Raw genomic sequence first — 57,671 nt, forward strand, 5'->3', positions numbered from 1 at the left:
ACTGTCGCTTTAATTGAAACTTCTCGCGAAACCAAATATGAGCAGGAGTATCAGCGACTCACTTTACATCTTTATCCCTTTTCAAGCGCTGCATTTGTTAAACTTCGGGCATATCGTTCTGACTCACCTCACCAATTGTCCCCATGCATGCTCCACATCCCGTTATAAGTTGGCTAGAAAATCAAGAAAAACTGACCTTGCTTTGGCACTCTGAAAACGCCAGTCCAGCACCCAAGCGAACACAAATCGCAGACGATACCTTAAATGCGGATACCGCATATAAATTGGCTTGTGAAGGAACTGCAATGCTATGGCGTGGTGATTTTCAAAATGCAAAGAACTTGTTACAGGCAATCACGAGAAGAATCGACAAAAAGCGCTCACGAGTAAAAAAATCGGTAAACCCACCTGTAACAGCATCCGACGCTTTTCATTTACATCGTCAAGCACAGGCACAACGAGCTCGTGTTTTAGGTATGCTTCTTATTCCGATCAATGCGGATTTCACAATTCCCTTGCGCCGCGCACCAGATGTGAAACAAGCCTGTTTAGAAGCTTACGGACAGATAGATCAAGATTTTGCGATTTCTTTACGCGAGCTACTGGGAATCATTGGTGCCCATCAATGGAGAAAAAACGGCATTGAAATTCCCGCGTTGGGAGACCGAATTCATCCGCATTACGGCGTCTTCTCTCCTGTGCGTGGCGAGTATCTTGATCTAGTCGCAAAAGCACCACTACCAAACCTAGAACTTGCCTTCGATATCGGCACTGGATCGGGCGTTATCGCGGCAATTTTAGCCAAACGTGGCATTAAAAAAATCATCGCGACAGATCAAGATGACCGAGCACTCGCCTGCGCCAAAGAGAACTTAACTAAACTCAATCTTTTGTCCCAAGTCGATCTCATCAAAACCAATCTATTTCCAGATGGTCAAGCTGCGCTAATCGTCTGTAATCCACCGTGGGTTCCGGCTAGACCAAATGCTGCTATCGAATATGCGGTCTATGATCAAGACAGTCAAATGCTACGCGGCTTTTTAGCTGGGCTATCAAAACACCTAACACCGGGCGGCGAAGCCTGGCTCATCATGTCGGATTTGGCGGAACATTTAGGATTACGAAGTGCACAGGAATTTTGGAGCTGGATAGATCTAAATGGACTTGAAGTCATCGGAAAAATGGATATACGGCCTCGCCATGCAAAAGTGAACGACAGCAGCGATCCTTTACATCAAGCACGCGCGGCAGAAATTACATCGCTGTGGCGCCTGCAACTCAAGTAACACAAAACCTTCCCCCTAAATAAAAAAAGCCGTCAGATTTCTCGACGGCTTTTCTATTTCAAACAATTTCTCGAACCTTAATCAAACAAACTCGTTTCAATTCAATTCAATTCAATTCATTAGAATAAACCGAGTTTGTTTAATCATTCCATCTCTTATTGAACTACTGCCTTAACACTTGCGTTTGACACCGCAGCATAAGCATTCACCAATAAATAGTATGTACCAGCTGTTGGTGCACTGAAAGTGATAGTTTCTGTATTTGTAGAACCATCAGATTTCTTAGTATAGCTAGTTGTTGTTGGTGCTGTTGTCATACGTGCATATAAATCACCATCGCCAGTGCCACCAGATAATGTGAAGGTTAAACTTGTTTTACCAGAAGGAACAACGATGCTATACACCTTAGATCCATTCGTCGCCAAACTCACACTTTGGGCAACACCGCTAACCAATACATTACCACTTGGTGGCGTTGTACCAGTTTGATAGCTCGCAACAATCGAAGCACCATTAACAGCTGCGTACGCATTTGCCAACAAGTAGTAAGTTCCTGCGGTTGGCGCAGCGATAGTGATTGTCTCAGCATTCGTTGAACCATCTGATTTCGACAAGTAAGAAGTTGTCGTTGGAGCAGAACCTAACTTGGTGTACAAATCGCCGTCACCAGTACCACCAGACATTTTGAATGTGAGATTCGTCGCACCGGTTGGTACGGCAAATGTATAAGTCGCGCTTTGACCTGCTGCTGCAGAGAACGCTACCGCAACATCTTTCGTCAATACGCTACCAGTTGGTGGCGGCGTCGTTGTTCCACAACCCCCAGTAACACCAACGGCTGCAAATGCTGCTGTAACATCAGCAACTGCATATCCACGATTGATTGCAGCCTTTTCTACGCCACACGCACCTTGGTTAAATGTGCTATTGGCAGTCCAGTACAGACGATTTGCATCAGCCATGATTTCAAATGCCTTACGTACAGTCCAACCAGATGAGGTTGCCAAGATATGGAAGGCTTTGTTAAATACGCCGCTGGAGTGATGCACGTCCATGCTACTCGTGAACTTGCTTGCATGACCAATTGAACGACCATCTAACTCTGGGTTATACATGTAACGCATTGCGCCAGAGCCCTTTTTGATGTCGTCACCGACCATAAAAGTTCCTGTACCACGCATATACCATGACGCCGCTTCACCCGCCATATCAGAGAAAGCTTCATTCATACCGCCTGACATGCCTGAATACACTAAACCAGAATTTTGTTCAGTAAAGCCGTGACTAACCTCATGTGCAGTAACGCCTAAAGAAACCAAAGGATGGAAAGTACTGCCGCCATCACCATAGCTCATTGCGGAACCATCCCAAAATGCATTCTCATAGTTAGTGCCATAGTGAATGCGCATTTGCAACTTGCCAGAAATTGGACGAATTCCCAGCCAAGCTTGATACATATTGAATACGACATTGCCAAAGAAATGACCATCATTCAATGGAGAATAAGCACCATTAATTTCTTTAAATGTGTTGGTAGGGCAAGTAAATTTGTACAAAGTTCCCGTGCCAGAAGTCGCGCCATTCATATTGTAAGTGTCGACATTTGGACTAGTCATTTGGCACGTGCTAGACACATTTAATGGACCATAAGTAGCACCGCTGCCTGCAGGACCATAGGTGTAACGACCGATACGCTGATTACCACCAGGGCCGCCAGCATCTAGATGCGTAATACCTTCCCATTGCTCTAACACCGCACCTGTATTCGCATCAATCAAAGCGTGTGGGCGGCTTGGTGTACCATCCGCAGCGATCGTGACATAAGAGGCTAAATAAACCAATTTAGCCACGCCATTTGACGCTTGCTTCACAAATAGTTTTGTTTGTTCGTTTGATGTGTTGCTTGCGCGCTTTGCATTTTTCAATAAACCTAGCGCTTGGCTTGCTGAGTATAAAGGCTTCACTGTTGGCAAGTCATTTGCCAAATTGCTTAACATGGCGCCGTGGAATGAACGCGCAGCAGAAGAAACAATCGATTGCGTCTCATCGGAATGCTCAACGATTACCTCACCCCAAACTGGCACTCCTTGGTGCAACTGTTCATAGCGAGTAACGAGCTTGTTGCCGTATTTTTGGCTGCGCAAGGCTTGCAGTTCTCCAGCACCCAAACCGAGCACCTCATGGGCTCTCGCGGATGCACTATTGGATGCCGAATTAAACGCCTTATTTTTCGCTGGAATACCAGCACTCAAATCAATACGATCAGCCGCTGAAACGCTGAATGATGCAGCGACTAAACTTGCTAAGATTGTTGGACGCAACACAGCTTGTAATTTCATACCTTTTTTCATCTTATTCCCTACCTTCTAGTTGAAAAACTCCCTAAGTATTGAATTGACCAAAGCTTGTGGCTTTAGTCCCCATTTTTTGCCTTTTTTAACTACCTTGATTTTGGGTTGTAGCGGCAAAATGCTCTTTTTATCTGAGAAAGCCGTACATATATTGATTTTTTGACATATCTCATCTGGCAAGTGCAAGTAGAACAGAGCGTGAGCTAATTGCAAACATTTTTAGTGCAGACAAGAGATATCTTTATAGATAATCAATAAAGCAATGACAGTATAAAATTTGGGCTAGAGGAAGTAAAACAAAGAAAATATCGAAAAAACTCGACTTAAAAATATTTTAAAAATGAGATTACATCATTATTTATCACAAGTATTTGCACATAATTGACAAAGATAAAAAAACAACAGCAGAAGTGGTATTAATAGTTTTTTTTAATAATTTTATTTCTTAATAGGAAATCTTGCCGATTTCCAAGATTTAAAGTTAAGTGGTATTACACCGCTAGCGATTGTGCCAAGTCATTCGCATGGCTATCATTAGATAAAAAAAGCCGTCAATGTGATGACGGCTTTCTTAAATAAAATGCAAATATAGACTAGCGCTGCGCCACTGCATCCACTACACATAAAGCAGTCATATTGACAATACGACGAACCGTCGCTGAAGAAGTCAAAATATGAACTGGCTTTGCACAACCTAATAGAATTGGCCCAATCGCAATATTATTGCCCGCAGCCGTTTTCAATAAGTTATATGCAATATTGGCAGCGTCAATATTCGGCATCACCAATAAATTCGCATCGCCCTTTAATGTAGAACTAGGCATCATTTTTTGACGATAATCTGAATCTAACGCTGTATCGCCGTGCATTTCACCATCAATCTCAAGATCAGGAGCATCGCGTTGTACGATCGCTAATGCAGCACGCATTTTCTTGGCTGATTCACTATTGCTTGAACCAAAATTAGAGTGCGATAACAGCGCTGCTTTTGGTTGTATACCAAAACGACGCATCTCTTCTGCGGCCAGAATCGTAATCTCAGCAATTTGCTCAGCGCTAGGGTTTTCATTGATATGCGTATCAACCAAGACCAATTGACGATCAGGCAAGACCAAACCATTCATAGCCGCATATACGTTCACGCCAGCACGTTTACCAAGCACTTGGTTCACGTAAAACAAATGTAAACTACCAATACCAAATGTTCCACAGATCATGCCATCAGCGTCGCCCTTGTGAACCATCATCGAGCCAATTAAGGTATGACGACGACGCATTTCTAACTTTGCGTATTGCTCTGTAATACCTTGGCGGCAGGTCATCTGATGATAGGTTTGCCAGTAATCACGATACCTTGCATCCATTTCTGGATTGATCGCTTCAAAATCGATACCTGGGCGTAAACGCAAACCAAACTTCTCAATTCGTTTTTCCAGAATATGTGGACGACCAACCAAAATTGGTTTGGCCAGTTTTTCATCAACGACCACCTGTACAGCGCGCAAAACACGTTCTTCTTCTCCCTCTGCAAAAACAATGCGCTTGCGAGAATCTGGTGCTTTCTTGGCGATTTGGAATAGTGGCTTCATGAACGTGCCACTGTGGTAAACAAATTGCTGCAACTTATCGATATACGCCTGCATATCCTGAATTGGTCGCGCTGCAACGCCACAATCTTCTGCAGCTTTTGCTACTGCTGGCGCAATCTTAATCATCAGTCGCGGGTCAAATGGCTTAGGAATTAAATATTCAGGGCCAAACGATAAGTTAGAAATTCCGTAGGCTGATGCCACCACATCAGATTGCTCAGCTTGCGCCAAATCGGCAATCGCATGTACGACCGCAATTTCCATCTCGCGAGTGATGGTCGTTGCACCACAATCTAGCGCACCACGGAAAATATACGGGAAACACAGCACATTATTCACTTGATTTGGAAAATCGGAACGGCCAGTGGCCATCACCGCGTCATCTCGTACTGCCTTGACTTCTTCAGGCAGAATTTCAGGGGTAGGATTCGCTAACGCCAAAATCAAAGGGCGTGCCGCCATGGTTTTCACCATGTCTTGCTTTAGTACGCCGCCAGCGGACAATCCCAAGAAAATATCAGCGCCTGAGATGACCTCTTTCAAACTACGTGCACTCGTATCTTGTGCGAAGCGTTCCTTATCAGGATCCATCAACTCGGTACGACCTTTGTAGACTACGCCAGCGAGATCCGTAACAAAGATGTTTTCAATCGGAAAACCAAGATCAACAATCAAATCCAAGCAAGCCAGCGCCGCAGCACCTGCACCAGAAACCACCAATTTACAGTCTTTGAGATCTTTACCAACAACTTTTAAGCCATTCAAAATAGCGGCCCCAACAATGATCGCAGTGCCATGTTGATCATCGTGGAAAACTGGAATCTTCATCTTATCGCGCAACTTACGTTCGATATAGAAGCATTCAGGTGCTTTGATGTCTTCTAAATTAATACCGCCAAACGTCGGCTCTAAGGAAGCAATAATATCCACCAATTTGTCTGGGTCTGACTCATTGATTTCGATATCAAATACATCAATTCCCGCAAATTTCTTAAACAAGACGCCCTTACCTTCCATCACTGGCTTGGAAGCCAAAGGGCCGATATTGCCTAAACCTAAAACTGCGGTGCCATTGGTAATCACACCGACCAGATTGCCACGTGCTGTGTATTTAAATGCCGCAGCAGGATCAGCCACAATTTCTTCACATGGCGCTGCCACACCGGGCGAGTAAGCTAGCGCCAGATCGCGCTGATTCGTAAGTTGTTTAGTTGGAGTGACACTGATTTTGCCAGGCGTTGGAAATTCATGGTATTCCAATGCGGCTTGACGTAATTGTTGACGAAGTAATTCTTTTTGTTCTGGCGAATCCATGCGAGTCCATTCCTTCTTAAACAAACAAATAGGGGGTTAATGATTCTAGCAGAGAGGCAACATTTGCTTCATACGTATTTATACGAGTTCTATGACTTTTTTGCATAAGCGATAGCTAGAATGACTAAATAAGGTCAAAAACATAGTGAATAACTATCAAACTAGGTCGATTCTATGGACTCATACCTGACATCAGAGCAATCATGATTGTTTTGTAGCTTGCATCTGCATCACTTTATTTCATTAATTACCTCATTAATTACCTCTCTAATCACTTCACTAATCAATTCGCTAAACAGTATCAAAAAAATACAACTACAAGCGTTCACCTATCTAAAGTCATTGGTACAAAACCAAAATAATTACCATAATCATTACATTTTTTTATCAGAATCATTTAAGCAATAAAAAATGATCAAACAACAAAAACGCGCGCTGAGTAAAAATCATCATGACAAAACCATGTCAAATAAGATTCAATATCACTATTGCTGGAATTGACACGAAAAAAGTTCGGCGTAATCCGATCTAAGTCAAATCAAGAAAATAAAACAATGAAAGAAATCGATGCGAGTACAAAAAAAGAACGAAAGCTTAATTTCAGTCGAACCTACTTCAAAGTACTCAATAAATGTGCAGCCGCGACACTTGAAGCCGATGCATACCAAGCAATTGGCAACTGAAAAACAATAGAGCGGCACAAAGATATGGTTAAGTTATTTCACCGCGAAAAGAATCTGGATGCATTTATTGCAGCTAGTGTTGATGAGGCACAAATTGCCAACATGCTACATAACGCAAATTGGCGACTAGGCGATGAGAAGTCTTGGCATTTAGATCAAAATAATGGCCAACTCTTACTCACATTCGATGATGGAACATTCGCACTTGCCCCGGCACAAATCATTGGTACCTTCCATCACAAAGATCATTCATTTATGTGGGCATGGGACCATCCTTCAGTACTACCGGCACTCAAACGCAATGCAACAACAGTCAAAGAATTTGGCAAAGAACAAAAAACAAAGGAACTCGTCAAAGCAAACATACACTGCACCGAACAACGTGCATGGGAGCTGACTGCGCTCGCAATGCGTCTAAACCAAGCAAAAGGCGCTTATCGCGTTGAAGTAAAACCGGGTGTGAGTCTGTTTTTAAATTTTGGTGAAGTACAAATCGCCCACGAAGCAAAATCGATCTGACATTTTCACCACGACGGAGAATGCATTCGATACAATGCAATATGCTCTCAGAATTCGACCTTATCAAACATTATTTTGTACAGAACTACGCTGAAGATCCACGCTTCGCACTTGGGATCGGTGACGACTGTGCTTTAGTCAATCCCGCACCCGATATGCAGCTAGCCATATCAAGCGACATGCTGGTATCAGGTCGACATTTTTTCCTAGATGCAGATCCCTATCAACTTGGCCATAAATGCTTGGCAGTCAATTTATCGGATCTTGCAGCGATGGGCGCGAAGCCACTCGCGTTCACTTTATCGCTGTCGTTGCCAGAAGCGAATCCAGCCTGGTTAGCACCTTTCTCACAAGGATTATTCAATTTAGCGCAGCAACATCACTGTCGTCTAATTGGTGGCGACACCACAAAAGGTCCACTGAATATTTGCATCACGATCTTTGGTGAAGTGCCGCCCAATTCCGCTCTGAGGCGAGATGCTGCGCAAGTGGGCGACGACATTTGGGTCTCTGGCAATATTGGCGATGCGCGTTTGGCGCTTGCCGCTTATTGGAAAGAATTGCCGCTTTCAACAGAAGATCATCGCATCGCTGCCACCCGTATGCACACGCCAACACCACGCATCGCATTAGGAATTGCATTACGTGGGATCGCCAATGCTGCGCTGGATATTTCAGATGGCTTGATTGGCGATCTTGGACACATCTTAGAACGCTCACAAGTTGGCGCCCACCTTTACGTCGACGATTTGCCAGCTGGCCCAATACTGCAACAACAAGCACAAGACAAACGACGTGAATTTTGTTTAGCCGGTGGCGACGACTACGAACTATGTTTTACAGCACCAGTTCATCAACGTGATGCTGTGATACAAGCGGGCTTAACTAGCCAAACCAATGTCACACGAATCGGCAGTATCGAAGTCTCAAAAGGCTTACGCTTACTAGATAAAAACCATCAAGAAATTCAACTCGCCTTGCGTAGTTTTGATCATTTCACCACCGAATAAATATGGATAGCAACCCTAATCCCATCTTAAAACCGACTGCGGGATTCATGCTGGCTCACCCTGCACATTTTCTGTCACAAGGATTTGGCAGTGGTTTGTCGCCCGTCATGCCCGGCACTGCAGGCACTCTGTTTGCATGGCTCAGTTTTACTGTATTAAGTGTACGTTGGCCTCAGTTATTTACACCGATGAACTGGGGAATCATCATCGTTATTGGATATTTTCTTGGCGTGTGGGCGTGCGAAATTACAGGAAAAAATCTTGGCATCGCAGATCACGGCAGCATGGTTTGGGATGAGATTATTGCGTTTTGGTTGGTACTACTGTTCATCACCCCAGCGCCATTCATTACCCAGTGCTGGGCATTCATCGCTTTCCGTTTTTTTGATATGGTCAAACCACCACCAATTGCTTATTTTGATCGCAAATTGAAAGGTGGATTTGGTGTCATGTTCGACGATATTGTTGCCGCATTCTTCGCACTCCTCGTCTTTGCTTTATGGCGAAATTGGTGAGCAAACAACAATGCTGATCGAATACAAAAAATCAATTTAAAAAATACCGCAAGCGAGTTTTGAAGTGCTAAAGTGCATCTATAAATAACAGATCAGGAGACCATCATGACTGACATGCTCAAGCTCGCAGAAAAAGTTGGCGAAGCGCTCAAATCAAAGAAATTATTACTCTCGGTTGCAGAATCATGCACAGGTGGCGGCGTTAGCTGTGCACTAACCGAAATTGCCGGTTCTTCAGAATGGTTTGATTGTGGTTTTGTGCCCTACTCTAATTCGGCAAAAACAGAGATGCTGAATATTCCAGCCTCGTTGATTGCGCAACACGGCGCGGTCAGCGAAGAAATCGCTGCAGCGATGGCTGAAGGAGCATTGGCAAACTCGGAAGCGCATGTCGCGATCTCGACAACAGGAATTGCTGGACCAGGTGGTGCGGTACCAGGCAAACCAGTTGGTACAGTCTGCTTCGGCTGGCGCGTTGGTGGCGTAACACATACCGAACGCAAAGTATTTAGTGGTGATCGCCATGCAGTACGTGAGCAAACTGTAGCGCATGCCTTGAGCAAATTATTGCGTTATGTTGAGGAAATTTAAGACTTCCCCCCCCTTAAGATTTGCTTTAACTGTTTTAGCACAATCTCACTAAATCCAATACCAAAATACGATATCAGTACAAAAAAAGGCGCGAAGAAATCAATCTTCGCGCCTTTCGATTTTCTACATTTCACAAACTCGATTATCGAAACTGATTAATCGCATCTCGCGTTTCTAAAGCAATTCGACGTGCCGCTTGCGCATAACTTTCATCCGCCACTGACTTTGCATACAAAATCGCCCGTGAAGAGTTAATCATCATGCCAGTACCGTTTGCGGTGCGACCTGCGCGCACTGTCGACTCGACATCACCTCCTTGCGCACCAACGCCCGGGATCAACAATGGCATGTCGCCAATCAATGCACGCACTTGCGCGATTTCATTTGGGAACGTGGCACCAACTACGAGCGCACATTGACCATTGATGTTCCATTTATCCGCCACCAATTGCGCGACGTGTTGATACAGAGGTTTGCCGCCCACATCCAAAAATTGCAGATCAGAACCACCTGCATTCGAAGTACGACACAGCACAATCGCGCCGCGATCTTTCCATTCCAAATACGGCGCGACGGAATCAAAGCCCATGTAAGGATTGACCGTGACCGCATCGGCATCGTAGCGTTCAAACGCTTCACGCGCATATTGTTCTGCAGTCGCGCCAATATCACCACGCTTCGCGTCTAACACGATAGGAATAGCCGGATAAGTCGTTTTGATATAACGGCAAATCGCTTCTAACTGGTCTTCGGCACGCAAGGCGGCGAAGTAAGCGATTTGTGGTTTAAAGCTACAAGCCAAGTCAGCAGTCGCATCGACAATCGCTTTACAAAAAGCATAGATCGCATCAGGCTGTCCTGCTAACTCCGCAGGAAATTTATTCACGTCTGGATCTAAACCTACGCACAACAAAGAATTATTCGTAGTCCAAGCGCTGGAAAGTTTTTGCAAAAAAGTCACGGTATATCTCTATCGTTTAAAATGAAATCAAGTCGATGATCTCAATAAAAAAGGGATAAAACTCACTATATCAGCAAGTTTTTATCCCTTCATTATAAACCATCGCTTTTTCTGGCTTTTTACTGCCAGCCGAAATACGATTAAAAAGCTGCAATCCCGGTCTGCGCACGACCTAAAATCAAAGCATGAATATCGTGTGTACCTTCATAGGTATTCACTACTTCTAAATTCACCAAGTGACGCGCGATGCCAAATTCATCCGAAATACCATTACCACCCAGCATATCGCGCGCGGTTCTGGCGATGTCGAGCGATTTTCCGCAAGAGTTACGCTTCATAATGGACGTAATTTCTACCGCAGCAGTGCCTTCATCTTTCATGCGACCGAGGCGCAAACAGCCTTGCAATGCCAAGGTAATTTCGGTTTGCATGTCAGCCAGCTTCTTTTGTACTAACTGATTCGCCGCGAGTGGACGACCAAATTGCATGCGATCCATCGTGTATTGTCGCGCGGTATGCCAACAAAACTCCGCCGCACCTAAAGCGCCCCAGGCAATGCCATAACGCGCTGAATTCAAACAGGTAAATGGGCCTTTTAAGCCTTCGACGTGCGGCATCAAATTTTCTTCAGGGACAAACACTTCATCCATCACAATTTCACCGGTGATCGAAGCGCGCAAACCCACTTTTCCATGGATTGCCGGTGCGGATAAGCCTTCCCAACCGCGTTCCAAAATAAAGCCACGAATACGACCATCATCAGTTTTCGCCCACACCACAAACACGTCTGCAATCGGGCTATTTGTGATCCACATCTTAGAGCCAGTGAGCAAATAACCACCGTCAACCGTTTTTGCACGCGTGACCATGCTGCCCGGATCAGAACCATGATTTGGTTCGGTCAAGCCAAAACAACCGATCCACTCGCCCGTCGCTAACTTAGGTAAATATTTGCGTTTTTGCGCCTCACTACCGAATTCATTAATCGGCACCATGACCAAAGAGGATTGCACACTCATCATAGAACGATATCCAGAATCGATACGCTCGACTTCACGCGCGACCAAGCCATAGCAAACATAATTTAAACCTGCGCCACCGTATTCTGTCGGAATCATAAAGCCCAACATACCTAACGCGCCCATCTCGCGGAAAATTGCTGGATCGGTACGCTCATTACGGAAAGCATCCAAAATTCGCGGTGCGAGTTTTTCCTCGCAATACACACGTGCCGCGTCTTGCACCATACGTTCGTCGTCGCTTAATTGGGAATTCAACAATAATGGGTCATCCCATTGAAATGATGCTTTTGCCATCGTAGTCTCTCAGATTCTTGTGGTTAGTCTTTGCGTGACAGCATGTAGGGTAGCCGACAAGGTCAACGCTTGTTTTATTAGACCAACATGCTAACCGATTTACGCTTGGTAGGAAATTTGAACTGTGCCAATTTAGCAATTGAAACTGACATAAATGTAGGAAATCTGGTCCCTCCGACAAGAATCGAACTTGTATCCCACGCTTAGGAGGCATGTGCACTATCCATTGTGCTACGGAGAGACTCTTGAAATCCGTCTCAGGATTTTTGCGACTTATCGATGCGCTGACTGATTATTAAAAAATCACCAGAGCACGAAGCCCGCCATCTTACCTGAGCGACCAATAACAATCAAATGCGATCTCGCTTGAGACGATGAAGCGATGAAACGACAGGCAACTAGCGTACAATAGCGCCTTTCCTCGTTTTTAACGATATTCATCTACACGCATCGGCTCTCTTTAGCTCGACAGAAGTTTTTTATGGCAGTCATCTCTCTTAGCAATGCGCAACTGGCTTTTGGTCACGTTGCCCTCCTCGATCACGCAGAATTTTCAATTGAAACCTCGGAACGCGTCGGTTTAATTGGCCGCAATGGCACGGGTAAATCGTCTCTACTCAAAATCATCGCGGGCAAATTCAAACTCGATGATGGCCTATTGGTTATGCAACAAAACATCAAGATTGCGTATGTCGAACAAGAGCCACAATTTGACCCTGATCAAACGGTATTTGATGCTGTCGCCTCCGGCTTAGGCGATTTGCCAAAACTACTGCAAGAGTACGAAGCGATCACAGGGCAATTTGGCGGTGATAATGACGAAGCATTGATGGAGCGCATGCACGATATTCAAGTGCAGCTCGATGCCGCCGACGCGTGGAGTTTGGGCAATACGGTTGAAACGACTTTGGATAAACTCAATCTGTCTAAAGACGCGATTATGAGCACGCTGTCTGGCGGTATGAAAAAGCGCGTTGCCTTGGCCTGCGCCTTAGTCAGTGCACCTGATGTATTACTGCTCGATGAACCAACCAACCATTTGGATTTCTCATCGATTAAATGGCTAGAAGCCTTACTAAAAGACTTCAAAGGTAGCGTCTTGTTCATCACCCATGATCGTAGCTTCCTCGACAATGTCACCACGCGTATTATCGAACTCGATCGCGGCAAAATCACCTCATTCCCAGGTAATTTCTCTACCTACCAAGTGCGCAAAGCAGAGCAATTAGAAATCGAAGAAGTCGAAGCTGCGAAGTTTGATAAATTCTTAGCGCAAGAAGAAATCTGGATACGCAAAGGCGTCAAAGCACGTCGCGTACGCGATGAGGGCCGAGTTAAACGCCTAGAACAATTACGTCTACAACGCGCAGCGCGTCGTGAGCAACAAGGGCAAGTACGTCTGGATGTTACGACCGGTGAACGCTCGGGCAAAATCGTGGCGGAATTGGAAAACGTCTGCAAGAGTTTTGGTCCTAAGAATATCGTCAATGATTTCTCCAGCATCATTATGCGTGGCGATAAGATTGGCTTGATTGGTCAAAACGGCGCGGGCAAAACCACTTTGCTCAAATTAATTTTGGGTGAAGATCAACCAGACAGCGGCACGGTTAAGCAAGGCAGCAAATTACAAATCGCTTACTTCGATCAAATGCGTACGCAACTCAATGAAGAAGTCAGCTTGGCAGAGACGATTTCTCCAGGTAGCGATTTTGTCGAAATTAATGGTCAGCGTAAGCACGTCATGTCTTATCTTGGTGACTTTTTATTCGCACCAGAACGCGCTCGTTCACCTGTCAAAACCTTGTCTGGTGGTGAACGCAACCGTCTGTTGTTAGCGCGCTTATTCGCAAAGCCAGCAAATGTCTTAGTTCTCGACGAACCAACCAATGATCTCGACATCGACACACTAGAATTGCTTGAAGAATTATTGGAAGACTACGAAGGTACCGTATTCTTAGTCAGTCATGACCGCATGTTCTTAGATAACGTGGTCACGCAAGTAATCGCATCTGAAGGCAATGGCTTATGGAAAGAATACATAGGCGGTTACACAGACTGGGAGAACTACAAAAATTCTCCAGCGGGCAAAGCAATTGCGGCACCAGTCAAAGCAAAAACAGAGAGTAAATCACCAGTCAGCAGCATGACTGCACCAGCGCCTAAAGCCGAAGCGAAACCAAAAAAACTCAGCTACAAAGAGCAAAAAGAACTGGATGAATTGCCGAATTTGATCAGCAATTTAGAAGCCGAGCAAAAGACGATTTCTGAAAAACTGGCAGATGGCGACTTCTACAAAGATGCGACACCTGATGACATCAAAAAGCTCAATGAACGCTTCGCTGAGATCGACGAATTGTTGATGGCAGCTTTAGAAAAATGGGAAGCAATTGGCGGATAATTTGCCTAAATCCCAAGCATAAAACAAGAGAAGCCAGCAACAAGCGCTTCTCTTTTTTTATGGGTATTGCGACTCGTCGTGACTAGTAGAACTTCAAAACAAGATTGACAACAAGGCGCACAAGCAAACGTACAAGCTAGCGCGTAACTTTTCTAAAATCACGTAAGCGAAAGCCCATCACAAACAGCGAACTAAAATACACCAACATACAAGTCAAAATCACACCGCCCATCAAAGCAGCTCTAATCCAACGATTACTCTGCAAGGCAATCCAATCCAATTGCGCAGCCAAGCCAAATCCAACGCCACCCATCAACAATAGTGCCACGCCCAACTTTGCAAAAAATTTTAGCCAACCACTAGAAGGCGTGTAAAGCTGACGTTGACGTAAGCCACGATACAGCAAGGCGGCATTAAAACACGCCCCCAAACCCACGGACAAAGCCAAACCAGCTTGATGGAAGAAAGGCACAAATAGCACGTTCATGATCTGCGTGATCACCAACACAATCAAAGCGATTTTGACTGGCGTACGAATATCTTGCTGCGCGTAAAACCCTGGCGCTAAAATCTTCACCAAAATCAAACCCGTTAGGCCAACACCATACGCAGCGACGGCTTTAGCCGTTTCATTTACCGCATGCGCATCAAATTTACCGTTATGAAACAAGGTCGCCGTCAACGCATCCGACAAAGTCAAAAGACCAACCGCGGCAGGCAATGCCAACAAGCAGGTTAAACGCAAACCCCAATCCAATAAAGAGGAATACTCAGTTTTATCCGCATGCGCTTTGGCAGAAGATAAACTTGGCAACAATACCGTACCAAGCGCAACGCCCAACATCGCCGAAGGAAATTCCATCAAACGATCCGCAAAATTCAATTGCGACGCACTTCCATCTGGCAAGAATGAAGCCCAAGTTGAATTGATCATGATACTTATTTGCGTAGCAGACACCGCCAACACAGCAGGCCCCATTTGCTTCAATACCCGACGCACCTTAGGATCGCGCAATGCAAATGCCGGATTCCAAGACAGTTTGGGCAGCATACCAATTTGAATCAGCGAGGGAATTTGTATCGCCAACTGCAATACGCCCCCAACAAAAACCGCGCATGCGAGCGCATAAATCTGTTTTTCTTTTCCAAACAAAGAGAGCGAAAAATATGCAGCAACGATAAAACACAGGTTCAATAAAACTGGCGTAAATGCAGGAATTTTAAAACGTCGCCATGTATTCAAAATACCACTCGACAATGCGACCAAGGACATGAAACCAATATACGGAAACATGATGCGAGTCAGATTGACGGTCAAATCAAATTTTGAGGTTCCCCAAAACCCTGAAGAAAACATCAACACCAACAGCGGTGCACCGACCACACCAAGCACGCAAGTAATCAACAAGGCACACACCAACACGGTGGCGACATGATCGACCAATTCTTTCACTTCGACATCAGAACTCTTATTTCGATATTCGGCAAGAATCGGCACAAAGGCCTGTGAAAATGCCCCTTCGGCAAACAAACGCCGAAAGAAATTCGGAATTTTAAATGCCTGCACATAGGCATCCATCATCGCCGTCGCGCCAAAATACGCGCCAAATAAAACATCACGAATCAAGCCCGTGATGCGCGACAACATAGTCATACTGCTAATAGCAGCCAGTGTTTTTAGTAAATTCATAGGGCGAGATTATAGCCGCTGCACTAGGCTAACATTCATATTCGTATAGAGAAATGCAAGCAAATTCGCAGAAACCCGAAAATTGGGCATTTACCGTCAAATTAAACTCTGCTATACTTTCGAGCTTCCCAAATGGCTTTAAGCAATTAAAGGTGTTTGACGAATTCGGAGAGATGGATGAGTGGTTTAAGTCACACGCCTGGAAAGCGTGCGTAGGTTCATAGCCTACCGGGGGTTCGAATCCCCCTTTCTCCGCCAGAATTTAAAAAACCGCATAATTTTGATTATGCGGTTTTTTTTCGTCAAAAATTCATTTTGGCGCATCGCCAACGACCCAAACTGCAACTTGCGGCAGTTTTAATAATGAAAAAATATTTTCATAAATAAGAACCAAATTAAATAACTATGGTCTATCGACGGTGTCTGCGCATCAGCATTCACGTTTCACAAAACATCTAGTAGGGCGATAAATTTAGATACTGATCTCATAGTCAAGCCTAACAAATTCGAACTGCTTAGAACTTTACTGAAATTACAGCACAAAATTTAATAGAAAAAAATTTTCATTCAGCAACTTCGTTGACAAGCTTTAATTTTGCATTCATGCTTGCCGCGCAGTGCTTTTTTCTTAAAATCGCTTGATCAATCTTCATATCTAAAACAATGAAAAAGACTCTCTTAGGATCATTAGCGCTAGTTTGCGCGATGGCTTCTCCATTCGCTTTTGCGGATGTGAATTATCAAATTAAAATCACCAACCCTGCGCAACATTTAGCCGAAGTTAGCATAGAGTTTCCTGCCGTTTCTGGTAAAACTCTCGATGTACAAATGCCAATTTGGCGCACTGGACGCTACGAGGTTTTGAATTTAGGTAAAAATGTTCGTCAGTTTGCTGCGAGCAATGGTAAAGGCAAGGCACTTTCTTTTGCGAAAACAGATAAAGGCACTTGGCAGGTCAAAACACAACCAGGCGACACCGTCAAAATTTCGTACGAGATTTTCGCTAATGCCTTAGGTGAACGTACCCAGCATATCGATGACACGCATGCATACCTTGATGCAAGCGGTGTCTTAATGTACGCAGCGCCATTCCGTAATCAAGCGGTGAAAGTCAGTTTAGACACACCGAAAAACTGGATATCTCGCTCCGGCATGGATAAAGGTAATTGCGACAATTGCTTCGTCGCTAAAAACTATGATGTGTTGATTGATTCACCAATTGAAACTGGTGAACACGAATTCCATAGCTTTGATGTTGATGGTCATACTATCGAACTAGCGATATGGGGACGTGGTAATTATGATGGCAAAAAAATGGCCGTCGATTTAAAGAAAATCGTTGAAGGTGGTCGTAAATTATTCGGTCCATATCCATTCAAGCGCTATTTATTTATCGTTCATGCGACTGATGGCGTTGGTGGTGCAACAGAGCATATAAATTCCACCGTAATTCAAAAGAATCGTTGGGGCTTTTCTCCTCGTAAAGAATACTTAAACTTTTTACGTACGGCTGCGCATGAATTTGTACACACTTGGAACGTCAAAGCTTATCGTCCAAAAGAGATGGTGCCTTACGAATATCAAAAAGAAAATTACACGCGCCTATTATGGATGGCTGAAGGTAATACGTCGTATTTTGAAGAGCTCTTGACTTTACGCGCAGGCATACAAACGCGCGACGAGTTCTTAGAGGAGTTATCAAAAGCGATGTTTGCATATGAACATCAACCAGGCCGTTTCCAACAAAGTGCTGCAGAATCGAGTTTTGATGCATGGATCGATGCAGGTGGTGAACGTGCGCGCAACGCCTCAGTAAATATCTACAGTAAGGGCATGCTACTGGCGCACGCCATGGATATCGAGATCCGTCGTCAAACAAAAGGTGCAAAAGGATTCGAACATGTTCATCAATACTTGTATCAACACCACACTGTCGATAAAGGTGGCTACACCGAGACGGACGTTCGTACAGCGCTCAAAACAGTCACGGGCAGTGACTGGTCTGCATGGTGGGCAAAATATGTTGATAGCACTGGTGAAATTCCATTCACCGAGTTACTCAACCATGTCGGCATGCGCTATGTAGTTGAAGGCGGTAAAGATGACGAACAAAAAGAAGAATGGTTCACTGGCTGGCGTACTCGTGACACCGGTGACCATCCTGTCGTGATCGAAGTTGAGCGTGATAGCCCAGCATGGAAAGCTGGCGTGGTTGCTGGTGATATTTTGGTTGCCGCAAATGGTTTGCGCCTGACACCAAAAGATATCAATGACAAACTTTGGTTAATGCAGCAAGCACCAATCAAACTATCGGTATTTCGTCGCGACGAGTTACGTGACATCATGCTGACTCCAAATCGCCAAGTCAAAGGCAAGGCAAAAGTCAAAGCAGTAGACGCGGTGACTGAAGAGCAAAAAGCACTGAATGCAGCTTGGTTAGGCGTCGCTTGGCCTGCAGCAAAGCCAGCTTCCGGAGCTGACAAAGCCAAGGAATAATCTTCACGGCTTGAGCTAGTTTTCGTCCTATAAATCAAAACGCCAGCAATTTGCTGGCGTTTTTCTTTTTATACTGGCTCAGAATATTTTCTAGACGAGCCCGTACTCCGAACATTTCTGTATTACATCTGGTGGAAATTATTTCCGCTCAATTTTCGCCTCGAATAGAAGTTTCACCATCGGATCTAAACTGATTGATTTAGGCAGACTCTGCATCGGAATCTTGAATTCACTCAAGCTATTCTGAATTCTTACACTATGTAATTGGAATTGCGCGTCATCACTTTGTGTTGCGAATTCCAGTGGAAAATCAAACTGAGCTTGGCTTTGTAATTGTTCAATTTTCAGATGAAGCTCTTTTTTAACGCTATCAAAGCGCCACTCCACGCCCAATTTTGGATAACCCGCTTGATACAGCCACTGTTGAAAAAACTGAGATAAATCCTTGCCAGATACATGTTCCATCGATGCTTGAAAATCGGCACTCATCGCATTTTTTTCCGCAAATTTAGCGTAGTAATGACGGATGCCTCGCCAAAAAATTTCATCACCAAGTTCTTGTCGCAGCATGTGTAAAACCCATCCTGCTTGTTCATAAGTATTTGGGCTTAAAACATTTTTTGGGTCTTCAATTGTGACGTCCACAATTGGGCGCACCACTTTTTGATGATAACGAATAACCTTGTCACGATTTGCTAATTGATGCTTGACGAAGCGCTCACGACCATAGGTATGTTCAAGATACAAATTAGTAAAATAGGTGGCAAATCCTTCACTCAACCAAACGTGGTGCCAATCATTCTCGGTTGCCGAATTTCCAAACCATTGATGCGCAATTTCGTGAGCAATCAAAGCTTCTTGCTCGCCCTTACCGGTAACAGAATTCTCAAAATAAAAAATTGTGTTCGCATTTTCTAAGCCACCAAAACGGGTTTTCGATTGCACGTTTGCGAGCTTTTTATAAGGATAAGGCCCGATGTTTTTTTGAAAGAAATCCAAGGCTTTGATGGCTACGCGGTAATCATGAAAGCCCTCATTTCTATTTTGCGGAAATACCCAACTCGTAATAGATACATCGTTTAGTTTGGCGCTTTCTTGCATCGCAAATCGCGCTACACCGATGACCATCACCTTCACAGGAAGCGCGACATCTTCGCGCCAATGGGTCAATTTTCGGCCACCTGCTAAGCTACTTTCCTCAATCTTTAATCCATTGGCGACGACAGCATAATGTTCTGGCGCGGTGATGATAAATTCGACTGCTGCCTTGTCACTTGGATGATCAACGCTCACTAACCATTGTCTACCTTGATCTGGCCAGTTATCAGCAAAAAAAACTCTCTCTCCAAATTTATTTTTACTGATATGTAATCCTGAACGCGGCTCGCCTTCATATTCAATCACCAATTCCAACGCATCATTCACGGTCGACGCAGATGGCAATTGAATTTTTAATTTGTCACCCGTTTGCTGATGAGATAGTTTTTGGTCTAGGAAGCTCACAGCGGATACCAGCATCCCTTTGCCGCTCTGATCCACTCCTCCCAAGTCAAGCTCAATCGCATTGACGCTCTGAACACTACGCAACTTCACCAAAGCCTTTACCTTAATTTGTGAATTCTGGTCATTGAGTTCAATAAAATAACGATAGCGTTCAATATCAATCGCGGAATTTCGTACATAGAAGTCACGTGCGTAAGCGGATGTCGCAGCACATAGCGAAAGAAGACAAATTAAAAAAGATTTCATATAAAGACGTTAGTTATTAAAAGAGATGTGACAGCAGATTATTCACTAAATGCAAAAATAGAATAATGGCATATAGTCTGCGCAGACTATATCTAAATCATTACCAAGTCATTAGAATTGATATAGACAATACAAAAGTATAAAAAATTCGAAAAAGCTGAACTTTTTATATCGACTTATGTTCAAAGAAAAACAAAAAAACGCTTCATACAATTTGATACAAACTGTGCATAAGGTGGATTCTGTTCAAATTTCACTTTTTTTCACAGCATAGGGCTTGTTTCCTTACCGCGTATCACATATTATTAATTTGAAGTTTGTAAAAACATCCACGTTCAGGGAGCTACTGATGGAAACTCGCCATAGCAGTAAACAGCCCGACTGGAATTCGCACAAATTGCGCCCTATTTCCAGCAAACATAGTGCGACACAAAGTGGCATAAATAGCAGTCATCGCGCATGGCAGTTTATGACTGCTGATAGATTCCTTTTGTCTGACGACGACAATGACGATAACATCATTTTTGTCTCTGAAGGCGAAGAAGATGATGCAGACAAATCAAGAATATCGCCTTGGAAAATCTTAATCGCGGACGATGATAACAACGTTCATGACACGACAGTGCTCGCTCTTAGCGGTGTTGAAATCCATGGAAAACCACTAGAATTCTTGCATGCTTTTTCCGCAAAAGAAGCACAGGAGGTCGCTGAAAACCATCCAGATACATCCTTAATTCTATTAGATGTTGTAATGGAAACGGTCGATGCTGGCTTGAAGCTAGTGAATGTGTTGCGCGATGATTTGTCGCGCAAAGATCTTCGTATCGTACTAAGAACGGGGCAGCCCGGATATGCCAAAGAAAACATCATGGGCAACTATGCGATAGATGGTTATGCGACTAAATCAAAGCTAACCCGTTCGATATTAATCAGCATGCTCAACGAGGTGCTTGACTCAAATAAGCCAAAAGACAAACAAGAAAGCGAAAGCTCTCTGCCAAACTAATTTGGCTCAAATCACGACAGCCAGTAAACTAAAAAAGCCAGATTGACCTGGCTTTTTTTCATTCTGCATCAGCTTGATTCGCTGGAGCCGCTTTTTGAAACGCTTCTAGCGCAAGGCAGCGCTGATTAATTTCCATAATAATAGGCATTCCACTCAAATCAGCTTGGAATCGTTGCGCGTTATAAATTTGTGGTATGAGAAAACAATCTGCCATACCAGGTTGATTACCAAAACAAAAATCACCACGTTGAGAACTAGCTGCTAAACGCGCCTCAATTGCTTTCAATCCAACTTCACACCAATGACGATACCAGGTATTTTTTTGCTCATCATTGATTCCAAAGTTGGCGCTCAAGTACTTCAGTATCCGTAAATTATTGACTGGATGAATATCGCAAGCGATCGATAAAGATAATGCGCGAACGTAGGCACGATCAGCAAGATCAGATGGCATTAAAGCGATCGCTGGATACTTTTCGTCTAGATACTCGATGATAGCGAGCGACTGACTTAATGCCAACTGATTACCCTCATGTTCATCTACCAGTGCGGGCACCAAAGACTCAGGATTAATTGCGCGAAACGATTCAGAAAATTGCTCACCACCATTCTTAACCAAATGAACTGGAACTTGTTCGTAATCTAAACCCTTTAAGTTCAATGCAATCCTTACACGGTAGGACGCTGAACTACGAAAATATCCATAAAGCTGCATAGTTTTCTCTCTTATATTTTTCAATTAAGCGATCAGATTATGATCAATCTTTTCAAATAGCTGTTTTAATCGAGCATTACGCTGTTCAGATTGTATGGTTGGCAAGCTCAACAGCGACAGCAGCAAATGTTGCAATTGTTGTTGATGATCGCCATTCTTCATCGCTTGCTGCAATACCTCTACCTGCTTTTTCAATCGTTCACGTGCAAGCTCTGTGGGGCTATCAATCCCAAGTAAAATCTCTAAGTGCAAACAATACTCATCCCACAAACTGGCATTCGCTTGTATAACATTCTCAAAATCTTTTGCGTTCTCTGATGTTACTGTTTGCGCAAATTTGAATCGCGTCTGCAAGGCTTTAACAAACTTGTTCGTATTCAAAGTGAGTGCCTTCCACTGTGTAACAAGCACATCACGCTGCGCGCTTACATCATCATTTTGCAAAACAAGTTGCTCTAACTGCTGACACAAATCTAGGGCAATAAAAAATTGCACAGATTTACGTTGGCGCTCCTGCGCTTGCCAATCTGCGATAAACGTATTCAACTTCTGAATTTGTTGTCGCAGCTCTTGCTCTAGCTGCTGTTCCAGCGCGCGAGGCACATGTCCAATCGCGCGCCATTTTGTCGTCGCAGATTCAATTAACTGACGCGCCTGCAATGGATCTTCGCAATTCGCATTCGTTAATTCGGCACAGATTGCACGCTTGGCTTGCAGATTAAATTGACGCTGTTGATCAGCAGTTTCTGCCAATGAACGTTTTTTCTCAAAAATGGCATCGCATGCAGCACGAAACCTCTCCCACAATGCTTGCTCATCTTTGCGCGACAAAGGTACTGAAACTGCTTGCGTCTGCCAACGCTGTTGTATGCTACGCAATTGATCCATCGAGGACTTTTGCGCAAAATCTAATGATTCGACCTCAGCAATCATATCTTCGCGAGATTGGATTTCTTCTTGCTGCCTTTGCTCAAGCGGCGTCGTTAAAGCAAGCAAAAGTTCCTCAAACTCTTTATCAAGACGGCTTTTTTCTTTTCGATCGACTGGGCCTATTTTTTTCCAAGACTGTCGCATTTGCAGAATTTTTGCATGCAAGGATTTCCAATTCTGTAGATCATTCAAATGTTGCTGTACATCGATTCTACATTGCGACAAAAGTGCTTCTGCGTTCGCTAAATTTACTCGACGTAATTCCGCTTGCGCCTGAAAATGCTGTGCCGCTGGTGCATAGACATTGCTACATGCAGCATCAAAACGTAACCACAATTCTCTCGGCGCCCCGCCACTAAGATCCATTTGACGCCATTGCTCGCGCAAAGCAGAAACAGTTTCAACAATTTCTTGTGGCGACAAGCTCAATGATGCTAATTGCTCTGCTGTATTCACCAATTCATCACGCGACACATTACCGCTCCACTTCGCCCATGAAACTAAGTGCGCAAACTGGCTGCGAGCGGCGCTCAAGCGTTCTTTCAATTCCATAGTTAAACGCGGCTGCCCTTGTTTTTGCTTATTTTGCTTTATATCGATATGGCGTAACTCACGTTCATATTGACGAGCAATGTGCAAAGATCCTTGATCCAATGCTTTCTCTAGCTTTTCTAAATTTTGTTCTAGTTGCGCTGTACTCATTGCAGGTATCTGGGTCGTGACCACAGGCGCTTTGTTAGTTTGATGCGGCTCGACGATGTTTGTCGCTTTAAGATCTGAATTAAGATCTGAACTAATATAGAACTGTACGTCTGCCTTTGCTTCAGATTTGAGATCATCTGATGAATGCGCGATTGCCGCTGCGGTTGTCGCTTCGTCACTAGATTGATGCGGTGTAGCGAGGTGCGAAGTTTCATTCGAGACCTTTGCTAATCGCATTCTGTGTACTGCTTGTTCGAGCTGGTTTAGTTTCGCATCTGTATCAGATAACAAGTGCTTCGGTAGCGAAGCAAATAAATTGCTATCTGCGGCGGATTTCAGAATCAACTTCCACTTTGCAATTTGTGTTGGAATCTCATCGTCGGATAAATCTTGCGTCTGATCGATTTCTTGGCTGACCTGAAGTAACTGTCTTTGAAGATCCAATTGCGCATTCAAGCGCTGTTGAATGGCATCACGCTTGGCGTTGAAGCTTTTTGAGAATTCATCACTAATCAAACTAGTTGCCGAGCCACTTTGGGTAGCAATCGCAGTAAATTGTTTATCTAAATCAATCAATTGATTCGCCAAAATTACGCTCTGCTCCAGCAAAGCGTCTGCTTTTTCCAAGCACTTCTGAGCCGACTGCTCAACCTGTTCTTGCTGATGTATCTGCTCAAGACGAGCTTGCATCAGCTTGGCGGTACGTTTATCGATATTGCGCGTAATTTGTAACGCACGCTCCAAACTAGCTGGTGAGCTTAAATGTTGCGCCGCGAGAAAACGCCCATCAGCAAAATCGCATTCTGCCAATAGTGCTAATAGATTGTCTTCGTTGCCAATACTTGTTTGAATTTTTTGTAGATAGGCTTGGCGCTCTTGTTCTTTTACTTTTTGCTTATCTTCAATAGTCGCCTTGCTTAGTGAGGTTGGTAACGCGATCGGCTCGGTTGATGATGGAGTAGGCTTACGTGGAATAAATTTAGATAGAAATTCAAACATATCGATTTTGAAAGATGGCAGCAAATAGAGAAAGTAAACATCATAACAAGACTTATGACCGTTTCGCAAAATTTGATCACCGACTATCCGCAAGCAATCACAAGGGAAAAACACTAAATCTCAAATCATTGAAACATCTTGTTGCAATTTTAAGTGGCCTTATTGTCTGCAAATGCGTAAAGCATCGCGTTATTAGCTAACCGACAGTTCTCGGATTCAAATAAAGGAAACGATCATGGAAATCCAAGTCATCAGAAATCGGCTAATTAGCATCATTTGTCTATGTGTAGCTGGGATCAGCCTATCTGCTCAGGCATCTAATGGATATGACCGCTACGACGGAAGCAACAAATACGATAGAGTCCATCGCTCCGAGCATTTCGAACGTCAAGTACCGCACTACGAACGTCATCGCCCTAAATATGCGCATGTCTATTATCCAAGTTACCGCGCATATTATTCTCCACATTCAAGAACTTGGTTTTGGTTAGAGGGTGCACGTTGGCGCTCTGGGGTACGTCTTCCCTTCCATATCAATTTGCAAGTTGGTGGTGTTCCTATACAGCTAAGTAGCGCGATTCCTTACTACGAACACCGTTATATAGAACGACGCTATCCTCGTCCTATCTATATTGAGCGCGATCGCCACCACCATAGACACCACGACAGACATTATCGCCCTTGGTAACAGGTGTATTTGCTGTAGTTCTGATATGCAGTCCGCTGCATATCAGATCACACTCCATTCTTGCTTCCTTTCTACAACTCCCCACACTAACATTCGGTGCTAGAATAATTTCACCAGCTCCTGCAATGCAAGCATTATGCGATTGAGCAATAGTGTTAATATAAATCACTAAATTACAACAATGTTTCATATTTCTCATTGAAAATCATTACACTATTCCCATAGGAGATTTTTCATCATGAACAAGAAACATCGTTATGTAGACCTTCATCAAATCAGTCCGGGCGAGATACTCGCCGATGATTTGCTCGATAAGCTTGGTCATGTGTTACTTCCAGCAGGAACCGAACTGACCGCATCGATGTTGAAAGCAATTGCGAATCACGACATTCACCAACTGCCTTTGCACTATGTCACCGATCCAGATTCTGTCGAACCGCAGCGAGAAGATACAGATTCCATCGAACAGCAACTCAATAGAGTAAATCATCTATTCCGACATTCACCTCGTGAAGGAGCTACAGAAACGCTAAGAAACTATGTCGAATCTTATCGTCGAGGAGATGCATAATGGCTAGCTTAATCAACGATCCCAATGACGATCAAATTTCTATCGAAGAAGTCATCAACAAAATCAACGATCTTCCCAGCTTGCCAGAGCTAGCACGTGAAATGCTGAATGATTTGAATAACGAAGACATCAGCCTAGAAACGATAGTCGAGAAAGTCGCCATGGATCAATCACTAGCCGCGAAGGTGATTCAATTAGCGAATACCTCCTACTATGGTAATAATTCTAAAGTTGTCACGATTCAGCAAGCGGTATCGATGTTAGGTACAAAAAATCTGAAAGACCTAATCCGTACAACCATTTTCAATAAAAATTTACCGATTGCGCGTTGCCGAGGCTTCGACAACAAGAGCTTTTGGCGCCACAACATTGCCACCGCGATCTGCGCTGAAATCATTTCGAGAAAACTACACTTGAAGCACGATTTTGCATTCACCGCGGGACTACTGCACGATATTGGGCGCTTAGTTTTAGTATCAAAATTTCCTAAACACTACGAACAAGTAATTAACTGCGCGCGAGAAAATGACTGCGAATTGGTTGAGGCGGAGCGCGCCATACTCGGTGTAGATCACGTCGGTGTTGGACTTATCTTGGCTTTGCAATGGAACTTCTCTGACGTCATTCAAGATGCGATTCGTGGACACCACACCCCGAACGATGAAGAGCTGCATCCAATTGCTTCAATTATTCATGTCGCAAACGCAATCGTGCACGCACTTGATTTAAGTGAGTCAGAAGACGATTCCGTGCCGGCCGTATCGCAGTATGCTTGGGACAATTTGGGCTTAGATGAAGCAAGCTATCACGCTACATTTCACGAGACCGAACTGCGTTTCGAAGCGATGAATCAAATCTTGCAATAAGTGAGATCCAGTTCGTGTCTACGCCAGAATGATCGACATTGTTAATTCGAATATTCGTCACTAAGTTTATCGATTTACGAATAAAATAGACGATATTTTTTCAATATTTCCCACCGCGTTACAACCGAGGCTACTTTGGAACACTTTAAGGACTTTAGGCACACCAACTTCAAGGTAGGAGATATCCAGCTTTTTAAGAATATCAGCAAAGATGAACTCTTAAAGATAAAGCAGCAACTCGATTACTGCCCCGTGGTTACTGCAAAATCTGGCGAGATCGTTCTAGACAGTCAAAGCTCAGGTGCATGTTTATATGTCGTGCTCTCTGGCACACTTGCACTGACTTCCAATACATCGAAACGTCAATTAGAAAATTCTAGTATTCAATATTTCGCTGGTGAATGCGTTGGTGAAATTTCTGTGCTGGATGAAGAAGCCAACACTGCGACAATTGCCGCCGTGACAGATGCGCAATTGCTACTAATCGATTCTGTCATCATGTGGCGCTTAATTGATGATTCAAACGGTGTGGCGCGTAATCTTTTGCAGTTACTTTCATTTCGCATTCGTACCACGAACGCGCAACTACGCAATCGTCAAAAGGTTGGTGAGTTTTATCGACAATTGTCGATGGTCGATGGTTTAACGGGATTACATAACCGATCATGGCTCAACACCCAACTACCGGGCTTAATTGAAAATGCGCATGCAACTCAAACAGAGCTGAGCATTGTGATGGTCGATCTTGACCACTTTAAAAAATTTAATGATCAATACGGACATGTGATGGGAGATGAGGCCTTGCAAGTGGCAGCAAAAGTTGTCAGTGCAGGCTTACGTCCGAGTGACTTCGCAGCACGATATGGTGGCGAAGAAATGATCGTCATCTTGCCCAATACCAGCAAAGAATCAGCTTTAATCGTGGCTGAACGTCTATGCGATCGAATTCGGCATGCACAGGTATTCAAAGATACTGACAAAGCACTACCGCATATCACCGCCTCACTTGGACTTGCGACGCTAACCGAGGGGCAAGATGGTTTGGCGGTCATCTCAAGTGCAGATGCAGCGCTATACAGAGCAAAAGAACGCGGCCGCAATCAAGTCGCACTATAAAAAAAAGCGCATTTAAAATGCGCTTTTTTTCTCGCTAGGGATGTTGATTTCTAAACCAACTATACCTAGCTATTTGTCGTCAAACAGAAATTAGAAGCGATGACGAATACCGAATTGCAATACACGACCAGATTCACCAGGGAACTCGGTAAAACCGCCAGAAGCACTTGCCGCACCTGGAGCGTATTGTCCATCATTTTGGTTCTTGGTGTAGCCAACAACCGCATAAAGATCAGTACGTTTAGACATATTGTAGTTATAGCCTAACGCGTATTGCGTCACATCGCTGTTCGACAAAGTTCTATCATCTTGTACGCTATACGATGCCATCACACGACCATTACCTAATTTGTAATGCGCACCTAAGCTGTAGCTGTTTGCATCAAGCTTAAAGTTTTTTGTGATGTTGGTTCTAAAGATCGTTGTCCATGCAGCGATTACTGGTGCAGGTACACCACCAGCGCGTAAGCCTGGCGTAATTTCTAAATCCCATGCATCAAAAAATACTGGCAGGAGAATCGAGTTCTCATTGCGCATTGTTTGATAGCCAGCAAACAATTTGAAATCATCAAATGCATAAGAACCACCAACTGTCGTCGTTACCAAACCAGTTGAACCATCGGTGTTTGTACCTCTGTTGTAACCAACACCAACATCAAATCCATTTGCTTTGTAGCGAACATTACCAGCGATGAAATCTTTATCTAAGCCAATGTAGCCAGAATTTTTAAAGCCATACATCAAAGAACCACCAAAACCATTTGGCAATTCAATGCGATATTGCACAGATTTATTTGAGCGAATCGCCATACCAGCCGTCAACAAACCACCAGTACCACCAGTGATGCCGCCCCAGCTACCTGCCATGCCGCTTTCAAACGCGTCAGCAGAATTGAAAACTTCATAAGCTGGTGTGTACATACGACCTGCTAACACAGCACCAACTGGCGTAATCAAACCAACCATTGCCATACGATCAAACAAGCCACCATCAGGTCCGCCGCCTCGAGCCAAAATCAATGGTGAAGTCGCATTGACGTTGTATTTCGGTTGCAAAGCTGAACGTACGCCAGCCAAAGTTTGTGCAGCGGCACCTTTCAATGCAGCGCTACCAAAATCAGGAAAATTCATGCCCTTAGTTAAGGCGTATCCTTGGTAATCACTCAAGTTACCAGTTTTATTACTACCAGTATCTACTTCGACCCGCGCTTCCAAATTAAAAATGGCTTTGTATCCGCCGCCCATGTCTTCAGTACCTTTAAAGCCGATACGAGAACCATCAGCGATACCGCTTACCATTTTAGTTTGGGTATCTTTGCCAAGCTTACTTACTTGAATACCAGCATCCAAAATGCCGTACAAAGTTACATTGGTTTGCGCCAAAGTTGGCATCGCAAAGCATGTACCTAATGCCATTGCCAAAAGTTTCATTTTCATTTTTGTTGTCTCCATGTAGATACTTAAATCAATCCAAAACGAACGTACGTACTAATTTCATTTGTTAAAATATGACATTGATCTTTGCCCTTGTATAGGATCGAAGTGAAGTTTATAAAGCATGTCGTAAATTTTACATACATAAATTATTAGCTTTTAAACTCACTCTACACATCACAAAATTCCCTATTTTTCTCTATGAAAAATAGGGAATTTCATATCGAGATCAGCATCGCCGCAAATACAATTCCCCAGCAATTTTGGTTCTATTTTTTCGAGTACATATTCTAATTTTCAGTGTCGTTTAATTGCACCTTGCACACCCCATTTTGAATTCAATGGCATATAGTGAAGCTCTCAAAAAGCACAAGCGTTCGTTTAGCAACAATCCAATAATTAGTCAGGAGACAAAATGCGTCATTTAAAATATTCACTCACTCTTATAGCTGCGGCAGTTCTCGCTGGATGCGGTGGCAGCGGCGGTAGCGGCGCAACTGATCCTGCACCAAAAATCAAATTTACTTCACAAGTCACATTTGGCGATAGCTTAAGTGATGTTGGTTCTTACAAGGTTGGCACAGTAGCAGCACTGGGCGGTGGTAAATACACCATCAATAGCGCTACTGCGAAAAACTGGACAGAAATCGTTGCCGCAGATCTTGGCCTACCAGCGCCATGTGCAGCACAAACAGGTCTAGAAGGCCTCGCATCGCAAGGATTTAATGTGCCAGTAAAAAATAACGCTGGTTGCACAGGCTATGCACAAGGTGGTGCTCGCGTTACGAATCCAGTTGGGCCTGGTAACAAGTTATTGGGCGGCAACAATGCCATTTTGGGGCAAATGACAGTACCTGTTGTCAAACAAATCCAAAATCATTTAGATGCGAATGGCGGTAAGTTTTCAGGAACAGAAATCGTCTTCGTCAGCGGTGGTCCTAACGATGGCTTTATTCAAGCTAGCACTTTGTCCGCAGCAGCGACAGCAGCGGCAACAGCGGCAGTAACAGCCGCAGTGCCTGGCCAGATTCAAAAAGATATCGCAAGTGGCGTATGTAAGCCAACAGACGCGCAAGCAAGTAACTGTATCGCCGCAGCAGTCGCAACCTTGACACCAACTGTGGGCGCAAGCGCTGGTGCCGCATACGCAAAAGCCAATGCACAGACTTATGTCGACGCGATGGGCACAGCTGGCACTGAACTGGCTAGCTATGTCAACAATATGATTCTGGCAAAAGGCGCGAAGTATGTCGTCGTGGTCAATATGCCAGATTTGAGCAAGACGCCTGATGCATTGAAACAATCTGCGGATACACAAACTTTGTTGAATGGTATGACAGTCACATTCAATGCGCGTTTATTAGCTGGCTTGGCTGGCAATGACAATGTTTTGTTCATTGATTTGTTCACACGCTTCCGTGATCACGCTGCAAATCCAAGTGCATACGGAATCAGCAATGTAACGACACCCGCTTGCGATTTGACACCAGCAAAAAATCCTTTGGGCTCCTCCTTGGTTTGCAGTGTTAATAACTTGATCGCTGGCGATACAAGCAAATACTACTTTGCAGACAATGTACATCCAACTCCACTTGGACAATCTCTATTCGCAAGCTATATTTCAGAAGAATTAGCAAAGCGCAAATGGAAATAATCACGAGCTAAAGTTATTTGCATCGACAAAAAACGGGAAGTTTACTTCCCGTTTTTTTATGTCAATTAATTCGCTCGATGACACCCAAGATCCATCAAAAATTTCGACCTTGGTTCACCTGCCCTAACCAATGATCAAGACTCCATTTACCCGCGCCAAATACGATCACCAACATTAATAACACAGCCCAATAAAAATGATCATTGAGCCCGGCAGGACACTCTAGTTCCCATAGAATTGGATAAGAAACAACTGCCATTAAATTTACGAATAAAAGTGCAAGAGCGGACAAACTTGAGAACAAACCCAGGATTAGTAAAATCGCAAATAGTAATTCAGCACCGGTTCCTAAATACGCAGCTAATTCCGGTGACAAAAATGGTACTTGGTATTCATCTTGAAAAAGTGAGATCGTCGATGGCCAATCACGCAGTTTATTCAACGCCGATTTCAAAAACTGCCAAGCAATAAATCCACGCAGTACAAAACCAATTACGTCGCTAGCATATCGATGCAGCAAGACATCGCAGCGCATCAATAATTGATGCAAATGAAGAAAGTGATTCATAGAGGTCCAAAACAATCAAATGAGATTGCATTAGTCGAATTGGAACTAGGTGTTCTTACATGTCGCTTACATTTTGCTTCTATTTAAATTTGATAAAAACTACTGAACGCGCCAGCGCTAAACCACTTCGATAGGGCTGTTGCTATATCAAATTCTGCGTCTATCGCCAGCGCAGCATCCAATGCAGCTTCGAGCTTGCAGCCTTGATTTAAACTAGATAGCGCAACATATTCCGCGTGCGTCAATGCAAGCACATCGACTTTCCATTCTGCGCGACTGACTAAAGCGAAACTTGCTTGCTCCGTTGTGATTTGAAATTGTATTCCAGGCGCTTCGATCGACGCATCCATGTGCGCTAGGTAAATCTGAACGGCAGCGTCATTGACGTGGAATAAACTTGCGGCAGGATGAAAACGCAAACTAAATTCGCTTGCACTTTGCCCGCAGGTATTCAAAAACTCAGCCAAGCTGATAATCTCGGCATCGGCGCAATAATAAGCTTGATGCACTAGCCATTCTAGTTGCGCAACCGAAGAGAAATAAGGGAATGCTTTAACGCTAGGTTCTTGCTCTAAAAATTCTGGAAAATGTTGACCAAACTGATTTAAATCGCCCGCTAAAGATGGGAATTGCTGACCATACAGAATCGCCAACTGATCAAAAAAATGACTCCCCACCAATTGATCTATCACCGGATACGCATTGCGCAGGGAGTTACTCCAAATCGCTTGTAAATTTCCACGATAAATACGAGCACGCTCAGTCAATAACTCGCCATCACCAACAAATAAAGTCGATGGCACATCAAGCTGATCAGCCAATAACATAGCTGCAAAACGCGTCTGTGTAACCTCTAAAAATCTACTCATGTGACACGCAAACGGGCTGGCGGAAGGTATCTATTTTATTCGCATCATTCAATAGAACGGACAAGCTTGGTATTTGCGTATCCCACTCTATCAATGTTGGGATATTTGGACTAATACTTGAACATAGCTCTCGATATAAATCCCAAACTGGCTCGGCGACGCAGCTACCATGATCATCAATCACGCTGTGCGATAATTTTGTATGCCCTGCCAAATGAACTTCACCAATAATATTTTCTGGCAGTTTCGCGAACGCAGCAATTGCTTGTCGCGCATGCTCTTGATGATTACATTGATTGACATAAAGATTGTTCACATCCAACAAAATCCCACATCCGGTGCGCTGACTCAAAGCAATCAAAAATTCAGCCTCGGACATTGCATCGTCGACATATCGCAAATAAGTAGAGACGTTTTCTACCAGTATTTGACGCTGCAAAAAGTTCTGCATATAGTCAACCCGCTCACTCACTAAGTTCAAAGCCTGCTCTGACAACGTAAGTGGCAGCAAATCATTCAAATATCTGCCAGCGATACTACCCCAACACAAGTGTTCCGACACTAATGCTGGCAGCACTCGATTTACTAAATTTTTTAGTTTTTTTAAGTGGGATTCTTGGGCTCCATGCACCGAACCCAAGCCCAAACCAACACCATGCAAACTGATCGGATAGCGTTGCGCTAACTGATCCAATACAAATAAATCAAAGCCACCCTCACCGAAATAATTTTCCGAGTGAACTTCCAACCAATCGATATTCACTGCAGAACTTAAAAAATCTCGATAATGTGGCGTGCGCAAGCCTACACCGTTACCAGATAGCTTAGTCATAGGCTTGCCGTCAAAAATTTCAGAATCAATTAAGACTTTGGTGCTTCTAATTTTCCACCCATTTTTTCACATGTCCCCGCTGGTACTTTCTTCCATTCATTTGGATCCATGTCTTTTTTAGCTTGGCCTGCACAAGAATGACTACCGCTCTTGGTTGCGCAATCATTTTGGCCAGCTTTCGCGATTCCATAACATTTTTCAGTTTTGGCTGGTGCATCCATCTTCTTCGCATCTTGTGCCATCACAGCTGCCGAACCCATCAAACCCGCTAATGCAACTGCGATCATCGCTTTATTACTCATTATCTTCTCCAATCAATTCATAAAAGTTAAAACTAAATTCAACTCATCTCAAATTATTTAAGACAAGCAACCCAACTACCAACAGTAGTCGATTGAAACTTTGCTTCCTTACACACAGGTATATAAATTTCCGCGCATTTTGATTCTGCCTCGTTTCAAATGGTGAGTAAAGAGTAAAGGACCGACCTGAAAATAGTGTATCCTGCCAATTTTTATTGGCTGAATTCAGATTGGAACATCATGCAAGAAATTTCCTTCGCCGTGAATGGTGGATATGTCGAGTTAAATCAATTACTCAAGTTGGTAGGTTTGTGTGACAGTGGAGGCGCTGGCAAAGTCATCGTTGCCAGCGGAGACGTTACAGTCGATGGAAAACAAGAGTTAAGAAAGACAGCAAAAATCCGTCCGGGGCAAGAAGTATGTCTAGGCGATATCAAAATTCGTGTTACAGCTGAATGAATTGTCGAAGTAAAAAACTAGCAACTCAAATTTAAACCTGTAACAAGGTACTCAAGAAATCAGGCAAGCTCAGCGTTTGCCTTTTCTGTATCAACAATCGCTATTTGATTTGCGATCATAAATTGCGCAAGCATATTGTCCATGGTATCTACATGATGCTCGAACCACAAAGGCAACTCTTCTGCCAGGCTTTGTCCTAAATCATGTTCACCACCAGCATAGCGACGACGCACCTCTTGCATGACCTGCAACACCGCGTCATGCTCACCTTGATGACAGCCTGCCGGTGGAAATGCAAAATCGCGCATCCATTTATTCTCTTGTTCAAAATGTTCAATCGAATGTGCGATTAAGGCATCTAATCGATCAAGATACGGTATTTCAGACTCACTCAAAGACAGCGCGCCACACAGCGCAACAAACTCTTGATGTGTTTCATCCATAACATCATGTTTCAAACTCAAGCGATCAGACCATGCCCAATTTTGCTTCGACATACTTATTCCTTATTCTTTATTTCTTATTCTTTAAATCGATTCATCATAGCGATTAAATCAAATTCTTCGTGTTTCATTTTTGCTGCGATTCCAAGTTGGGCATTATTATCCCGCAAACAGTAAAAATGCGCTTGAAGTAAAACAAGCCAATAACGCCTTCATCAATTCAAAAGTACAAATAAAAACAGCGCTAGAAAGCGCTGTTTAAAACCTATTTGGCATTGAAAACTGACAGACAAATTCGCTAAGAAACTTCTTACTCACAGCGACTATGCTTATTCAGCTTCAAATTCAGATTAAGCTGTCGTATTAATATTACGACCTAAATTTGGTGGCAGATTTGGTACGTTTGCGTTTGAATTAGGGATAGCCTCGATCAAAGCAGTCGCACTCTCTTCGCTGACATCAAGCGCTTTTTTCAACACAGCAATGCTAACTTCTTGTCGTACACCGACATCAGCAATTGTGGTTGCAGATCTTGCAATTCCGGACACGTCCATGACAATTCTCCTTATCTACAAGCCTGATAACGGACAAAAACACCAAATACTTTAGGCCTTTAAAAAAATATTTGCGTAAATTGGTTCAATAAAGATGAAATTGATAGGAGCCGTGAAGCACATCACCAACTTATTGCAATTTTTTCCAATCACACGCCAGATTCCCAGCTGATAATTCTTGCAATATCCAATCTAATATGAATTGAGGAGAATTTAAATCCAACCACATCAATCGTTCAGGGCAAGCAATAGGCCTAGCGATATCAGAGGCCACGGCAATAACATGATCATCATTCGGATATATCGCAGGCTTACCTAAAGAAGGTCGATACACCTCGACTTTTTTCAAATTGGCCCACTTATAACCCTCAACCAAGGTGAGATCAGCGGGTTCAAGTTGTAGCAATAATTCGCCCAAACTAGGTTCTGGTGTTGATCGTAATTCTTTTACAATGGCATATCGATAAGGCGATGCCAACAAAACTTGCCCGGCACCAGCGGTACGCAATCTTGCACTATCTTTATGCATGGGCTCTAGACTAACATCGTGATGACTATGCTTGACGACATTAATCAGTTTGCCTGACTGCGACAACTGTTTCACCAAATATTCAAGCAGGCTTGTCTTGCCACTCCCTGACCACCCTACTACACCCAAAATAGCTGCATGCATGATGAAACCCATCAACAGAAAGGGGGAAAGTATACCGAAATACTTTCCCCCTCATCAGATTGCCCTCTTATTTCAAATCAAGATTTAAAATAAATCAACGACCTATTTACTTATCCACTATTCCGTAAGCCCGCCGCAATACCATTAATCGACAAATGAATCCCACGACGCACGCGTTCATCTTCGTCGCCTTGACGATAGCGCTTCAAGAGTTCAACCTGCACGTGATTTAAAGGCGATAAATACGGGAAACGATTGACGATAGAACGCTTGAGCAATGGGTTATCCGACAATAAATCTTCACGACCTGAAATCTGCTTCAAAACAGCAATTGTCAAAGCATGCTCGGCTTCTAAGCGCGGGAAAATGCGATTACGTAATTCCTCATCTTTCACCAACTGCGCATAACGACTCGCAATTCCGATATCGCTCTTTGCCAACACCATTTCCATATTCGACAATACAGTCGAGAAGAACGACCAATCTTTAAACATCGCTTGCAGAGTCTGCAAACCATGACTTGGATTCGCCTCTAAATACTGCTTCACCGCACTACCAAAACCAAACCAGCCCGGCAGCATCAAACGACATTGTGACCAACTAAACACCCAAGGAATCGCGCGCAAATCTTCAATCGCGGTCGATTTCTTACGCGACGCAGGGCGACTGCCAATATTCAAACCAGCAATTTCTGAAATCACGGTCGATTCCCAGAAATACTGTTCAAAACCTTCAGTCTCGTACACCATATCGCGGTACGCTTTAAACGCGTTTTTGGACAAGGCTTCCATGGTTTTGAGGAACTCTGGACGCGGTGCAAATTCCGTGTGCGAAAGCAAACTCGCTTCCATCGTTGCGGCTGCCAAGACTTCTAAATTACGACGCCCTACTTCGGGATTCGCATATTTTGCGGTGATAACTTCACCTTGCTCAGTCAAACGAATTTGGCCTTGCACCGCTCCCGCAGGTTGCGCCAAAATCGCTTGATAGCTTGGACCACCACCGCGACCAACGGAACCACCACGACCGTGGAATAAGCGCAGGCGCACTTGATGCTTAGCGAAGACTTCGACCAAATCAATCTCGGCTTTATACAGTTCCCAACCAGAGGTTAAGAAGCCGCCGTCTTTATTACTATCTGAGTAGCCGAGCATGACTTCTTGCGCATTATTTCGACTCGCCAACAAACGTGCATAAGCCGGAATCGCAAACAATCTATCCATCGCTGGCGCGCTGTTTTGCAAATCACCTATCGTTTCAAACAGCGGAATAATATTCACATCAAGACGCGCTTCGGCTGGATGCAATAAACCAGATTCTTTCAACAGTAAGGCGAGTTCCAACATATCGGAAACACCGTCGGTTTTCGAGATGATGCAATTCGGCACCGCGCCCTTACCATAACGCTGTTGCGCTGTACAAGCGGCGCGGTAAATTGCCAGCTCAGATTGAGTTTCTTCGGAATACGTTAAATACGGTGACGCTAATGGGCGCGAAGAACTGATTTCTGCTACCAAGACGTCTATGCGTTGATCTTCATTCAAAGACAAATAATCGATAGTTGGATTCGCTGCTTTGAGCAACTCTGCCACCACGCGCTCATGTACGTCAGAATTTTGACGCAAGTCTATCGGTGCGAGGTAGAAACCAAACACGCGAACCGCACGACGCAGATGACGCAAACGACCACGGGTAATACCGATCGAGCCATTGTCGGATAAAGATTGATGAATCACATCGAGATCGGCGACTAATTCTTCTGCGCTAGCATACGCATCGGCGATACCACAAGGTGCGATTACAGGATCAAGTCCCAGCAAGTTTTTAAAGGTACTTGCCAAGCGCGCATAGACGCCACTGACTGCCAAGCGATAGGGTTCATCCGCACGATGTGGTGAGTGATCGGGAGAACGTTCTGCAAGTGCCACCAACTCAGGCGACACTTTCACCAGCAAGGTCGCCATCGACAATTGTGAACCCAGCGTGTGTAATTCTTCCAAATAGAATTTGAAAGCACGCGTCGACTGCATGGTTAAAGTTTTTTCCAACACACTGGCTGTCACAAACGGATTACCATCACGATCGCCACCGATCCAACTGCCTAAGCGCATGAAGCTAGGCAATTCTATCTTTTCAAAACGCTTATCTTTACTTGCGAGTAAATCTTCTAAGCCTGCGTATAAGTGCGGCAATTCGCGCAAGAAAGTGTAGTCATAAAAACTCAGGCCATTTTCGACTTCATCAAGCACGGACAATTTCGACATGCGCAACATACGCGTCTGCCACAAAGTCAATACCGCACGTTGTAAAGCATCTTCATTGGCCCGCGATTCTTCTGGTGTCAATTGCATACGGTCACGTTCATCCAATAAACGTGTGATCACCATTTGGCAATTCAAAATACTCTTACGCTGAACTTCGGTCGGATGCGCGGTCAATACCGGACTGACTTCTGCGGTCTGAAAGAAGTTAGTCAGATTTTCTGCCGCATTCTCACCCGAAAATAAAGTCTCTATCGTATGCGCCAAACTGCCACGACGCGGCGCCGAGCCAGCAATCAAATGCGCACGTGTGCGGCGAATATGATGCTGATCTTCTGCTAAATTCACCAAGTGAGAAAAATAACTGAAGGCGCGAATCAAATGCGTAGTCTGATCATTGGTCAGCGTATCTAAGGTATTTTCCAATTCTGCACGCGCCGCCACATCGGCATCGCGACGAAAACGAATGGAGTTTTGACGTACCGTTTCAATCAGTGAAAAAACTTCTTCACCGTGTTGATTTCGCACCGTGTCACCCAAAATGCGCCCAAGGCGGCGGATGTCTTCACGGAGGCTCTGGTCTTTATCGTCAGCGATATCGTTCATGATCAGCTTTAAATGGTTTAGATAATATGGAAAATGATTAGTTTATGCGAAATGGAGCAAATAAAAAGTCAAAACATCTTAACAAAGCAGATCAGGCTGCGGCGGGTAAATCAGCTTCATTCAATATAAATCAAATGCCTACAATTCATATTGAGGAAAATGGTTTTTGAAGGGCGGGTGCAACCCGCGCCGCCAGCATGTGGGATACCCGAGTACAAAGTTTGGGCGGCGCGGGTTGCACCCGCCCTACATTCTGAACCACCCTCACCCTAGCCCTCTCCCGCTTGCGGGAGAGGGAACTTCATCTCAACGATGACGCTTGGTCAAAGCTTTTAACAAACCCTTGGTTGAACTATCGTATTCTTCTTTCACCGCGGCAGGATCGAGGCTGATCAATTGTTGCGCCAAAGATTTACCCAACTCGACACCCCATTGATCAAACGCATTGATGTCCCAAATCACCGATTGCACAAATACTTTATGTTCATATAGTGCGATCAATGCGCCGAGCGAGCGTGGCGTCAAAGAATCAAGCAGCAAAGTGGAAGTCGGACGATTACCTTCAAACACACGTGGCGCCAACATTTTTTCAGGTAGATCACCTAATTCTGCACGCACTTCATCGATGTTTTTTCCCCATGCCATCGCTTTCGATTGCGCGAAACAATTCGCTAACAAAGCTTGGTTATGTCCTGGCAAACCAGCATCATCATCGGCGACTACTATAAAGTCGGTTGGAATAATCGTCGCGCCTTGATGCAACAATTGGAAGTAAGCATGTTGTCCATTGGTACCCGCTTCACCAAACAAAATTGGTGAAGTCGTGTAATCGACGCGCTGACCTTCACGCGTAACTGATTTACCATTACTTTCCATTTCTAGTTGTTGCAAGTAGGCTGGCAAGCGTGTCATGCGTTGGTGATACGGCGCGATAGACAAAGCTTGTAAGCCAAGGAAGTTGATATTCCAAACGCCAATCAATGCCATCAAAACGGGTAAATTCTGCTCTAGCGGCGCTTGGGCAAAGTGCAAATCCATCTCGTGCGCGCCAGCCAACATCTCTTCAAAACGATCTGCGCCAACGTATAAGGCAATCGACAATCCAATCGCGCTCCACATCGAGTAACGACCGCCCGCCCAATTCCAAAATGGGAACACATTTTCTTCTGCGATACCAAAGGCGGCCGCCGCTTTCACATTGGTACTTAAAGCGACAAAGTGTTGACGAATTTGATCTTCAGGACAGCCATGATTCAACATCCACTCACGTGCTGTGCGGGCATTAGTCAAGGTTTCCATGGTCGTAAAAGTCTTAGAAGCGACCACGATCAGCGTTGTTTCTGGATCGGCGTTTTCTAAAGAATCGGCAACGTGACGACCATCGACATTCGAGACAAAATGTAGCGACAGATTTTTTTGCGACCATGGTGCTAAGGCAATACATGCCATTTGCGGCCCGAGATCCGAACCACCAATACCAATATTGATAATCGTACGAATTGGCTTGCCGGTGTAACCCAACCAGCGACCTTCGCGCACGGCGTCGCTGAAGCTACGCATATGCGCTAAAACACTGTGCACATCCGCCGCGATATTTTCGCCGTTGAGCATGAATTTCTCGCCCTTAGGCAAGCGCAATACCGTGTGTAAAACGGCGCGGTTTTCCGTATTATTAATTGCTTCACCACGCAGCATCGCATCACGACGTGATTCGACTTCTTGTTGGCGCGCGAGAGCTAACAAATTGAGTTTCGCCGTCGTGTCCATGCGTTGTTTGGAATAGTCCAACAACATGCCGCAAGCGGAAGCAGAGAAGTGTGTAAAACGCTGCGGATCAGCGCGAAACAACTCTTTCAAGCTCGGCATATTATTCGCGCGTTGCTGTAACAAACACCACAATGGAGTACGGGAAACTGAGATAGCCATGATCAAACAACCTGAGAAAAATGAATTGAAAACCGAACTACTAAAATTTACTTACCTGCCGCTGCAGCCTGCACTGCCAATTGTCCAATTGCCGCCCAATCATTTGCACTGATCAAATTCGCTGGGCACATCCAAGAACCACCAACGCACAAAACGTTCGATTGCTGCAATAAAGTCGGTGTAGCTTCCACAGTGACACCGCCAGTCAAACAAAACTTCACATCAGGAAATGGTCCACCAAGTGCTTTGACCATCTTCACGCTACCGACGATATCGGATGGAAATAATTTGACGACATTGAATCCATTTTCCAAGGCCAGCATCAAATCACTCGCACCACCAACACCAGGGAAATAAGGCAAACCAGACTCGGCAGCTGCTTTTGCTAATACCGGCGTAATCCCTGGACTGATACCAAACGCTGCACCCGTATTTCGTACCGCATCAAGTTGCGCTGGCGTCAAAATCGTACCCGCACCGACTGTCACGGTTGGACATGCCTTTACCACTTCACGCAGGACTGTCATGGCGTTTGGTGTACGCAAAGTAATTTCAACTGCAGGCAAACCATTTTCTGCCAAGGTTGTCACGCAACGAATCGCTTGATCCACGTCATCGGTTACCAAGATAGGCAGCACACGTACTTGTGCCAGTTGGGAAATAATCGCTGCTGTCGTCATAGTCATCTTGATCTCACTTCAAAACTGTAAATTATTAAACTTTAAATTCATTAAAATCAAAAACTTTGCCGCAGAGGCGCAGAGAACGCTGAGAAAAACTTTCGATTGCAGTCTTTTACTCATTCAGCTCTGCGCCCTCTGCGGTTGAATACCTTTTAGGTCTTGCGTTCAAACATTTTCAGGTATTCATTTCTCAAATAAACAAAGTCGAAGCGCCCTGCTCTGGTGATGTGACGACGCGTCGTTGCGCGACGAACAAATCACGTCCATAGCCGTAGCTACTGTCGATACTGATAATTGGATTAGTACGACTTGCCCACACCGCGTCATCGACCAAAGCACGCAATTCACCGGTGTGCACGTTCAGTTCAATCATGTCACCGTCACGTACTTTACCGAGTGGCCCACCTTGTGCGACTTCAGGACTCACATGCAAAGCGGCTGGAACTTTGCCAGACGCGCCAGACATACGACCATCAGTGACCAAAGCAACTTTATAACCTGCCGACATGAGACTGCCGAGCACGGGTGTGAAGTGATGCAGCTCCGGCATACCGTTCGCTTGTGGACCTTGGAAGATCACCACTGCGACGAAATCTTGGTTCAATTGCCCTGCTTTATAAGCATTCACCAATGCGTCTTGCGATTCAAATACTTTAGCTGGTGCGCGCACTATCCAAGCCTCTTCCGGCACCGCCGAAGCTTTCACAATGGCGCGACCTAAATTACCTTGCAGTAAACGAAGGCCACCTGTAGCGGCAAATGGCTCATCTACATTACGAACAACCGCAGGGTCGCTGGATTTTTCAGGATGCGCGACGAATGCGACTTTTCCATCTTTTAATTCTGGGCGTGTTGTATGCGATGCTAGACCTTGGTCGCCAAATATCGTCATCACATCCGCATGCATCAAACCTTGCGATAACAATTCGCGAATCACGAAGGTTGGACCACCTGCATCTTCGAAGGCATTTACGTCTGCAGTGCCGTTCGGATAAACTCGTGTCAATAATGGAATCACTGAAGACAATTCATCAAAATCTTGCCAATCAATGAGGATGCCTGCGGCACGTGCTACCGCAATCCAGTGAATCGTATGATTCGTCGAACCACCCGTCGCTAACAAAGCAATTACCGCGTTCACTATCGTTTTTTCATTCACCACATGACCGATAGGACGATAGTCGCCACCCGCTTCAGTTAATTTCAAGACTTGCTCGACCGCTGCGTTAGTCAAGGCATGGCGTAATGGATCGGATGGATGCACGAACGCCGCGCCAGGCAAATGCAAGCCCATCGCTTCTAACAACATTTGATTACTGTTCGCAGTGCCGTAGAAGGTGCAAGTGCCTGCGCTATGATAGGCAGCACTCTCTGCCGCCAACAATTCTTCTTTAGTCGCCTTACCTTGCGCATAGCGCTCGCGTACTGCGGCTTTTTCTTTATTCGACAAACCTGATCCCATAGGGCCAGCGGGAATAAATACTGTTGGTAAATGACCGAATGCCAAAGCACCGATTAGCAAACCTGGCACAATCTTGTCGCAAATACCCAAACACAAAGTCGCGTCGAAAGCGTCGTGCGACAAAGCAATCGCGGTCGCTTGCGCAATCACATCACGCGAGAACAAAGACAATTCCATACCTGGACGGCCTTGCGTTACACCATCACACATCGCTGGCACGCCGCCGGCCACCTGCGCCGTTGCATTAAAACGCAATGCGGCTTCCTTAATTTGATCAGGGTAAGTGGCGTAAGGCTGATGTGCCGACAACATATCGTTGTAGGCAGTCACGATGCCGATATTCGGTTTTTGCGCCTGGTTCAGCCAAATCTTGGTATTGCTATCCGCGGCCGCATTTGCATGCGCTTGATTGGCGCATGACAAACTGGCGCGACGTGGCCCTCGATTGCGTAACTGCTCTAAGCGAGTTAAGTATTCCGCACGCAAAGATTTACTACGCTCAGTAATACGCCGTGTGACTGCATCAACCACCGCGTTGATTGCAACTTGTTGAGTTTGTTGTCCAGAAGTCGTCATAGTTTTGTGGGGGTATCTAATTCGAATAAGTGAAAGATAGCACAAAAACAGAAAAATACTGTAACAAACTTTCAGAAATGCGATATTTTTTCAATTAAAGCATAAAAACCATCAAAAATATCGTAATGAAACTACATTTTTGAAGAAATATGGTTTAAGCTATGGCATAATTTATTCAATCAAAGAACATTTTTTAACCGCAGAGGCGCAGAGTACGCAGAGATTTTTAAAAAGTACCTCCGCGCCATCTGCACCTCTGCGGCAAAAAAAGATTTTAAGTTTCTTTAATTTTTTCTCTAACTAGAATTATTCGGAGTCCACATGACTACATTTGTATTGTTTGGCGGTACTGGCGATCTGGCGAAACGCAAGATCATTCCTGCACTGTACAGCGCGTTCGTCAATGGGCGTCTCGATCCCGAATTTAGTTTTATTGGCGCAGCACGTGAAGCATTGAGTGATGATGATTTCCGCACCCGCGTCGCTGCGAGCATAGAAACCTATGCGGCAAAAGCAAATGGCACGTCTGAACAATTGGCGGCATTTCTGACACTGACAGGCTATTCAAAAATCGACGCAAAAGTGCCAACAGATTTTGATGCATTAAAAGCCCGTGTGAATGCCGATACGAGCAAAGCAAAACTATTCTATCTGGCGATTGGTCCTGATATTTTCATTCCCGTAGTTGAACAATTGTCGAAACACGGTCTAGTCGAAGGCAACGCCCGCGTCGTGGTAGAAAAACCTTTGGGACGCGATGCAAAATCTGCCAAGGAAATCAATTCTGCTCTACGCACCTATTTGAACGAAAACCAAATCTATCGTATCGATCATTACCTCGGTAAAGAGATGGTGCAGAATTTGTTCGCACTGCGTTTTGCCAATTCCTTCCTCGAACCCTTGTGGAATCGCAAGTGGATACAAGACGTGCAAATTTCGATTTCCGAACAAGTCGGGGTAGAAACTCGCGGTGACTTTTATGATAAGACTGGTGCCTTGCGCGACATGGTGCAAAACCACTTATTGCAATTGGTGTCCATCGTAGCGATGGAGCCACCAGTCAACGCCAACCCTGATGCGATCCGCGATGAGAAAGTCAAAGTCTTACGCGCACTACGCAAATTCACAGCCGACGATGTGGCGAAGAAAACCGTACGTGGTCAATACCGCGCTGGCGCAGTCGATGGCAAGCCCGTCATCGGCTATCAACATGAGCCTGGCGTACCTGCTTCTAGCCGCGCTGAAACCTTTGTCGCGATTCGCGCTGAGATTGATAACTGGCGTTGGGCCGGCGTACCCTTCTACTTACGCACTGGCAAACGCATGGCAAGTCGTTGCGCTGAAATTACGATTAATTTCAAACCAATTCCGTATTCGATTTTTGGTAAAGGCCAAGGCCCATTGCGTTCGAATCGTCTGGTCATCACTTTGCAACCCGAAGAAAGCGTGCAATTGTTTATGAAGGCGAAAGAACCGGGCGAAGGTATACGCTTATCCGATGTGGCTTTGAATTTGGACTTTGCCGAAGCATCGAACTTGCGCCGTGTCGAATCTTATGAGCGCTTGTTGCTCGACGCCTTGCACGGCGATTTGACTTTGTTCGTACGTGACGATGAATTAGGTGCGGCGTGGGAATGGATCGATCCAATTATGTCTGCTTGGGATAATGATGCGGAAGGCTTGAAATCTTATATCGCAGGCAGTTGGGGTCCAGCGGCGGCAAGTTATTTGTTAGCGCAACACGGAGCAGCGTGGGGCGAAGAGTATGTAGAAGGCTAAGTAAATAATGGAAGCCGTAATCAACACAAGTACAAGCACGCAAGCAGCTCACAATAGCAATAGGAATAGCTTTCTCATGGCCAAGCACCAACTCGACAATCAAGCGCAATTTCGCAGCTTTGAGAATTTTGCTGAACTCAGCCGTACATTGGTGAGTGAATGGCTGCATTTAATTGACGATGCCAGTCTGAGCAAGCGCCCTGCAGCGTTCGCCCTAGCGGGCGGTTCCACGCCAGCACCTATCTATCGCGAACTAGACCAAGCCCTAGCACAACGCGCAACGGCGAACGTATTGTTAACCGCCACCGATGAGCGCTGGGTGCATGACAGTGATCCACAAAGTAATGAAGGTCTGTTTAAAAAATGTTTGGCGCAAAGTGTTGGCAAACAATGGCATTTAATCTCCTTAAAAAATGCTGCGAACACGCCGGAAGTGGCAATGGAAGCGATTAACGAGCGCTTACAAAAACAAATCCCGGAGCGCTTTAGCGCAGTATTGTTGGGCATGGGCGCCGACGGCCATATCGCTTCATTATTTCCGGGCGCGCCAGTACAAGCCGATGGTTTAGACTGCCTCGCTGCGGTTCATCCGCAAACCCATCAGACACGTATTTCTTTGTCTCTGCCACGCCTATTGCAAACTGAAAAGATCTGGTTGGTCATTACCGGGAATGAAAAACGCGAAGTCTTTGAAAACGCGTTAAGCAGTGATCTGCCTATCGGTAATTTATTAAAGCAGGCACAATGTCGGATTGAGGTTTTTTGGTGTCCGTAAGCAATGAGTGCTGTTTTGAATTCACTACGAAACAGCAATGTAAGCGCGTCCCATAAGCTCGCACTTTCTTTAAACGTATATTCATTTTGACTTGATCAGCAAAACAAATCGTAAGAGACAAAAGGTAACCAAACCATGGTCAACGTTCTTTCCAATAAAAATACCACGACCAATAATCCTCCAGAAAAAGGATTATTAGCGCGCATACGTGTCGCCAGCACAGCATTGAGTCGCGCCGAGCGTCAAGTCGCTGATTTTCTATTGCAGAAGCCGCACGATGCACTGGAGATGTCCATTCGCGTGTTAGCGCAAGTGTGTAATGTGAGTGAACCGACTGTGGCGCGCTTTGCACAGTCCTTAGGTTTTGATGGTTTTAAGTCCTTCAAACTCGCGTTTGCCAAAAGTCTGGCTACTGGCATTCCCTATCTACATCTCGACGTCAATCAGGCCGATCAAGTCAAAGACGTGTTACCCAAAGTTTTTGATCGCACCATCGCGGCTTTGATGGAAGCACGCAATAACGCCAACAGTGCGACCTTTGAAGCGGCAGTTAATTTACTAGCACGCGCTCGTCGGATTGAATGTTATGGACTCGGTTACTCTGGCGCTTTAGCGATTGATGCACAACTTAAATTCTTCCGCTTTGGCATTCCGACTACCGTATTTTGTGATGCCCATTTGCAAGCACAATCGGCAAGCTTACTCAATAGTGATTGCCTCGTCGTCGCCTTCTCTCGCACTGGTCGCACACGCGATTTGATCCGTAGCGTGCAATTAGCAAAAGATACTGGCGCTAAAGTCTTGGTCTTGTGCGCAAGCGGCGGTCCACTCGCCGAATTAGCCGATGTGCATATTAGCGTGGACGTGGAAGAAGATCCTGATATCTATACACCGATGACTTCGCGCTTGGCGCATTTGACTTACATCGATGCCTTGGCAGTCGCAGTCACCTTGCTGCGTGGACCAGCCGCGATTGATATGCTTGAACGTGCCAAAGCAAGTATTTCAGAAAAACGCCTCGTGACAAAATTAGATGAAGTGAATTAGGCATGTTCTAACGGATACGTAGTCACAAACTCGATATCACGAACCCGATGTCATGAATACGATTACAACAAACTCTCGGTAATTATCAAAAAAAACATGCACTAAAACTGTAATTTCTGGCAAGCTATTCACATCAATAAAAAGGAATAGCCGCTTATGACTCAACTCAGTTTGCAGCAAGTTACTGATAACCTCAAAGATCTACCGACTTTGCCGGCTGTTGTGATGGAGTTGCTGAATAATCTTGAGCAAGAAGACGCAGATATCTCCATCCTCGCAAAAAAGGTCACACAAGATCTCGCCCTCACAGCCAAGACTTTGCGTTACGCCAATTCACCGTTTTATTCAACCTTAATCAAAGTCACAACCATACAGCAAGCGATTTCCTTGCTAGGAATGGAAACCGTCAAACAAATGGTCTTATCAGCCGCCTTATCTGGTTGCTTTCCCGAGAATAATTGCCGAGGCTTTGATCACAAAGCCTTTTGGAAACATTCAAATGGCGTTGCCTTTATCTCCAAATTGATTGCGCGACGCATGAATTTTAATGAGGATGTTGCATTCACAGCAGGCTTACTGCACGACATCGGACTGCTTGCACTAGTCACCTTATTTCCACAACAGTTTGAAGAAGTCATTGCATATCGCAAATCAGGTCTCGCAACGCAATTCGAAGCAGAACGAAAAATCTTGGGGATAGACCATGCCGCAGTTGGTGAAGCACTAGCAGTTGAATGGAATTTTTCTGAAGTGATGAAGAACGCCATCGCTGGGCATCATCATCCTGACCAACCTGGTATTGGTTTTTTAGCGTCGATCATTCATGTTGCTGATGGCATCACACATATGCTGAATCATTCTGATGAGCCTGCAACACAAACAATTTCCGTGTCAGTGGTGTCGTGGAATAGCTTAAATTTAGACCAAGCATCGCTTGATACTTTAATTGAAGAAGCAAGAATCAAATTTAAGAAATTAGAGCAAACAGATTTGTAGCTACGGCTTTGAATCTGAGTAAATGGAATTAATCGTTACGCTGATCTTGTAACAGTAGTTCCGTCACCATCACAGCCTGTATTTTATCTGTCTTAAAAACGAGGTTCAATTTACGCGTTAACTCGTCTTGTAATTCCTGTAGTCCTTCTTTGGTTCGCAAAGTCTCTAAATCCAAAGAAGTTAACTCTTTTCTGAATTGCTCGTTCAATGCTGCTTTATTCTCTGCAAGCCACTCATCATCGTCTTTACTCACTTGAACACTGACAGACAATCTAGCGACCATGCCTTGATCATTCACAATATTTTGCTGTAACTCGGCATAAGTCGAATTTGAAATATTTCTGTCAGCAACGCGCCCAAGATAGATGAATAACGCCACCCCTGCAAAAAATAGCAATACCACCGATGCCGCAATAATGGCAAATCGATCGGAAGCGACTTTTTTCTTTGGAGGAATCGTCTTATTGATTGGCATCGATTGAAGTCCTTATTAATCGGGCTCTTTATCTTCAGGCTTAGAAACGTTTACCTGAATTTGCTCAGCGTCAAATTGCTGTGGATTTTTACCCGTAAATCCTGCATAAAACTGTTTGATCAAGACCATATCTTCATCAATGTTGCCGCAAGGATAGAACAATTTGCCGACGCCGCCAATCTTTTCTTTAAAATCAACGTAACCTAAACCAAGCGGGACACCGGCACCTTGAGCAATGTAGTAAAACCCAGTTTTCCAGCGCGTCACTTTACCGCGCGTACCTTCTGGTGGAACGATGACTAACAGTTTTTCATTTTGATTAAAAGCCTCGATGGTCGCTTCAACCAAGTTCCCAGCACGAGAACGATCCACTGGAATCCCGCCCAACCAACGCATGATTGCGCCCAAGACAGGTGGAAACAAACTGGACTTCCCCATCCAATACACATCCAGTCGCAATACAAAACAAATCATCAATGCAATCGGAAAATCCCAATTGCTAGTATGTGGTGCCGCAATCAAAACACCTTTTTGAACATCTGCAGCAGTACGATCTACGCGCCAACCCAATAAGCGTAAGATCAGCATGGAAATCCAACGCATGATGGTGTTGATAATTGGCGTCTTAAAGATGGTGAAATGCATAAGGTGATCGCTTTGCAAGCCAAACGATATATAAACAATGATAGAACAGAAGAGAAAACAGAAAACCATCCAACAAAATGGTTCTTACATCGGTTTATCGTCGTTTGTTACTTGCGGTTTCAAGGTGAGTGTTTTTATGATTTTGTTTTATTTTTCTGCTGCATTATTTTGTAGCATTAATTTGGTCAACTACTTTACAGAATTCAATCTCACCAAACACACGGTGATCAAAAAATACCGCAATTTACTTCTTTGAGATCCAAGACAACAGTTCATCCCATTGTGCCAAATCTTTCTCCACTTTAGACGGTGCCACATCCCAAAGTGTCGCGCCATGTGCAGCTAATTGAATATAGTTCTGCGTGTCACGCAAATAGCCCAATACTGGCAAATCAAGTTGGGTGACATAGTGCGCCAACTGATCCGCTGCTTTGGTACGCGCATTGACGCGCATTCCCAATACGCCAACTTCGCACTTCTCATCACGCTTCGCCAGTTTTTTCAAAAAATCCTCGGTCGCCAAGATATCAAACATAGATGCTTGAAGCGGCACAACCACTTTGTGGGCGATTTTCAAAATGGCATCGAGCTTGTTCCCCTTTATGCCAGCAGGAGTATCAATCACGACGTGACTAGTTCCTTTTGGTGGCTTGACGATATTACCGTCAGAGATTTCCCAACCAGCAATCACCGGTAAATGTGCTGGACGCAGAGACAACCATGCACGCGAGGAATGTTGGGCATCGGCATCACCAAGCATAACTTGATGGCCTTGTGAGGCAAAATAACCCGCTAAATTGGTTGAAAACGTGCTCTTACCAACGCCGCCTTTAGGATTCATCACCGCAATTACGAGCATAGCTATTCCTTATCGAATCAACATATTAGAGCCAAGAAATTCTACCAACCGCAATGCTAGCAATACCGCAACATATGAAACAAGAAAATCAGGAGTTTTCCCAATTAGGAATTTTCTGCATCAGGCACCAACAAAGCCAAATGTTCCGGCTCCAAATAGCACCATTCCCCCTCTTCCAAGCCCAAGCTAGCCAAAGTTAATTGCCCGATTGCCGTGCGTGTTAAAGCAGCACAGTGATTTCCAGCTGCCGCCAACATACGTTTAACTTGATGGTATTTTCCTTGTTCTAACACAATTTGCAACTGAAATTCTGCAATCTGAACACAGCTTTGCGCTGCTAACGGTGCGGGTTCATCATGTAATTGCACGCCAGACAATAATTTTTGCACGAGTTCGTCGGTTACTGGCTCAGCGGTAGTCGCAACATACAACTTGGGAACATGTCTCTTGGGTGATGATTGTGCATGAATAAATGGACCATCATCCGACATCAATAACATGCCTGTCGTGTCATGATCCAAGCGCCCGACTGGTTGTACATCGCGCCAAGCAAGCTGTTCTGGCAATAGGGTTAACACACCAGGATGATGCGAAGGCTTGCGCGAACATTCGAAGTTTGCAGGCTTATTCAAACATAAATACACGTGTTCACGATAAGTCCATTCTTCTTCAAAAATGGTAAAAACCAAGCCCTGCGTTTCGATTAGCTCTTTGTAGTTATCGTGCACCACACCGGCAATAGAAACTTCACCGTCCTCAATCAACTCACGACAATACTTACGGGTACCGAAGCCTTGCGATTGCAGAACACGGTCAAACGACAATTTACTCATAAAAAATGCTCGCAATATGCTCAAAAAATGCAAGTCAGCATTTTACCTGCTAAGGATGACTAGAAGCAAAAAAGCCTGCACATGCAGGCTTTTTAAAGCACAGAAGATAGCAATCAAGCACTAACCGAAACACCAAACGGGGCATCGACGGCATGACTTTGCCCAGTAAACCATTTTGGCCCTTGCTCTGTCATATAAAAATGATCCTCTAAACGAATGCCAAATTCACCATCCAGACAAATCATTGGTTCATTGCTAAAGCACATACCTGCCGCAAGTGGGGTTTTATTTCCCTTCACCAAATACGTCCACTCATGAATATCAAGTCCAATTCCATGTCCGGTGCGATGTGGCAAACCTGGGGTTTTGTAACCTGGGCCTAGACCTGCGGCTTCCAAAACTCGACGTGCAGCCGCGTCAACTTGTTCGCATGGAACGCCAATTTGAGCCGCATCAAATGCTGCGGCTTGTGCCGCCTTCTCTAAATCCCACATGCTGCGTTGACGCGCGGTCGGCTCACCAAATACATAACTACGCGTGATGTCTGAATGATAGCGCTCTACCATGCAGCCAGTATCAATCAGCACCATGTCACCTTCCTTCAAATACTGAACACCGTCAGGGCCATGTGGAATCGAAGTCGGCAGGCCAAAGCTGACGATGCAAAAAGTCGAACTGCTGCCACCAAATGCGCGATGTGCTTGATTGATAAAATCTGCAACTTCAGTGGATGAAATGCCTTCGCGCAAAATTTTTGCAGTGCGTCTTTGTACTTCAAGGGTGATGTTTTTCGCTGCCTGCATCAGTGCAATTTCATTCGCCGATTTATGCATACGGCATTCTGCTGTAATCACCATGCCATTGACGATGGCATAAGAAGACAAAGCTTGACGCAATCCATCCGCAATAAAAAACGGCGCAGCTTCATCTAATGCCACTTTGCCCTGCAAGTTCTCATCTTTAAGTATTTGCGCAACTAAGGTGTAGGGATTTTCATCTTCTTCCCATAAACGAATATCCGCTTGGTCACCTAGCGTCTCACGTAATTTTGAATCTTCAAAGGCGGGACTCACAAAGATCAATTTACCGGAGTTGGTCATCACCGCGCCTACTAAGCGTTCACTTTGGTACCAAGACAAGCCCGTGAAATAATACAAGCTAGTACTCGCGCTTAAGACTAAAGCCGCGATCCCTTGCTGTTGCATCAAAGCGGTCGCTTTATCGCGTCTTTGTTGACGCTCTTGATTGGTAATTGGACGAACATGTGACAGGTCTTTGACAATGCCAGCCAATTCTGATGCTGCATTTGAGCCACCAATTGAACGCATGATAGATTTCCTTTGAGTCGATTCAAATTAAAAAACGATAATACAAAAGACTTTAACAAATTATGCCAACTTGGTCTTGTTCTCACGCTGAATAAGCGTGACGAAATCAGCATAACAAAAAAGGCTTGTCATTCTTTTGACAAGCCTTTTTTGTTGCGATTTTAGTGCGATTTAAGTACGGCAATTAAAATCAGAAAAGTGACTTCAAATATGCACTTATATATTCACTTATGTACTCACATGCGTGCTTTAATCAAGTTACCGATTTTTTCTATGCCTTCATTAATTTTCTCTGGCGATACCGTAACAAAGCTTAAGCGGAAGGTATTTGTCTCTGCCTCATTTGCATAGAAAGGTCCGCCCGGCACGAATGCCACGTTATTTGCGATTGCATCGGCTAACAAATCCTTGCTATGAATATGCTTAGGCAAAGTCGCCCAAATAAACATTCCACCCAGTGGTCGTGTCCATGTCACGCCTTCTGGGAAATGCTTAGTCATTGCTGCCAACATCACATCACATTGTGCAGAGTAAAAACGACGAATACTTGGGATATGTTCATCCAAGAATCCATCCTTAATCACTTCGTACACTGCCATTTGCGTCAAAGTCGAGGTATGCAAATCTGTTGCTTGTTTTGCTTGCTCTAACTTACGAATCAAAGGTACTGGAGCAACCATGTAACCGAGTCGGATACCCGGTGTCAAAATCTTTGAGAATGAACCAAGATAAATCACACCGTTGGGATTCATGTTTAATAGCTTAGGCAAAGGTTCGCCGCTATAACATAAATCACCGTAAGGATTATCTTCAATCAATGGAATACCCATGCGCGCGCATGTTTCTACCAATTCTTTACGACGCTCGACCGACAATGTGCGGCCAGTTGGATTTTGGAAGTTGGGCAGAGCGTAAAATAATTTCGCGCCCTCGCCTTTCGCCGCAACGGATGCCGGTACCACGCCATCGTTATCCATTTCGACCGATACAAATTCAGGGCGATACACAGAGAATGCCTGCAATGCGCCAAGGTAGCTTGGCGTTTCTACTAAAATCTTACTACCTTCATCGACCAGCACTTTTGCCAACAAATCCAAGCCTTGCTGCGAGCCGGATACCATCATGATTTGATCAGCGGTGATCGTACAATCTTGCGTCGATAAGGATTTTGCGATGAATTCACGCAATGGCGCATAACCGTCAGTCGTACCATATTGCAATGCGGTTTTACCATTTTCGGCCAAGACTTTATCGAAGGCTGCACGCATACGATCAACCGGAAAAGTCTCTGGCGAAGGTAGCCCACCTGCAAAAGAAATCACTTCTGGACGCATCGTTACTTTCAAAATTTCACGAATTGCCGAGCTTTGTAACTGCTCCGCACGTTCAGAAAATTTCCACTCAATTGGTTTTAAATTTTGCAGGCTCATACTTAATTCACTTCAGAAAAAATTTCAACACGATCGATTTGCAATACAGCACAAACAAATTTCTCAGACAAACTTATAAATTCAAGCGATCTCAGCGATCATTTCGATTTCAACACAAGCGCCCAATGGAATTTGCGCCACGCCAAATGCTGAGCGAGCGTGCTTACCTTGTTCACCAAATACTTCACCGATCAACTCAGATGCACCGTTAGTCACTAAATGTTGTTCAGTAAAATCAGCAGTTGAATTTACCAGACTCATTAACTTCACAATGCGTTTAACACGGGTCAAATCACCCCCGCAAGCGTCTTGCAGGGTCGCCAACAAATCAATCGCAATCGCACGTGCGGCTTCTTTGCCTTCAGCGGTTTCCATATTTTTTCCTAATTGCCCAACCCACACCTTGCCGTCTTTTTTTGCGATATGGCCAGACAAAAATACCGTATTCCCTGTTTGCGCATGCATTACATAGGCGGCAGCTGGCGCTGCAACTGCTGGCAATTCAATATTTAACGCTTTTAATTTTTCATAAACTGACATAAAAATTCCTCAACAAAGTGATTCCACAATCAAATTCTCTTGTGCGAATAATTCTCAAACAAAGACAGCCGACATTGTAAGGGGCAAGCACTAACAAGACCACTGGGGAAACGAAAAACAACTCAAATGCACAGAGGTTTCAGCACGCTTTTGAGTGAATCTTGATCAAAACCAAGCAATTCCAACAATTTAAGTATCGAAACTTCATGATTTTTGAATCATCTCTATGCCTAGCGAGTCGCCGTGAATGGTGTGTCGACAAGATTCAGCGATTCACTATCCGGTCACTGAATTTGGCATTTCATTATTTATATTTCATGCTATGCTAACCGCAAAAACCAATACAGTACCAATACAATTAATTAAATAGAATTCATACTGTCACGGCACTTTTACCAATACAGAACCAAAGGCTCACCCATGCGATCTAGCGTTCAACTCACTATCGGCAGTGTCGTCTCTCGTGATTCAGGTGGATCATTGGTTGAACAAATCGTGCGCTCGGTTGCATGTCGAATTGATGATAAGTTACTTCGAACTGGCTCCCGCATGCCTTCAATTCGACAATTTGCAGATGAACAAAAAGTCTCGCGCTTTACTGTTGTCGAGGCTTATGACCGCTTGGTCGCCAATGGCTATTTAGAATCCCGTCGAGGTTCTGGTTTTTTTGTACGTGAACGTGCCTCCTTAATAAATACCAGTCACCATCACACCCAAGAAATCCCCAGCTCACAACAACCCGATGTTGTCTGGTTAGTTCGGAATATGCTGCGGCAATTGCCGCCACAAAAAATGCCTGGGTCTGGTTTATTGCCGCATGAATGGTTAGATGGGGAATTGGTCGCAAATGGTCTGCGGGCAGTGAGTCGTTTAAACCAAAGTTTGCTTTTGCATTACGGCACGCAACAAGGATTTTTGCCATTCCGCCAGCAATTACAATTGAAGCTGGCAGAGCTTGAAATTGCCGCCGCGCCGGAACAAATTGTCACGACCAATGGTGTCACCCAAGCATTAGATTTAGTCGCACGCGAATTTACCCAGCCTGGCGATACAATATTTGTCGATGATCCTGCATGGTTTTTAATGTTTGCAACTTTCGCCACGCTGGGCACCAAAGTGATCGGCATTCCGCGCTTGCATGACGGCCCCGACGTCGCCAAATTGGCAGAGTTAGCAGCGCTGCACAAACCCAAGCTGTATATCATTCATTCCGTCTTACACAATCCAACTTCGACCTCGCTATCTGCTGCAAAAGCTTTTCAGGTCTTAAAGACAGCCGAGCTACATGATTTTATGATCGTCGAAGACGATATCTATTGCGATATGCATCCCGGCTCAGCGGTGCAAGCTGCCACGCGTCTATCTGCGCTAGACCAACTGAATCGCGTTATTTATTTAGGTGGATTTTCTAAAACACTCGCTGCCAACTTACGCGTCGGATTTATCGCAACATCGCGTGAGACCGCCATACGTTTAGCTGATCGTAAGATGCTATCGAGTTTAACCACCAATGAAATTAGTGAACGCGTCGTCCATAAAATTCTGTCCGAAGGGCATTACCGAAAACACGTTGATCGTATTCGCAGCAAACTCGATAGCGCACGCGACGAAGTGACCAATCGAGTTGAAAAAATTGGGATGCACGTGCAATATCGCACGCCTGCAGGCATGTTTCTATGGGTTGATACCGGAAAAGACACAATCGCGATGACCGAGCGCGCATTAGAAAAAGGCTTTCTGCTTGCACCTGGAAGTTTATTTTCGCCACATCAATTGCCATCAACGCATATGCGCTTAAACGTAGCTGCGATGGCAGATTCTGGGGTTTGGAATTTCTTAGAAAACGAACTCCGTTAGCTTAAAAATAGCTTAGAAAAACACCGACAGATCAAACGTAGATTGGTGTGAAAGCGGGGTCATTAAGCTATAAAATAATTATGCAAAAGCGACCGATGTTGGTTGCTTCATCACCCTAGTGTCAATATGATTTGCAAGACGTAAATCGGCTTCTGCTGTTCTCAGTAAAGATTCCATCGTATCGTTCTGCTGCATGTTTGCGATACCAACACGCGCGGTAATGTTGACCTCGTTTCCAGCAACAGCAATTGGCATCGCTGAAATTGTTAGCAACATTCTACTCGCGATCTTTTTTGCGACCTCTGCGTTTGCTTCTGGCAATACCACTACAAACTCTTCGGTCGCGTATCTAGCCAAGACATCGTAATTACGTGTGGTGCGTTGCATACGCTTAACCACTTCAACCAGCACCATGTCCGCCGCACCTGCGCCTAACTGCGAGGTTACTTGCTTTAAATTATCGACATCAAAAATTAAAACAGATAAGTGTTTTTGCAAGCGCTGATGACGCAACAATTCACTACTCAACAAACGCATTAACTCACGACGATTTGCAATTCCGGTTAGTGGATCTGTAATTTCTTTTCTTTGCAATTCAAATTCTGCACTGAGTAGTCGCAGTCGAAGTTGATGCATGTAGCGAGCAGCAACTTGACCCGTATAGGTACTCAACAAAAGTACGAGCAATACTATGATTTGATGCGCTAAAGAAGGAAAAATCTTAGTCAAGCAAAGCGCGGTAGCAACAAATAAGTAAGCTAGGGCGAGATGCCTAAGATGTCCCATTCGTAAAGGCAAAGCTAAAGAGCTGATGACACAAATCCAAGCGTCAATCACAAAATGCCCAAGATAAGTCACTGGCGACAAAAAATTACTGAGCAATTGCGAAATCATGACAACGCTTACCCAGTAGAAAAGATGTTTTTCTAATACATCTAAGGCCATCGTCCGCGCCATATTTCGCAGCATCCACCATGCATAGATGAACGCGAACAAACGTACTGAAGCGACTATCACAAAACTCTCACCAAAGCCCAAAATAGAAAAATCCATATACAGCAACGGCAGGCTAAGCCACATCAGTAGTTTCAACGCGCGCTGCGCTTGCATTTGGTCGGTTTTTGCATATTGCGCACGAAGCTCAGCCTCGGTCACAAATGGATAAGACGTCGTCATTTCCCACTCTCTTTTATCTATATATTTTTAGTGACATTTTTCATACGAAAACGTCAGTGATTCAGCAAATCGTCATGCTTTTAGTGTAGTGCTTCAATGGGCAAAATCCAGCAAATTGACACAAATTAAGTCAATTAAGTTTATTCAATGCACACTTAAATTTACTTTAAATTTGATTTCACAAGTGCGCTTTCGACGCTTGCTTTTGCAAGCAATCTACAAGCATTTTATAAACAAGCTAAGTCCACGCAAAAAATCATCGCAATTATTGGCGCTTTACTACGAGAAGCACAGGTTTTAAGCGATAATATCGGGCTAGCAGAGATTAAAGATCGCACTTCACATATTGATCGTGGTCTTGCGTGTGTTGATCATCCATCACTGCTTGAATTTAACTATCACCCAACCAATGACTGACCAAATGGAAATCCAACTTTACGACAATTGGGAACGCTCCCTACGCCCTTTCTCTCCGATTCATCAAGATTGGGTTGGTCTGTATTGTTGCGGTCCGACGGTCTACGACTATGCCCACATCGGCAATTTACGTACATATCTGTTTGAAGAT

General features: G+C 44.5%; 48 protein-coding genes and 2 tRNA genes (1 of these 50 running past the window's edge). 21 read left to right on the forward strand and 29 right to left on the reverse strand.

Features of this window, described 5'->3' with window-relative positions:
- Positions 1-143 precede the first annotated feature (143 nt).
- Positions 144-1,286, forward strand: a complete 1,143-nt coding sequence (locus IE103_RS03905) for a methyltransferase (protein ID WP_189344659.1) — start codon at positions 144-146, stop codon at positions 1,284-1,286.
- Between the two features lie 155 nt (positions 1,287-1,441).
- On the opposite strand, the gene IE103_RS03910 is transcribed toward IE103_RS03905, so the two are convergent.
- Both IE103_RS03910 and IE103_RS03915 read right to left on the reverse strand, forming a co-directional pair.
- Positions 1,442-3,625, reverse strand: a complete 2,184-nt coding sequence (locus tag IE103_RS03910; protein ID WP_189344660.1) for a M4 family metallopeptidase — start codon at positions 3,623-3,625, stop codon at positions 1,442-1,444.
- Positions 3,626-4,230: 605 nt separating this feature from the next.
- Complete coding sequence (locus tag IE103_RS03915; RefSeq protein WP_189344661.1) at positions 4,231-6,540, reverse strand: NADP-dependent malic enzyme; 2,310 nt, start codon at positions 6,538-6,540, stop codon at positions 4,231-4,233.
- 707 nt (positions 6,541-7,247) lie between these two features.
- Here IE103_RS03915 and IE103_RS03920 point away from each other — a divergent pair.
- The 4 genes from IE103_RS03920 (at position 7,248) to IE103_RS03935 (ending at position 9,858) form a co-directional block, all read left to right on the forward strand.
- A complete protein-coding gene (locus tag IE103_RS03920; RefSeq protein ID WP_189344662.1) occupies positions 7,248-7,742 on the forward strand; it encodes a DUF6882 domain-containing protein in 495 nt (164 codons plus the stop codon).
- A 41-nt stretch (positions 7,743-7,783) separates the two neighbouring features.
- Positions 7,784-8,752, forward strand: coding sequence for a thiamine-phosphate kinase (thiL, locus tag IE103_RS03925; protein WP_189344663.1), 969 nt, complete (start codon positions 7,784-7,786; stop codon positions 8,750-8,752).
- A gap of 2 nt (positions 8,753-8,754) precedes the next feature.
- Positions 8,755-9,267: a phosphatidylglycerophosphatase A family protein gene (locus IE103_RS03930; protein WP_229827053.1), complete on the forward strand. Its 513-nt coding sequence runs from the start codon at positions 8,755-8,757 to the stop codon at positions 9,265-9,267.
- A 105-nt stretch (positions 9,268-9,372) separates the two neighbouring features.
- The gene (locus IE103_RS03935; protein ID WP_189344664.1) at positions 9,373-9,858 is read left to right on the forward strand and encodes a CinA family protein; all 486 of its coding nucleotides are present in this window, start codon (positions 9,373-9,375) and stop codon (positions 9,856-9,858) included.
- 142 nt (positions 9,859-10,000) lie between these two features.
- Here IE103_RS03935 and pyrF read toward each other — a convergent pair whose 3' ends face one another.
- The 3 genes from pyrF to IE103_RS03950 all read right to left on the reverse strand — a co-directional run bounded on the left by pyrF (position 10,001) and on the right by IE103_RS03950 (position 12,376).
- Positions 10,001-10,819, reverse strand: a complete 819-nt coding sequence (gene pyrF, locus IE103_RS03940; protein WP_189344665.1) for an orotidine-5'-phosphate decarboxylase — start codon at positions 10,817-10,819, stop codon at positions 10,001-10,003.
- A gap of 140 nt (positions 10,820-10,959) precedes the next feature.
- Complete coding sequence (locus IE103_RS03945; protein ID WP_189344666.1) at positions 10,960-12,135, reverse strand: acyl-CoA dehydrogenase; 1,176 nt, start codon at positions 12,133-12,135, stop codon at positions 10,960-10,962.
- A gap of 166 nt (positions 12,136-12,301) precedes the next feature.
- Positions 12,302-12,376, reverse strand: a tRNA-Arg gene (locus tag IE103_RS03950).
- A gap of 240 nt (positions 12,377-12,616) precedes the next feature.
- On the opposite strand from IE103_RS03950, the gene IE103_RS03955 reads away from it, so the two are divergent.
- Positions 12,617-14,533 (forward strand): ATP-binding cassette domain-containing protein, encoded by a 1,917-nt coding sequence (locus tag IE103_RS03955; RefSeq protein ID WP_189344667.1) that lies wholly within the window; start codon positions 12,617-12,619, stop codon positions 14,531-14,533.
- Positions 14,534-14,669: 136 nt separating this feature from the next.
- Here IE103_RS03955 and murJ read toward each other — a convergent pair whose 3' ends face one another.
- Positions 14,670-16,223 (reverse strand): murein biosynthesis integral membrane protein MurJ, encoded by a 1,554-nt coding sequence (gene murJ, locus IE103_RS03960; protein WP_189344668.1) that lies wholly within the window; start codon positions 16,221-16,223, stop codon positions 14,670-14,672.
- A gap of 167 nt (positions 16,224-16,390) precedes the next feature.
- On the opposite strand from murJ, the gene IE103_RS03965 reads away from it, so the two are divergent.
- Both IE103_RS03965 and IE103_RS03970 read left to right on the forward strand, forming a co-directional pair.
- A tRNA-Ser gene (locus tag IE103_RS03965) sits at positions 16,391-16,481 on the forward strand.
- 405 nt (positions 16,482-16,886) lie between these two features.
- Positions 16,887-18,719: a M61 family metallopeptidase gene (locus tag IE103_RS03970; RefSeq protein WP_189344669.1), complete on the forward strand. Its 1,833-nt coding sequence runs from the start codon at positions 16,887-16,889 to the stop codon at positions 18,717-18,719.
- 138 nt (positions 18,720-18,857) lie between these two features.
- On the opposite strand, the gene IE103_RS03975 is transcribed toward IE103_RS03970, so the two are convergent.
- The gene (locus IE103_RS03975) at positions 18,858-20,468 is read right to left on the reverse strand and encodes a M1 family metallopeptidase (protein WP_189344670.1); all 1,611 of its coding nucleotides are present in this window, start codon (positions 20,466-20,468) and stop codon (positions 18,858-18,860) included.
- Positions 20,469-20,817: 349 nt separating this feature from the next.
- On the opposite strand from IE103_RS03975, the gene IE103_RS03980 reads away from it, so the two are divergent.
- Positions 20,818-21,474, forward strand: a complete 657-nt coding sequence (locus tag IE103_RS03980; protein WP_189344671.1) for a response regulator — start codon at positions 20,818-20,820, stop codon at positions 21,472-21,474.
- Between the two features lie 58 nt (positions 21,475-21,532).
- Here IE103_RS03980 and maiA read toward each other — a convergent pair whose 3' ends face one another.
- Together maiA and IE103_RS03990 are read right to left on the reverse strand one after the other, a co-directional pair.
- Positions 21,533-22,189, reverse strand: a complete 657-nt coding sequence (gene maiA, locus IE103_RS03985) for a maleylacetoacetate isomerase (RefSeq protein WP_189344672.1) — start codon at positions 22,187-22,189, stop codon at positions 21,533-21,535.
- A gap of 24 nt (positions 22,190-22,213) precedes the next feature.
- Complete coding sequence (locus IE103_RS03990) at positions 22,214-24,820, reverse strand: DUF349 domain-containing protein (RefSeq protein ID WP_189344673.1); 2,607 nt, start codon at positions 24,818-24,820, stop codon at positions 22,214-22,216.
- A gap of 235 nt (positions 24,821-25,055) precedes the next feature.
- On the opposite strand from IE103_RS03990, the gene IE103_RS03995 reads away from it, so the two are divergent.
- From IE103_RS03995 to IE103_RS04010, 4 genes are all read left to right on the forward strand, one after another.
- Positions 25,056-25,508, forward strand: coding sequence for a hypothetical protein (locus IE103_RS03995; protein ID WP_189344674.1), 453 nt, complete (start codon positions 25,056-25,058; stop codon positions 25,506-25,508).
- Positions 25,509-25,746: 238 nt separating this feature from the next.
- Entirely contained in the window at positions 25,747-26,079 is a 333-nt protein-coding gene (locus IE103_RS04000; RefSeq protein ID WP_189344675.1) for a hypothetical protein, read from the forward strand.
- Positions 26,079-26,945, forward strand: coding sequence for an HDOD domain-containing protein (locus IE103_RS04005; protein ID WP_189344676.1), 867 nt, complete (start codon positions 26,079-26,081; stop codon positions 26,943-26,945). Before IE103_RS04000 ends, IE103_RS04005 begins: the two co-directional genes overlap by 1 nt.
- A 135-nt stretch (positions 26,946-27,080) precedes the next feature.
- Positions 27,081-28,061 (forward strand): GGDEF domain-containing protein, encoded by a 981-nt coding sequence (locus IE103_RS04010; protein ID WP_189344677.1) that lies wholly within the window; start codon positions 27,081-27,083, stop codon positions 28,059-28,061.
- Between the two features lie 90 nt (positions 28,062-28,151).
- On the opposite strand, the gene IE103_RS04015 is transcribed toward IE103_RS04010, so the two are convergent.
- Complete coding sequence (locus IE103_RS04015) at positions 28,152-29,498, reverse strand: porin (RefSeq protein WP_189344678.1); 1,347 nt, start codon at positions 29,496-29,498, stop codon at positions 28,152-28,154.
- Positions 29,499-29,910: 412 nt separating this feature from the next.
- On the opposite strand from IE103_RS04015, the gene IE103_RS04020 reads away from it, so the two are divergent.
- Entirely contained in the window at positions 29,911-31,149 is a 1,239-nt protein-coding gene (locus IE103_RS04020) for an SGNH/GDSL hydrolase family protein (protein ID WP_189344679.1), read from the forward strand.
- A gap of 94 nt (positions 31,150-31,243) precedes the next feature.
- Here the strand turns inward: IE103_RS04020 and IE103_RS04025 are convergent, their stop codons facing one another.
- From IE103_RS04025 to IE103_RS04040, 4 genes are all read right to left on the reverse strand, one after another.
- Positions 31,244-31,717 carry a DoxX family protein gene (locus tag IE103_RS04025; RefSeq protein ID WP_229827054.1) on the reverse strand — a complete coding sequence of 158 codons (474 nt, stop codon included), beginning with the start codon at positions 31,715-31,717 and terminating at the stop codon, positions 31,244-31,246.
- 83 nt (positions 31,718-31,800) lie between these two features.
- Positions 31,801-32,586 carry an HvfC/BufC N-terminal domain-containing protein gene (locus tag IE103_RS04030; protein WP_189344680.1) on the reverse strand — a complete coding sequence of 262 codons (786 nt, stop codon included), beginning with the start codon at positions 32,584-32,586 and terminating at the stop codon, positions 31,801-31,803.
- Positions 32,579-33,418: an MNIO family bufferin maturase gene (gene bufB, locus IE103_RS04035; protein ID WP_189344681.1), complete on the reverse strand. Its 840-nt coding sequence runs from the start codon at positions 33,416-33,418 to the stop codon at positions 32,579-32,581. The genes IE103_RS04030 and bufB overlap by 8 nt, the downstream gene beginning before the upstream one ends.
- Positions 33,419-33,447: 29 nt before the next feature.
- Positions 33,448-33,720: a BufA1 family periplasmic bufferin-type metallophore gene (locus IE103_RS04040; protein WP_189344682.1), complete on the reverse strand. Its 273-nt coding sequence runs from the start codon at positions 33,718-33,720 to the stop codon at positions 33,448-33,450.
- 240 nt (positions 33,721-33,960) lie between these two features.
- Here IE103_RS04040 and IE103_RS04045 point away from each other — a divergent pair, with 240 nt between their 5' ends.
- Complete coding sequence (locus tag IE103_RS04045) at positions 33,961-34,179, forward strand: RNA-binding S4 domain-containing protein (RefSeq protein ID WP_189344683.1); 219 nt, start codon at positions 33,961-33,963, stop codon at positions 34,177-34,179.
- A 59-nt stretch (positions 34,180-34,238) separates the two neighbouring features.
- Here the strand turns inward: IE103_RS04045 and IE103_RS04050 are convergent, their stop codons facing one another.
- The 7 genes from IE103_RS04050 to edd form a co-directional block, all read right to left on the reverse strand.
- Entirely contained in the window at positions 34,239-34,676 is a 438-nt protein-coding gene (locus tag IE103_RS04050) for a hemerythrin domain-containing protein (RefSeq protein ID WP_189344684.1), read from the reverse strand.
- Between the two features lie 296 nt (positions 34,677-34,972).
- Entirely contained in the window at positions 34,973-35,176 is a 204-nt protein-coding gene (locus IE103_RS04055) for a YjfB family protein (protein ID WP_189344685.1), read from the reverse strand.
- 130 nt (positions 35,177-35,306) lie between these two features.
- Complete coding sequence (gene mobB / locus IE103_RS04060; RefSeq protein ID WP_189344686.1) at positions 35,307-35,849, reverse strand: molybdopterin-guanine dinucleotide biosynthesis protein B; 543 nt, start codon at positions 35,847-35,849, stop codon at positions 35,307-35,309.
- Between the two features lie 110 nt (positions 35,850-35,959).
- On the reverse strand, positions 35,960-38,716 hold the full coding sequence (gene ppc / locus IE103_RS04065) for a phosphoenolpyruvate carboxylase (RefSeq protein ID WP_229827055.1): 2,757 nt from the start codon (positions 38,714-38,716) through the stop codon (positions 35,960-35,962).
- Between the two features lie 306 nt (positions 38,717-39,022).
- Entirely contained in the window at positions 39,023-40,636 is a 1,614-nt protein-coding gene (pgi, locus tag IE103_RS04070) for a glucose-6-phosphate isomerase (RefSeq protein WP_373295228.1), read from the reverse strand.
- A 53-nt stretch (positions 40,637-40,689) separates the two neighbouring features.
- Positions 40,690-41,328, reverse strand: coding sequence for a bifunctional 4-hydroxy-2-oxoglutarate aldolase/2-dehydro-3-deoxy-phosphogluconate aldolase (gene eda, locus IE103_RS04075; protein WP_189344688.1), 639 nt, complete (start codon positions 41,326-41,328; stop codon positions 40,690-40,692).
- Positions 41,329-41,515: 187 nt separating this feature from the next.
- Positions 41,516-43,363, reverse strand: coding sequence for a phosphogluconate dehydratase (edd, locus tag IE103_RS04080; protein WP_189344689.1), 1,848 nt, complete (start codon positions 43,361-43,363; stop codon positions 41,516-41,518).
- 321 nt (positions 43,364-43,684) lie between these two features.
- Between edd and zwf the strand changes: the two genes are divergently transcribed.
- The 4 genes from zwf to IE103_RS04100 all read left to right on the forward strand — a co-directional run bounded on the left by zwf (position 43,685) and on the right by IE103_RS04100 (position 47,960).
- Positions 43,685-45,142 carry a glucose-6-phosphate dehydrogenase gene (gene zwf, locus IE103_RS04085; RefSeq protein ID WP_189344690.1) on the forward strand — a complete coding sequence of 486 codons (1,458 nt, stop codon included), beginning with the start codon at positions 43,685-43,687 and terminating at the stop codon, positions 45,140-45,142.
- 76 nt (positions 45,143-45,218) lie between these two features.
- The gene (pgl, locus tag IE103_RS04090; RefSeq protein ID WP_189344691.1) at positions 45,219-45,917 is read left to right on the forward strand and encodes a 6-phosphogluconolactonase; all 699 of its coding nucleotides are present in this window, start codon (positions 45,219-45,221) and stop codon (positions 45,915-45,917) included.
- 135 nt (positions 45,918-46,052) lie between these two features.
- A complete protein-coding gene (locus IE103_RS04095; protein WP_189344692.1) occupies positions 46,053-46,964 on the forward strand; it encodes an SIS domain-containing protein in 912 nt (303 codons plus the stop codon).
- 156 nt (positions 46,965-47,120) lie between these two features.
- Entirely contained in the window at positions 47,121-47,960 is an 840-nt protein-coding gene (locus tag IE103_RS04100) for an HDOD domain-containing protein (RefSeq protein ID WP_189344693.1), read from the forward strand.
- Between the two features lie 28 nt (positions 47,961-47,988).
- Here the strand turns inward: IE103_RS04100 and IE103_RS04105 are convergent, their stop codons facing one another.
- The 7 genes from IE103_RS04105 to IE103_RS04135 form a co-directional block, all read right to left on the reverse strand.
- Positions 47,989-48,435 (reverse strand): flagellar basal body-associated FliL family protein, encoded by a 447-nt coding sequence (locus tag IE103_RS04105; RefSeq protein WP_189344694.1) that lies wholly within the window; start codon positions 48,433-48,435, stop codon positions 47,989-47,991.
- Between the two features lie 15 nt (positions 48,436-48,450).
- Entirely contained in the window at positions 48,451-49,080 is a 630-nt protein-coding gene (locus IE103_RS04110) for a lysophospholipid acyltransferase family protein (protein ID WP_189344695.1), read from the reverse strand.
- A gap of 244 nt (positions 49,081-49,324) precedes the next feature.
- Positions 49,325-49,939, reverse strand: a complete 615-nt coding sequence (locus tag IE103_RS04115) for a ParA family protein (RefSeq protein WP_189344696.1) — start codon at positions 49,937-49,939, stop codon at positions 49,325-49,327.
- A 104-nt stretch (positions 49,940-50,043) separates the two neighbouring features.
- The gene (locus IE103_RS04120; RefSeq protein WP_189344697.1) at positions 50,044-50,772 is read right to left on the reverse strand and encodes a pseudouridine synthase; all 729 of its coding nucleotides are present in this window, start codon (positions 50,770-50,772) and stop codon (positions 50,044-50,046) included.
- A gap of 113 nt (positions 50,773-50,885) precedes the next feature.
- Positions 50,886-52,100, reverse strand: a complete 1,215-nt coding sequence (locus IE103_RS04125; RefSeq protein ID WP_189344698.1) for a M24 family metallopeptidase — start codon at positions 52,098-52,100, stop codon at positions 50,886-50,888.
- Positions 52,101-52,336: 236 nt separating this feature from the next.
- Positions 52,337-53,530 carry an aminotransferase-like domain-containing protein gene (locus tag IE103_RS04130; RefSeq protein WP_189344699.1) on the reverse strand — a complete coding sequence of 398 codons (1,194 nt, stop codon included), beginning with the start codon at positions 53,528-53,530 and terminating at the stop codon, positions 52,337-52,339.
- 81 nt (positions 53,531-53,611) lie between these two features.
- Positions 53,612-54,070: a RidA family protein gene (locus tag IE103_RS04135; RefSeq protein WP_186890155.1), complete on the reverse strand. Its 459-nt coding sequence runs from the start codon at positions 54,068-54,070 to the stop codon at positions 53,612-53,614.
- Positions 54,071-54,490: 420 nt separating this feature from the next.
- On the opposite strand from IE103_RS04135, the gene IE103_RS04140 reads away from it, so the two are divergent.
- A complete protein-coding gene (locus tag IE103_RS04140) occupies positions 54,491-55,927 on the forward strand; it encodes an aminotransferase-like domain-containing protein (RefSeq protein WP_189344700.1) in 1,437 nt (478 codons plus the stop codon).
- 78 nt (positions 55,928-56,005) lie between these two features.
- On the opposite strand, the gene IE103_RS04145 is transcribed toward IE103_RS04140, so the two are convergent.
- Positions 56,006-57,103, reverse strand: a complete 1,098-nt coding sequence (locus tag IE103_RS04145; RefSeq protein ID WP_189344701.1) for a GGDEF domain-containing protein — start codon at positions 57,101-57,103, stop codon at positions 56,006-56,008.
- Between the two features lie 421 nt (positions 57,104-57,524).
- Here IE103_RS04145 and cysS point away from each other — a divergent pair, with 421 nt between their 5' ends.
- Positions 57,525-57,671, forward strand: the start of a protein-coding gene (gene cysS, locus IE103_RS04150) for a cysteine--tRNA ligase (RefSeq protein WP_189344702.1). The gene runs 1,230 nt beyond the window's last position; only the first 147 of its 1,377 coding nucleotides appear in the window; it begins with the start codon at positions 57,525-57,527; its stop codon lies beyond the right edge, outside the window.

Source organism: Affinundibacterium macrobrachii, from assembly GCF_014652415.1.
Taxonomy (GTDB): Bacteria; Pseudomonadota; Gammaproteobacteria; order Burkholderiales; family Burkholderiaceae_D; genus Undibacterium; species Undibacterium macrobrachii.

Coding starts and splice junctions, on each gene's coding strand:
- IE103_RS04120 (WP_189344697.1), bottom strand. CDS start 50,772: ATGAGTAAATTGTCGTTTGACCGTGTTCTGCAATCGCAAGGCTTCGGT.
- maiA (WP_189344672.1), bottom strand. CDS start 22,189: ATGCAGCTTTATGGATATTTTCGTAGTTCAGCGTCCTACCGTGTAAGG.
- IE103_RS04125 (WP_189344698.1), bottom strand. CDS start 52,100: ATGCGTTCAATTGGTGGCTCAAATGCAGCATCAGAATTGGCTGGCATT.
- murJ (WP_189344668.1), bottom strand. CDS start 16,223: ATGAATTTACTAAAAACACTGGCTGCTATTAGCAGTATGACTATGTTG.
- bufB (WP_189344681.1), bottom strand. CDS start 33,418: ATGACTAAGCTATCTGGTAACGGTGTAGGCTTGCGCACGCCACATTAT.
- IE103_RS03930 (WP_229827053.1), top strand. CDS start 8,755: ATGGATAGCAACCCTAATCCCATCTTAAAACCGACTGCGGGATTCATG.
- IE103_RS03905 (WP_189344659.1), top strand. CDS start 144: ATGCATGCTCCACATCCCGTTATAAGTTGGCTAGAAAATCAAGAAAAA.
- IE103_RS03945 (WP_189344666.1), bottom strand. CDS start 12,135: ATGGCAAAAGCATCATTTCAATGGGATGACCCATTATTGTTGAATTCC.
- ppc (WP_229827055.1), bottom strand. CDS start 38,716: ATGAACGATATCGCTGACGATAAAGACCAGAGCCTCCGTGAAGACATC.
- IE103_RS04000 (WP_189344675.1), top strand. CDS start 25,747: ATGAACAAGAAACATCGTTATGTAGACCTTCATCAAATCAGTCCGGGC.
- IE103_RS03990 (WP_189344673.1), bottom strand. CDS start 24,820: ATGTTTGAATTTCTATCTAAATTTATTCCACGTAAGCCTACTCCATCA.
- IE103_RS04135 (WP_186890155.1), bottom strand. CDS start 54,070: ATGTCAGTTTATGAAAAATTAAAAGCGTTAAATATTGAATTGCCAGCA.
- IE103_RS03920 (WP_189344662.1), top strand. CDS start 7,248: ATGGTTAAGTTATTTCACCGCGAAAAGAATCTGGATGCATTTATTGCA.
- IE103_RS04140 (WP_189344700.1), top strand. CDS start 54,491: ATGCGATCTAGCGTTCAACTCACTATCGGCAGTGTCGTCTCTCGTGAT.
- IE103_RS04145 (WP_189344701.1), bottom strand. CDS start 57,103: ATGACGACGTCTTATCCATTTGTGACCGAGGCTGAGCTTCGTGCGCAA.
- IE103_RS03980 (WP_189344671.1), top strand. CDS start 20,818: ATGGAAACTCGCCATAGCAGTAAACAGCCCGACTGGAATTCGCACAAA.
- IE103_RS03935 (WP_189344664.1), top strand. CDS start 9,373: ATGACTGACATGCTCAAGCTCGCAGAAAAAGTTGGCGAAGCGCTCAAA.
- IE103_RS04130 (WP_189344699.1), bottom strand. CDS start 53,530: ATGAGCCTGCAAAATTTAAAACCAATTGAGTGGAAATTTTCTGAACGT.
- IE103_RS03970 (WP_189344669.1), top strand. CDS start 16,887: ATGAAAAAGACTCTCTTAGGATCATTAGCGCTAGTTTGCGCGATGGCT.
- IE103_RS04030 (WP_189344680.1), bottom strand. CDS start 32,586: ATGAGTAGATTTTTAGAGGTTACACAGACGCGTTTTGCAGCTATGTTA.
- mobB (WP_189344686.1), bottom strand. CDS start 35,849: ATGCATGCAGCTATTTTGGGTGTAGTAGGGTGGTCAGGGAGTGGCAAG.
- IE103_RS04110 (WP_189344695.1), bottom strand. CDS start 49,080: ATGCATTTCACCATCTTTAAGACGCCAATTATCAACACCATCATGCGT.
- IE103_RS03955 (WP_189344667.1), top strand. CDS start 12,617: ATGGCAGTCATCTCTCTTAGCAATGCGCAACTGGCTTTTGGTCACGTT.
- IE103_RS03975 (WP_189344670.1), bottom strand. CDS start 20,468: ATGAAATCTTTTTTAATTTGTCTTCTTTCGCTATGTGCTGCGACATCC.
- IE103_RS03910 (WP_189344660.1), bottom strand. CDS start 3,625: ATGAAATTACAAGCTGTGTTGCGTCCAACAATCTTAGCAAGTTTAGTC.
- IE103_RS03995 (WP_189344674.1), top strand. CDS start 25,056: ATGGAAATCCAAGTCATCAGAAATCGGCTAATTAGCATCATTTGTCTA.
- pgl (WP_189344691.1), top strand. CDS start 45,219: ATGGCCAAGCACCAACTCGACAATCAAGCGCAATTTCGCAGCTTTGAG.
- IE103_RS04005 (WP_189344676.1), top strand. CDS start 26,079: ATGGCTAGCTTAATCAACGATCCCAATGACGATCAAATTTCTATCGAA.
- IE103_RS04105 (WP_189344694.1), bottom strand. CDS start 48,435: ATGCCAATCAATAAGACGATTCCTCCAAAGAAAAAAGTCGCTTCCGAT.
- IE103_RS04115 (WP_189344696.1), bottom strand. CDS start 49,939: ATGCTCGTAATTGCGGTGATGAATCCTAAAGGCGGCGTTGGTAAGAGC.
- IE103_RS04050 (WP_189344684.1), bottom strand. CDS start 34,676: ATGTCGAAGCAAAATTGGGCATGGTCTGATCGCTTGAGTTTGAAACAT.
- IE103_RS04040 (WP_189344682.1), bottom strand. CDS start 33,720: ATGAGTAATAAAGCGATGATCGCAGTTGCATTAGCGGGTTTGATGGGT.
- IE103_RS04025 (WP_229827054.1), bottom strand. CDS start 31,717: ATGAATCACTTTCTTCATTTGCATCAATTATTGATGCGCTGCGATGTC.
- IE103_RS04100 (WP_189344693.1), top strand. CDS start 47,121: ATGACTCAACTCAGTTTGCAGCAAGTTACTGATAACCTCAAAGATCTA.
- IE103_RS04015 (WP_189344678.1), bottom strand. CDS start 29,498: ATGAAAATGAAACTTTTGGCAATGGCATTAGGTACATGCTTTGCGATG.
- thiL (WP_189344663.1), top strand. CDS start 7,784: ATGCTCTCAGAATTCGACCTTATCAAACATTATTTTGTACAGAACTAC.
- edd (WP_189344689.1), bottom strand. CDS start 43,363: ATGACGACTTCTGGACAACAAACTCAACAAGTTGCAATCAACGCGGTG.
- IE103_RS04095 (WP_189344692.1), top strand. CDS start 46,053: ATGGTCAACGTTCTTTCCAATAAAAATACCACGACCAATAATCCTCCA.
- zwf (WP_189344690.1), top strand. CDS start 43,685: ATGACTACATTTGTATTGTTTGGCGGTACTGGCGATCTGGCGAAACGC.
- IE103_RS03915 (WP_189344661.1), bottom strand. CDS start 6,540: ATGGATTCGCCAGAACAAAAAGAATTACTTCGTCAACAATTACGTCAA.
- IE103_RS04020 (WP_189344679.1), top strand. CDS start 29,911: ATGCGTCATTTAAAATATTCACTCACTCTTATAGCTGCGGCAGTTCTC.
- IE103_RS04045 (WP_189344683.1), top strand. CDS start 33,961: ATGCAAGAAATTTCCTTCGCCGTGAATGGTGGATATGTCGAGTTAAAT.
- eda (WP_189344688.1), bottom strand. CDS start 41,328: ATGACTATGACGACAGCAGCGATTATTTCCCAACTGGCACAAGTACGT.
- IE103_RS04055 (WP_189344685.1), bottom strand. CDS start 35,176: ATGGACGTGTCCGGAATTGCAAGATCTGCAACCACAATTGCTGATGTC.